At 74.7% G+C, this 57,671-nt stretch carries 48 protein-coding genes and 1 pseudogene (2 of these 49 running past the window's edge); 33 read left to right on the forward strand and 16 right to left on the reverse strand.

What is annotated here, in order from left to right; translation table 11 throughout:
- A protein-coding gene (locus OF117_RS05525) for a methionine synthase (protein WP_263551803.1) crosses the window boundary here: on the forward strand, positions 1 to 865 show its 3' portion. It extends 155 nt beyond the left edge of the window; the window shows 865 of its 1,020 coding nt (coding positions 156–1,020); its start codon lies beyond the left edge, outside the window; it ends in the stop codon at positions 863 to 865.
- 9 nt (positions 866 to 874) lie between these two features.
- Here the strand turns inward: OF117_RS05525 and OF117_RS05530 are convergent, their stop codons facing one another.
- A complete protein-coding gene (locus tag OF117_RS05530; RefSeq protein ID WP_263551804.1) occupies positions 875 to 2,932 on the reverse strand; it encodes a cation:proton antiporter in 2,058 nt (685 codons plus the stop codon).
- 206 nt (positions 2,933 to 3,138) lie between these two features.
- Between OF117_RS05530 and ligA the strand changes: the two genes are divergently transcribed.
- On the forward strand, positions 3,139 to 5,277 hold the full coding sequence (gene ligA / locus OF117_RS05535) for an NAD-dependent DNA ligase LigA (RefSeq protein WP_263551805.1): 2,139 nt from the start codon (positions 3,139 to 3,141) through the stop codon (positions 5,275 to 5,277).
- Positions 5,278 to 5,404: 127 nt separating this feature from the next.
- Positions 5,405 to 5,764, forward strand: a complete 360-nt coding sequence (locus tag OF117_RS05540) for a nuclear transport factor 2 family protein (protein WP_263551806.1) — start codon at positions 5,405 to 5,407, stop codon at positions 5,762 to 5,764.
- A gap of 171 nt (positions 5,765 to 5,935) precedes the next feature.
- On the opposite strand, the gene OF117_RS05545 is transcribed toward OF117_RS05540, so the two are convergent.
- The gene (locus tag OF117_RS05545) at positions 5,936 to 6,625 is read right to left on the reverse strand and encodes an ACT domain-containing protein (RefSeq protein ID WP_263551807.1); all 690 of its coding nucleotides are present in this window, start codon (positions 6,623 to 6,625) and stop codon (positions 5,936 to 5,938) included.
- Between the two features lie 322 nt (positions 6,626 to 6,947).
- On the opposite strand from OF117_RS05545, the gene gatC reads away from it, so the two are divergent.
- From gatC to gatB, 4 genes are read left to right on the forward strand one after another with little or no spacing between them, the layout of a single operon-like run.
- Entirely contained in the window at positions 6,948 to 7,247 is a 300-nt protein-coding gene (gatC, locus tag OF117_RS05550; protein ID WP_263551808.1) for an Asp-tRNA(Asn)/Glu-tRNA(Gln) amidotransferase subunit GatC, read from the forward strand.
- Positions 7,244 to 8,839 carry an Asp-tRNA(Asn)/Glu-tRNA(Gln) amidotransferase subunit GatA gene (gatA, locus tag OF117_RS05555; RefSeq protein WP_263551809.1) on the forward strand — a complete coding sequence of 532 codons (1,596 nt, stop codon included), beginning with the start codon at positions 7,244 to 7,246 and terminating at the stop codon, positions 8,837 to 8,839. Before gatC ends, gatA begins: the two co-directional genes overlap by 4 nt.
- Positions 8,836 to 9,033: a hypothetical protein gene (locus OF117_RS05560; RefSeq protein WP_263551810.1), complete on the forward strand. Its 198-nt coding sequence runs from the start codon at positions 8,836 to 8,838 to the stop codon at positions 9,031 to 9,033. The genes gatA and OF117_RS05560 overlap by 4 nt, the downstream gene beginning before the upstream one ends.
- A complete protein-coding gene (gene gatB, locus OF117_RS05565) occupies positions 9,030 to 10,535 on the forward strand; it encodes an Asp-tRNA(Asn)/Glu-tRNA(Gln) amidotransferase subunit GatB (RefSeq protein ID WP_263551811.1) in 1,506 nt (501 codons plus the stop codon). Before OF117_RS05560 ends, gatB begins: the two co-directional genes overlap by 4 nt.
- 42 nt (positions 10,536 to 10,577) lie before the next feature.
- On the opposite strand, the gene OF117_RS05570 is transcribed toward gatB, so the two are convergent.
- Positions 10,578 to 11,744 carry a PQQ-dependent sugar dehydrogenase gene (locus OF117_RS05570; protein WP_263551812.1) on the reverse strand — a complete coding sequence of 389 codons (1,167 nt, stop codon included), beginning with the start codon at positions 11,742 to 11,744 and terminating at the stop codon, positions 10,578 to 10,580.
- 81 nt (positions 11,745 to 11,825) lie between these two features.
- Between OF117_RS05570 and OF117_RS05575 the strand changes: the two genes are divergently transcribed.
- Positions 11,826 to 12,782: a 2-hydroxyacid dehydrogenase gene (locus OF117_RS05575; RefSeq protein ID WP_263551813.1), complete on the forward strand. Its 957-nt coding sequence runs from the start codon at positions 11,826 to 11,828 to the stop codon at positions 12,780 to 12,782.
- On the opposite strand, the gene OF117_RS05580 is transcribed toward OF117_RS05575, so the two are convergent.
- Positions 12,776 to 13,168: a PH domain-containing protein gene (locus tag OF117_RS05580; protein ID WP_263551814.1), complete on the reverse strand. Its 393-nt coding sequence runs from the start codon at positions 13,166 to 13,168 to the stop codon at positions 12,776 to 12,778. The genes OF117_RS05575 and OF117_RS05580 overlap by 7 nt on opposite strands.
- Before the next feature lie 66 nt (positions 13,169 to 13,234).
- Here OF117_RS05580 and ilvD point away from each other — a divergent pair, with 66 nt between their 5' ends.
- From ilvD to ilvC, 4 genes are all read left to right on the forward strand, one after another.
- A complete protein-coding gene (ilvD, locus tag OF117_RS05585; RefSeq protein WP_263551815.1) occupies positions 13,235 to 14,944 on the forward strand; it encodes a dihydroxy-acid dehydratase in 1,710 nt (569 codons plus the stop codon).
- A 522-nt stretch (positions 14,945 to 15,466) separates the two neighbouring features.
- Complete coding sequence (locus tag OF117_RS05590; RefSeq protein WP_263551816.1) at positions 15,467 to 17,353, forward strand: acetolactate synthase large subunit; 1,887 nt, start codon at positions 15,467 to 15,469, stop codon at positions 17,351 to 17,353.
- Positions 17,354 to 17,477: 124 nt separating this feature from the next.
- Positions 17,478 to 18,002, forward strand: coding sequence for an acetolactate synthase small subunit (gene ilvN, locus OF117_RS05595; RefSeq protein ID WP_263551817.1), 525 nt, complete (start codon positions 17,478 to 17,480; stop codon positions 18,000 to 18,002).
- 98 nt (positions 18,003 to 18,100) lie between these two features.
- Positions 18,101 to 19,129 carry a ketol-acid reductoisomerase gene (gene ilvC / locus OF117_RS05600; protein WP_263551818.1) on the forward strand — a complete coding sequence of 343 codons (1,029 nt, stop codon included), beginning with the start codon at positions 18,101 to 18,103 and terminating at the stop codon, positions 19,127 to 19,129.
- A gap of 19 nt (positions 19,130 to 19,148) precedes the next feature.
- Here ilvC and OF117_RS05605 read toward each other — a convergent pair whose 3' ends face one another.
- The gene (locus OF117_RS05605) at positions 19,149 to 20,174 is read right to left on the reverse strand and encodes a hypothetical protein (protein ID WP_263551819.1); all 1,026 of its coding nucleotides are present in this window, start codon (positions 20,172 to 20,174) and stop codon (positions 19,149 to 19,151) included.
- Positions 20,175 to 20,351: 177 nt separating this feature from the next.
- Between OF117_RS05605 and serA the strand changes: the two genes are divergently transcribed.
- From serA to OF117_RS05620, 3 genes are read left to right on the forward strand one after another with little or no spacing between them, the layout of a single operon-like run.
- Positions 20,352 to 21,953: a phosphoglycerate dehydrogenase gene (serA, locus tag OF117_RS05610; RefSeq protein WP_263551820.1), complete on the forward strand. Its 1,602-nt coding sequence runs from the start codon at positions 20,352 to 20,354 to the stop codon at positions 21,951 to 21,953.
- Between the two features lie 16 nt (positions 21,954 to 21,969).
- Positions 21,970 to 22,992: a 3-isopropylmalate dehydrogenase gene (locus OF117_RS05615; protein WP_263551821.1), complete on the forward strand. Its 1,023-nt coding sequence runs from the start codon at positions 21,970 to 21,972 to the stop codon at positions 22,990 to 22,992.
- A gap of 4 nt (positions 22,993 to 22,996) precedes the next feature.
- Positions 22,997 to 24,667, forward strand: coding sequence for an AMP-binding protein (locus OF117_RS05620; protein ID WP_263551822.1), 1,671 nt, complete (start codon positions 22,997 to 22,999; stop codon positions 24,665 to 24,667).
- A gap of 41 nt (positions 24,668 to 24,708) precedes the next feature.
- Here OF117_RS05620 and OF117_RS05625 read toward each other — a convergent pair whose 3' ends face one another.
- The 4 genes from OF117_RS05625 to OF117_RS05640 all read right to left on the reverse strand — a co-directional run bounded on the left by OF117_RS05625 (position 24,709) and on the right by OF117_RS05640 (position 29,192).
- Positions 24,709 to 25,383, reverse strand: coding sequence for a GntR family transcriptional regulator (locus tag OF117_RS05625; protein ID WP_263551823.1), 675 nt, complete (start codon positions 25,381 to 25,383; stop codon positions 24,709 to 24,711).
- Between the two features lie 7 nt (positions 25,384 to 25,390).
- On the reverse strand, positions 25,391 to 26,104 hold the full coding sequence (locus tag OF117_RS05630; protein WP_263551824.1) for an enoyl-CoA hydratase/isomerase family protein: 714 nt from the start codon (positions 26,102 to 26,104) through the stop codon (positions 25,391 to 25,393).
- On the reverse strand, positions 26,104 to 27,642 hold the full coding sequence (locus tag OF117_RS05635) for an aldehyde dehydrogenase (RefSeq protein ID WP_263551825.1): 1,539 nt from the start codon (positions 27,640 to 27,642) through the stop codon (positions 26,104 to 26,106). The genes OF117_RS05630 and OF117_RS05635 overlap by 1 nt, the downstream gene beginning before the upstream one ends.
- 194 nt (positions 27,643 to 27,836) lie before the next feature.
- Complete coding sequence (locus tag OF117_RS05640; RefSeq protein ID WP_263551826.1) at positions 27,837 to 29,192, reverse strand: dihydroorotase; 1,356 nt, start codon at positions 29,190 to 29,192, stop codon at positions 27,837 to 27,839.
- A gap of 89 nt (positions 29,193 to 29,281) precedes the next feature.
- Between OF117_RS05640 and OF117_RS05645 the strand changes: the two genes are divergently transcribed.
- A complete protein-coding gene (locus tag OF117_RS05645; protein ID WP_263551827.1) occupies positions 29,282 to 30,334 on the forward strand; it encodes an asparaginase in 1,053 nt (350 codons plus the stop codon).
- A gap of 35 nt (positions 30,335 to 30,369) precedes the next feature.
- Here the strand turns inward: OF117_RS05645 and OF117_RS05650 are convergent, their stop codons facing one another.
- Positions 30,370 to 31,518 (reverse strand): flavin reductase, encoded by a 1,149-nt coding sequence (locus OF117_RS05650; protein WP_263551828.1) that lies wholly within the window; start codon positions 31,516 to 31,518, stop codon positions 30,370 to 30,372.
- A 210-nt stretch (positions 31,519 to 31,728) separates the two neighbouring features.
- Between OF117_RS05650 and OF117_RS05655 the strand changes: the two genes are divergently transcribed.
- From OF117_RS05655 to OF117_RS05670, 4 genes are read left to right on the forward strand one after another with little or no spacing between them, the layout of a single operon-like run.
- Positions 31,729 to 32,850, forward strand: a complete 1,122-nt coding sequence (locus OF117_RS05655; protein WP_263551829.1) for an LLM class flavin-dependent oxidoreductase — start codon at positions 31,729 to 31,731, stop codon at positions 32,848 to 32,850.
- Positions 32,847 to 33,482 (forward strand): carboxymuconolactone decarboxylase family protein, encoded by a 636-nt coding sequence (locus OF117_RS05660; protein WP_263551830.1) that lies wholly within the window; start codon positions 32,847 to 32,849, stop codon positions 33,480 to 33,482. The genes OF117_RS05655 and OF117_RS05660 overlap by 4 nt, the downstream gene beginning before the upstream one ends.
- A complete protein-coding gene (locus OF117_RS05665; RefSeq protein WP_263551831.1) occupies positions 33,479 to 34,264 on the forward strand; it encodes an alpha/beta fold hydrolase in 786 nt (261 codons plus the stop codon). The genes OF117_RS05660 and OF117_RS05665 overlap by 4 nt, the downstream gene beginning before the upstream one ends.
- Positions 34,261 to 35,163 carry an NAD(P)-dependent oxidoreductase gene (locus OF117_RS05670; protein ID WP_263551832.1) on the forward strand — a complete coding sequence of 301 codons (903 nt, stop codon included), beginning with the start codon at positions 34,261 to 34,263 and terminating at the stop codon, positions 35,161 to 35,163. Before OF117_RS05665 ends, OF117_RS05670 begins: the two co-directional genes overlap by 4 nt.
- A 56-nt stretch (positions 35,164 to 35,219) precedes the next feature.
- On the opposite strand, the gene OF117_RS05675 is transcribed toward OF117_RS05670, so the two are convergent.
- The gene (locus tag OF117_RS05675) at positions 35,220 to 36,452 is read right to left on the reverse strand and encodes a PucR family transcriptional regulator (RefSeq protein ID WP_263551833.1); all 1,233 of its coding nucleotides are present in this window, start codon (positions 36,450 to 36,452) and stop codon (positions 35,220 to 35,222) included.
- Positions 36,453 to 36,631: 179 nt separating this feature from the next.
- Here OF117_RS05675 and OF117_RS05680 point away from each other — a divergent pair, with 179 nt between their 5' ends.
- The 3 genes from OF117_RS05680 (at position 36,632) to OF117_RS05690 (ending at position 39,757) form a co-directional block, all read left to right on the forward strand.
- The gene (locus tag OF117_RS05680; RefSeq protein ID WP_263551834.1) at positions 36,632 to 37,885 is read left to right on the forward strand and encodes an FAD-dependent monooxygenase; all 1,254 of its coding nucleotides are present in this window, start codon (positions 36,632 to 36,634) and stop codon (positions 37,883 to 37,885) included.
- 67 nt (positions 37,886 to 37,952) lie between these two features.
- Complete coding sequence (locus tag OF117_RS05685) at positions 37,953 to 38,936, forward strand: cyclase family protein (RefSeq protein ID WP_263551835.1); 984 nt, start codon at positions 37,953 to 37,955, stop codon at positions 38,934 to 38,936.
- Positions 38,933 to 39,757, forward strand: coding sequence for an SDR family NAD(P)-dependent oxidoreductase (locus tag OF117_RS05690; RefSeq protein ID WP_263551836.1), 825 nt, complete (start codon positions 38,933 to 38,935; stop codon positions 39,755 to 39,757). The genes OF117_RS05685 and OF117_RS05690 overlap by 4 nt, the downstream gene beginning before the upstream one ends.
- A 45-nt stretch (positions 39,758 to 39,802) precedes the next feature.
- On the opposite strand, the gene OF117_RS05695 is transcribed toward OF117_RS05690, so the two are convergent.
- Both OF117_RS05695 and OF117_RS05700 read right to left on the reverse strand, forming a co-directional pair.
- Entirely contained in the window at positions 39,803 to 40,669 is an 867-nt protein-coding gene (locus tag OF117_RS05695; RefSeq protein WP_263551986.1) for an NAD-binding protein, read from the reverse strand.
- A pseudogene (locus tag OF117_RS05700) lies at positions 40,652 to 41,764 on the reverse strand (NADH:flavin oxidoreductase); the annotation flags it as partial. The gene OF117_RS05695 and the pseudogene OF117_RS05700, both read right to left, overlap by 18 nt.
- Before the next feature lie 330 nt (positions 41,765 to 42,094).
- On the opposite strand from OF117_RS05700, the gene OF117_RS05705 reads away from it, so the two are divergent.
- The 8 genes from OF117_RS05705 (at position 42,095) to OF117_RS05740 (ending at position 52,845) form a co-directional block, all read left to right on the forward strand.
- Positions 42,095 to 43,162 (forward strand): ABC transporter substrate-binding protein, encoded by a 1,068-nt coding sequence (locus tag OF117_RS05705; protein ID WP_263551837.1) that lies wholly within the window; start codon positions 42,095 to 42,097, stop codon positions 43,160 to 43,162.
- A gap of 28 nt (positions 43,163 to 43,190) precedes the next feature.
- Entirely contained in the window at positions 43,191 to 43,955 is a 765-nt protein-coding gene (locus tag OF117_RS05710; protein ID WP_263551838.1) for an ABC transporter permease, read from the forward strand.
- Between the two features lie 59 nt (positions 43,956 to 44,014).
- Positions 44,015 to 44,872 (forward strand): ABC transporter permease, encoded by an 858-nt coding sequence (locus OF117_RS05715; protein ID WP_263551839.1) that lies wholly within the window; start codon positions 44,015 to 44,017, stop codon positions 44,870 to 44,872.
- Positions 44,873 to 44,992: 120 nt separating this feature from the next.
- The gene (locus OF117_RS05720) at positions 44,993 to 46,756 is read left to right on the forward strand and encodes a CocE/NonD family hydrolase (RefSeq protein WP_263551840.1); all 1,764 of its coding nucleotides are present in this window, start codon (positions 44,993 to 44,995) and stop codon (positions 46,754 to 46,756) included.
- Positions 46,757 to 46,785: 29 nt separating this feature from the next.
- Complete coding sequence (locus tag OF117_RS05725; RefSeq protein WP_263551841.1) at positions 46,786 to 47,631, forward strand: ABC transporter ATP-binding protein; 846 nt, start codon at positions 46,786 to 46,788, stop codon at positions 47,629 to 47,631.
- Between the two features lie 100 nt (positions 47,632 to 47,731).
- Positions 47,732 to 49,486, forward strand: a complete 1,755-nt coding sequence (locus OF117_RS05730) for a CocE/NonD family hydrolase (RefSeq protein ID WP_263551842.1) — start codon at positions 47,732 to 47,734, stop codon at positions 49,484 to 49,486.
- Between the two features lie 4 nt (positions 49,487 to 49,490).
- Entirely contained in the window at positions 49,491 to 50,495 is a 1,005-nt protein-coding gene (locus OF117_RS05735) for a Gfo/Idh/MocA family protein (protein ID WP_263551843.1), read from the forward strand.
- A 22-nt stretch (positions 50,496 to 50,517) separates the two neighbouring features.
- Positions 50,518 to 52,845 carry an amidase family protein gene (locus tag OF117_RS05740; protein ID WP_263551844.1) on the forward strand — a complete coding sequence of 776 codons (2,328 nt, stop codon included), beginning with the start codon at positions 50,518 to 50,520 and terminating at the stop codon, positions 52,843 to 52,845.
- Between the two features lie 15 nt (positions 52,846 to 52,860).
- On the opposite strand, the gene OF117_RS05745 is transcribed toward OF117_RS05740, so the two are convergent.
- The 3 genes from OF117_RS05745 to OF117_RS05755 are packed head-to-tail and all read right to left on the reverse strand — an operon-like array spanning position 52,861 to position 56,476.
- On the reverse strand, positions 52,861 to 53,706 hold the full coding sequence (locus OF117_RS05745; RefSeq protein ID WP_263551845.1) for an EamA family transporter: 846 nt from the start codon (positions 53,704 to 53,706) through the stop codon (positions 52,861 to 52,863).
- Entirely contained in the window at positions 53,703 to 55,925 is a 2,223-nt protein-coding gene (locus tag OF117_RS05750; RefSeq protein WP_263551846.1) for a xanthine dehydrogenase family protein molybdopterin-binding subunit, read from the reverse strand. The genes OF117_RS05745 and OF117_RS05750 overlap by 4 nt, the downstream gene beginning before the upstream one ends.
- Positions 55,922 to 56,476 (reverse strand): (2Fe-2S)-binding protein, encoded by a 555-nt coding sequence (locus tag OF117_RS05755; RefSeq protein ID WP_263551847.1) that lies wholly within the window; start codon positions 56,474 to 56,476, stop codon positions 55,922 to 55,924. The genes OF117_RS05750 and OF117_RS05755 overlap by 4 nt, the downstream gene beginning before the upstream one ends.
- Before the next feature lie 261 nt (positions 56,477 to 56,737).
- Here OF117_RS05755 and OF117_RS05760 point away from each other — a divergent pair, with 261 nt between their 5' ends.
- Both OF117_RS05760 and OF117_RS05765 read left to right on the forward strand, forming a co-directional pair.
- Positions 56,738 to 57,559 (forward strand): alpha/beta hydrolase, encoded by an 822-nt coding sequence (locus tag OF117_RS05760; RefSeq protein WP_263551848.1) that lies wholly within the window; start codon positions 56,738 to 56,740, stop codon positions 57,557 to 57,559.
- Positions 57,556 to 57,671, forward strand: partial view of an SDR family NAD(P)-dependent oxidoreductase gene (locus OF117_RS05765; protein ID WP_263551849.1) — the beginning only. It continues 676 nt past the right edge of the window; 116 of the gene's 792 nt are visible here — the first part of the coding sequence; its start codon is at positions 57,556 to 57,558; its stop codon lies beyond the right edge, outside the window. The genes OF117_RS05760 and OF117_RS05765 overlap by 4 nt, the downstream gene beginning before the upstream one ends.

Here is a 57,671-nt window from a genome sequence, read left to right on the forward strand (position 1 = left end):
GCCCGGCCGCGGCGCCGGTGCGGACCTGATCGGTCGGAGCGCCGCGCTGCTGGTCGACCTGGCCGTCGACCTCACGCCCGCCGGTTGGCGGTTGGTGCCCCGTCCGGGGGTCGACCAGCGCCGGGCCTCGGAGTTCCTCGCCCGCGACCTCGACGCCCTGCACGACGGGGCGGAGGGCTGGACCGGCCCGTTCAAGGTGCAGGCGGCCGGACCGTGGACCCTGGCCGCCGGGCTCGAGCGCAGCCGCGGCGAGCGCGCCGTCGTCGACCCCGGCGCGCGGCGCGACCTCGGCCAGTCCCTGGTCGAGGGGGTCGCCGCGCACGTCGCCGCGGTGCGCGCCCGGGTGCCGGGCGCGCGGGTCGTCGTCCAGTTCGACGAACCCTCCGTGCCCGCCGTGCTGCAGGGCGGGCTGCCCACCGCCAGCGGCTGGGGGAAGCTGCCCGCCGTCGACGCGCCGGACGTCGAGGCCGAGCTCGCCGTCCTCGTCGCCGCGCTCCCGGTGCCGGTGGTGGTGCACTGCTGCGCACCGCGCATGCCGCTGGACCTGTTCCGCGCGGCCGGAGCGGCGGCGCTGTCGTTCGACCTCGGGCTCGTGCAGGACCTCGACGCCGTCGGCAGCGCCGTCGATGCGGGCACCCACCTGTTCGCCGGCGTCGTCCCGGGCACCGACGCCTCCCTGCCGGCGCCGAAGGCGACCGCGTCCCGCGTGCGCGCCTGGTGGAACGAGCTCGGCTTCCCCGCCGCGGGGCTGGCGGACGCCGTGACGCTCACCCCGGCGTGCGGCCTGGCCGGCGCCACCCCCGGTTACGCCCGCGCCGCGATGGCGCACGTCCGCGAGGCGGCCCGCTACCTGCAGCCGGAGTGAGCCCGGCGCTCAGCGCGGTTCCAGCGAGCCCGCCCGCGGGACCTGGTCCGGCTCGGCGACCGTGACGTCGTCGACGAAGCAGTAGCCCCACGTCTCGCCCGGCTCCCCCGAGGAGACCAGCGGGTGGTCCGCCTCGCCGGCGTGCGCCCGGGCGTGCCGGCGGGGGGAGGAGTCGCAGCAGCCGACGTGGCCGCACGTGAGGCAGATGCGCAGGTGCACCCAGTGGTCCCCGTCGCGCAGGCACTCCACGCAGCCCCACGCCCTGGGCAGCACCGGGCGCGAGAGCGGCCCGTGGTCGCAGCCGCTGCCGGCCGGCCACGGGTAGCGGACGACGGCGGTCGTGTCGACGACCGTCTCGTTCTCGCCCGGGGTCTTCTTGCGATGCCCGAGCCGGCCGAGCACCGACAGCACCAGCGCGTGGTCGGAGGCGCGGTCGCGGTCGACCACGGCGTCCGCGCCGGCCTCGGCCAGGACGGCGACGTCGGCGTCGCCCCGCGGGCGGACGACGATCGGCGCCCGCGTCAGCGCCCGGGCCACCGACACCACCCGCTCGGCCTGCTCGGGCTCGTCCTCGGCGACCACGACCAGGCGGGCGCGGGGCACGCCGGCCTCCTGCAGCACCCGGATCTTGGTCGGGTCACCACGCAGCACGGGATGCCCGGCGGCGGCCGCCTCCGCGCCGCCGTCGGGGTTGAGCGTGGTCATGACCAGCGGGATCCCGCGGGAGCGCAGCACGTCCGCCAGGTGCAGCGCCGTCGGACCCCAGCCAAGGAACGCGACGTGGTCGGACAGCGACTCGGGGCCGGGCGCGGAGCGGTCACGGGGCTCGCGGTCCGCGGGCATCGGCGTCACCGCACCCGCCCCCCGGTCGACGCGGGCGCCGAGCGCGGCCAGCCAGGGGGTGGCCACCATGAGCAGCACCGTCGTCGCCACGAAGGTCTGCGCGCCGTCGTCCCCCAGACCCAGCGGCGAGAGCCCGGCGGCCGTGCCGACGGTCAGCAGCACGAAGGAGAACTCGCCGACCTGGGCCAGCAGCAACCCGGACCCCAGGGCGGTGCCCCAGCGGATGCGCAGCGCCAGGACGGCGGCCGACGTGGTCAGCGTCTTGACGACGAGGACGCCGAGGGCGGCGCCGAGCACCAACACCCAGTTGTCCAGCACGAAGCCGACGTCGAGCAGCATGCCGACCGACACGAAGAACACCGCGCTGAAGACGATTTGCAGCGGCAGCACCTCGGCGAAGGCCTGCGAACTGGCCCGGCTCTCGCTGACCATCAGGCCGGCCAGGAAGGCGCCGAGCGAGACGCTCACCCCGGCCAGCGCGGTGAGGAAGGCGGTGCCGAAGCAGATCGCGACGACGGCCAGCAGGAACACCTCGGGCGAGCAGGTGCGGGCCACGACCTCCAGCACCGGCGGCAGCACGCGCCGGGCGACGACGAGGACGCCGGCGACGACCAGCACCGCGGTCCCGGCGGCCCGCAGCAGCGACGTCCCACCGCCCTCACCGTCGCCGCTGTCGCTGCCCAGCAGGGGCACGAGCAGCACCATGGCGACGACCGCGAGGTCCTGGGCGATGAGCAGGGAGAGGGCCAGCTGCCCGCGTCGTCCGGACTGCTCGTGCCGGTCGCCGAGCAGCTTCAGCACGATCGCGGTCGACGACAGCGCGAGCAGGAAGCCGGTGAACACCCCCTCCTGCCAGCTGCCGCCCAGGGCGAGGGTGATCCCGAGGCCGGCGGTCGTCGCGAGGCCGACCTGCACCGCGCCGCCGAGGGCGATCCAGGTCCACACCCGGGCCAGCCGCTCGAGGGAGAACTCGATGCCGATGGTGAACAGCAGCAGGATGACGCCGATGTCGGCCGCCGCCTGCACGATCTCGTCGTTCTGGACGACGCCGAGCTGGGCCGGGCCGATGAGCACCCCGGCGGCCAGGAAGCCGACGATCGGCACCACCCTGGCCCGCGCCATGAGGTAGCCGATGACGGCGGCGGTGACCACCAGGCCGGCCGCCGGCCCGAGGTAGGCGGGTGGGCCCTCGGCCGCCGCGGCGACGACGGGCAGCGGTTCCATGGCGCCTCCTGCTGGGCGAGGGCGGGGCCGGGGCGGCGATCCCGCGGGCGATGGTCCCCCTCGACCAGCCGGGCGCGCCAGGACCGGCCCTTCCGGGACCGGGCTCCGGCCTCGCCGATCCGGCGTTGTGGAGCTGCGTCAGGATGCGGCCGCCCGGGCGGGTGAACGGGCGCGTCCCGGTCGTACCCGCCGGATACCGTGCTGCCGTGACCACCGAAGCCGAGTTGGACGAGCCGGCGGTCGTAGCCGCGACCGACCGGGAGGACGTGACGGAGGTGCCGGACGGCGTCCGCTCGCGCCACCGCGACCTGTCCGAGGAGCTCGACCGCTACGCCTTCGCCTACTACGTGCTCGACCAGCCGTTGATCAGCGACGGCCAGTACGACGAGTTGATGGGCGAGCTGACGGCGATCGAGGCCGGCCACCCGGCGCTGGTCACGCCTGATTCGCCGAGCCAGAAGGTCAACGGCGGCTTCACCGCCACCTTCGCCCCGGTCACGCACCTCGAGCGCATGCAGAGCCTCGACAACGCGTTCTCCGGTGACGAGCTGTCGGCGTGGGCCGGCCGGATCGAGCGCGAGGTCGGCACGGCCGCGGTCTACCTGTGCGAGCTCAAGGTCGACGGCGTGGCCGTCGCCCTCGTCTACGAGCGCGGCCGGCTGGTCCGGGCGGCCACCCGCGGCGACGGCACGACGGGGGAGGACGTCACGGCCAACGTCCGCACCATGGACGACGTCCCGGTGCAGCTGACCGGGGAGGACGTGCCCGAGCTGCTCGAGGTCCGCGGGGAGATCTACTTCCCGATCGCCGCCTTCGCCGACGTCAACGCCGCGATGGTCGAGCAGGGCAAGGCGCCGTTCGCGAACCCGCGCAACGCCGCCGCGGGGTCGCTGCGGCAGAAGGACCCGCGGATCACGGCCAGCCGGCCGCTGCGGCTGGTGGTCCACGGGCTCGGCGCGCGGAAGGGTGTCGAGCCCGAGCGGCAGTCGGCCGCCTACGAGCGGCTGCGGGCGCTGGGCCTGCCGGTCAGCGACCGGTTCGAGGTGGTCGACGACCTCGAGGGCGTGTGGGCCTACGTCGAGCGCTACCGCGAGCAGCGGCACTCCGTCGAGCACGAGATCGACGGAGTCGTCGTGAAGGTCGACCAGGTGGCCCTGCAGCGCCGGCTCGGCTCGACCTCGCGGGCCCCGCGGTGGGCGATCGCCTTCAAGTACCCGCCCGAGGAGGCCACGACCAGGCTGCTCGACATCCGGGTCAACGTGGGCCGCACCGGCCGGGTCACCCCGTTCGCCTTCATGGAACCGGTGAAGGTCGCCGGCTCCACCGTGCAGCTGGCCACGCTGCACAACGCGAGCGAGGTGAAGCGCAAGGGCGTGCTGATCGGCGACACCGTGGTGATCCGCAAGGCCGGCGACGTGATCCCCGAGGTGCTCGGCCCGGTCGTGGCCGCCCGCACCGGCGGCGAGCGCGAGTTCGAGATGCCCACCCACTGCCCGGAGTGCGGCACGGAACTCCGGCCGGAGAAGGAGGGCGACGCCGACATCCGCTGCCCGAACGCCCGGTCCTGCCCCGCGCAGCTGCGCGAACGCGTGTTCCACGTCGCGGGCCGCGGCGCCTTCGACATCGAGAACCTCGGGTACGAGGCGGCGGTCGCGCTGCTGCAGAGCGGGTTGCTGCAGGACGAGGGCGACCTGTTCTTCCTCGATGCCGAGGAGCTCGGGCGGTCGGCGTTCTTCACCAAGAAGGACGGCACCCTGTCGGCCAACGGCCAGAAGCTCCTGTCCAACCTGCAGACCCGCAAGGACGTGCCGCTCTGGCGGGTGCTGGTCGCGCTGTCCATCCGGCACGTCGGTCCCACCGCCGCTCAGGCGCTGGCCCGCGACTTCCGCTCGCTCGACCGCATCATGGCCGCGAGCGAGGAGGAACTGGCCGCGGCCGACGGCGTCGGCCCGACCATCGCCGCCTCGGTGCGCGACTGGTTCGCCGTCGACTGGCACCGCGAGGTGGTCGAGAAGTGGCGTCGTGCCGGCGTCCGGATGGCCGACGCGGGGGAGGACGCCCCGCCCGGGCCCCTCACCGGTGTCACGGTCGTGGTCACCGGCTCGCTGCGCGACCACAGCCGCGACCAGGCGATCGCCGCGATCCAGGAGCGCGGGGGCAAGGTGACCGGCTCGGTGTCGAAGAAGACCGGCTTCGTCGTCGTGGGTGCCGATCCGGGCAGCAAGTACGACAAGGCGCTGCAGGTCGGGGCGACGGTCCTGGACGACGACGGGTTCCGGGTGCTCCTGGACGAGGGGCCCGAGGCGGCCCGGGCGGTGGCGACCGTCGGCGACGGCTCGGCATAGCCCCGGGATCGGCAGGCGACGGGGCGACGGATCGGCGGGGCGACGGGGCGGCGGGGCGACGGGGCGACGGGGCGACGGATCGGCGGGGTGACGGGGCGACGGGGCGGCGGGGCGACGGGAGCTGGGCATGGGTGCGGACGGACCGCTCGAGCTGGAACGGCGCGGCTGGCAGGCGCTGGCGACCGGACCGGAGGCGGCCACGGCGTTCTACGAGCAGGTGCTCGACGCCGAGGTGCTCATGCTCTTCCCCGGCGGCACGGTGATCGACGACCGCGCCGCGGTGATCGCCTCGATGGGCGGGCCGCCGTGGAGCTCCTACCGGCTCGACGACGTCCGCGAGATGCGGCTCACGGCCGACACCGCCGTGGTGGCCTACGCCGCGGTCGCCGAGCGCGAGGGGTCGCCGTACTCGGCGCTCGTCAGCAGCCTGTACGTCCGCCGCTCCGAGGGCTGGAGGCTCGCGGTCCACCAGCAGACGCCGCGCTGAGCCCGCCCGGCCCGGTCCAGGTCCCGAGCGCTCGGCCGGACATCCCGCCCCCGCGGGCGGGGTGGGAGCACCGACCCGGCGGGGGATACCTTCCTCATCGCTGCCCGGGAACCGGCACGGTCCCGCGGTTCGACGGCGGTCCGGCGGCGACCTGACCGCCGGGCGGCGGAGTCACGCCGGCGGCAGGTGCGCGACCGTCGCGGCCAACCCGACCAGGTGCACCAGGCGCAGCAGTTCCGAGCGGCGGAACGCCGGTCCGCCCGAGCGGCCGAGCACCACCGCCGTCCGCCGCTCGCCCCCGAAGGGTGCGGCCATCATCTCGATGGCCATCTCGCGCCAGCGCTCGGGCAGCCAGTCGTCGTCGCTGGGCAGCAACCGCGGTGCGGTCAGGGGCAGCCACGGCAGCGCCGTCCCGTTGAAGGTGGGCGCGGCCTCCGAGGCGGCGAGCAGCTCGGCGGAGGCGGCGTCGCCGCCGAGCACCGCGGCCCACCCGCTGTGCAGCACCCGGGGCAGCTCGGCGGCCAGCAGCTTGACCGCCGTGCCCTCCTCGGCCCGGGCGAGCAGCTCCAGCAGCTCGAGCTCGCGGTGGGTGTCCAGCGAGCCGGAGAACGGGCGAAGCGACTCCACGACGACCCCCGGCACGCCCTGCGCGGCGGTGATCAGCCTGTCGGGCAGCCGGCCGGGCGGCAGGTCGACCACGACGTCGTCGACGGCCAGGCCGCCGCCGCGCTCCAGGACGTCGAGGGAGACGATGTCGGCGCCGGCGGTGCCGAGCGCGGTGGCGACGGCGCCGAGGGTGCCGGGGCGGTCGGGGACCACCAGGCGCAGCAGGTAGGACACGGTTCCCTCCGGGTCGTCCACGCAACTGGTCGTCGATCCCCGTCGATCGCCGGTCCCCCCAGCCTTCCGTACCGGTGCCGCTCCGGTCGAGCGACCCCCTCGGCGCGGCGCGAGGGCCGCGCCGGGCACGTGCGGGGCCGCCCCGGGCGCGGTGCGGGGCCGCCCCGGGCGCGGTGCGGGGCCGCGCCGGGCGCCTTCCCGGCCGAGGGGGCCGGGTGGTCGTCCTGCGTACAGTGACGGGGTTGGCCGCCGGTACCGCGCGGCTCCGCCGACCGCCCGGGGTGCCGGTGGCACAGGAACCGACGGCCCCCGTGACCGCGACGAAGGGGTGTCCCACACCAGGATGAGCACGCTCTCCCGAGACGAACTCGCGCACCTGGCGCGCCTGGCCAGGTTGGCGGTGACCGACGAGGAGCTCGACCTGTTCGCCGGGCAGCTCTCCGTGGTGCTCGACGCCGTGGCGCGGGTGGGCGAGGCGCCGGTCGACGACGTCGCACCCACGACGCACGCCGTGCCGATGACGAACGTCACCCGGCCCGACGTCGTCCGGCCCAGCCTGCCCCGCGACGTCGTCCTCGCCGGCGCCCCCGCCGCCGAGGACGACCGCTTCCGGGTGCCGCGCATCCTGGGGGAGGAAGCGTGAGTGCACCCACCACCGAGCTGACCGGCCGCACCGCCGACGAGCTCGCCCGCCTGCTGTCGGCCGGCGAGGTGGCCGCCGCCGACGTCACCCGGGCCTACCTCGACCGGATCGCGGCCGAGGACGGCGACCTCGGCGCCTACCTGCACGTCGACCCCGAGGCGGCGCAGGCGCAGGCCGCGGAGGTCGACTCCGCCCGCGCGGCCGGCACCGGGCTCGGCCCGCTGGCCGGCGTCCCGGTGGCGCTCAAGGACGTCGTGGTCACCGAGGGCGTGCCCACGACGAGCGGCTCGCGCATCCTCGAGGGTTGGCGCCCGCCCTACGACGCCACGGTCGCCGCCCGCCTCAAGGCGGCCCGCACCGTGCTGCTCGGCAAGACCAACATGGACGAGTTCGCGATGGGATCGTCCACCGAGAACTCCGCCTACCGCCCCACCCGCAACCCCTGGGACCCGGCCCGCATCCCCGGCGGCTCGTCGGGCGGCTCCTCGGCCGCGGTCGCCGGCGGCCTGGCGCCGTGGGCGATCGGCACCGACACCGGCGGGTCGATCCGCCAGCCCGCCGCGCTCACCGGCCTGGTCGGGCACAAGCCGACGTACGGCTCGGTGTCGCGCTACGGGTTGATCGCCTTCTCCTCCAGCCTCGACCAGGCCGGCCCGATGGCGCGCACCGTGCTCGACGCGGCCGTCCTGCACGAGGCCATCGGCGGCTACGACCCGTGCGACTCGACGAGCATCGACGCGCCGCTGCCGGTGCTGGCCGAGTCCGCCCGCCGCGGCGCGACCGGGGACCTGTCCGGCGTCCGGATCGGGGTGGTCCGCGAACTCGGCGGCGAGGGCCACGCCGAGGGGTACGAGCCGGGCGTGCTCGCCCGCGTCGCCGAGGCGGTCGCGCTGCTGGAGGGCCTGGGCGCGGAGGTGCGCGAGGTGTCCTGCCCCGCCTTCGACCTCGCGCTGGCGGCCTACTACCTCATCGCCCCCAGCGAGGCCTCGTCCAACCTGGCCCGCTTCGACGGCGTCCGCTACGGCCTGCGGGTCGGTGACGACGGCGAGCGCGACCTCGACGAGGTCATGGCGCTCACCCGCGAGCGCGGCTTCGGCCCGGAGGTCAAGCGGCGCATCGTCCTCGGCACCTACGCGCTGTCCAGCGGCTACTACGAGGCCTACTACGGGCAGGCGCAGAAGGTGCGCACGCTCATCAGCCACGACTTCGCCGAGGCGTTCGGGAGCTCCGCCGCCGGCGGGCCGGCCGGCGGCGGGCGCGACGCGGACGGCGGCACCGGGGGCGTCGACGTCCTGGTCAGCCCGACCACGCCGACCGTCGCCTTCCCCCTCGGCGCCCGCGTCGACGACCCGATCGCCATGTACGCCGCCGACCTGTGCACGCTGCCGGCCAGCCTCGCCGGCGTGCCGGCCATCTCGGTGCCCTGCGGGCTCTCCGACGGCCTGCCCGTGGGCCTCCAGATCATGGCGCCGGCCCTGGCGGACGACCGCTGCTACCGCGTGGCCGCCGCGCTGGAGGCCGCCCAGGACGACGCCCGCGGCGCCCGCTTCCTCGACCAGCTCGCCGCGCGCACCGGCGCGGAGGCCCGGTGAACGGCGCGCTGAAGGCCGCCTGGGGCCTGACCGTCTTCGTCGTCCTGGCCGGCGTCGTGCTGTGGGCGGTGACCGGTCGCGCCGTCTTCGCCGTCTTCCTCGTCCTCGGCCTGCTGACCGCCGCCGGCGCCTGGTGGACCGGCCGCACGGCCGGGACGGCGGGCGGCTCCCGCTCGAAGGAGGACACCCCGTGACGACGACCGCGGGCGACCGGCTGGTCGCCTACGACGAGCTGCTCACCCGGTACGAGCCGGTGATCGGCCTGGAGACCCACGTCGAACTCGGCACCGCGTCGAAGATGTTCTGCGGCTGCGCCACCACCTTCGGCGCCGAGCCCAACACGCAGACCTGTCCGGTCTGCCTGGGTCTGCCCGGCTCCCTGCCGGTGGCCAACGCGGCGGCGATCGAGGCGACCGTGCGCATCGGCCTGGCGCTGGGCTGCCGGATCGCCTCCTGGTGCCGCTTCGCGCGGAAGAACTACTTCTACCCGGACATCCCCAAGGGCTTCCAGACCAGCCAGTACGACGAGCCGCTGTGCACCGCCGGGCACCTGGACGTCGAGGTCGACGGCGAGACCTACCGGGTCGAGATCGAGCGGGTGCACCTCGAGGAGGACACCGGCAAGAACCTGCACGTCGGCGGCGCCACGGGGCGCATCCACGGCGCGGACCACTCGCTGGTCGACTACAACCGGGCCGGCATCCCGCTGGTGGAGATCGTGACGCGGCCGATCCCCGGCACCGGCGCGAAGGCGCCCGAGGTCGCCCGCGCGTACGTCACCGAACTGCGCGACATCCTGCTCGCCCTCGGGGTCTCCGAGGTGCGGATGGAGCAGGGCAACCTGCGCAGCGACGTCAACACCTCGCTCGCGCCCATCGGCGACCTCGAGTGGGGCACCCGCACCGAGACCAAGAACGTCAACTCGCTGCGCAGCGTCGAGCGCGCCGTCCGGTTCGAGATGCGCCGGCAGGCCGCCGTCCTGGACGCCGGGCGGCGGGTGCTGCAGGAGACCCGGCACTTCCACGAGGACACCGGGACCACCTCCGCCGGTCGGAGCAAGGAGGAGGCGACCGACTACCGGTACTTCCCCGAGCCCGACCTGGTGCCGATCTCCCCGGACCCGGAATGGGTGGAGAAGCTGGCCGCCGCGCTGCCCGAGCTGCCGGCCGCCCGCCGGGCGCGGCTGCGCCAGGAGTGGGGCCTGTCGCCGACGGAGATGTCGTGGATCGCCAACGCCGGCGCCCTCGGCCTGGTCGACGAGACCGTCGCCGCCGGCGCCACGCCCGGTGACGCCCGCAAGTGGTGGCTGGGCGAGCTGGCCCGTCGGGCCAACGACGCCGGGGTCGAGCTCGCCGGGCTGGCCATCAGCCCGCGCCAGGTGGCCGAGCTGACCCGGCTGGTCGCCGAGGGCACCGTCAACGACCAGCTCGCCCGGCAGGCGCTCGACGGGGTGCTGGCCGGGGAGGGCGACCCGGCCCAGGTCGTGCAGGCCCGCGGCCTGGCCGTGATGGGGGAGTCCGACGAGCTGGTCGCCGCGGTCGAGGCCGCGATCGCCGGCGCGCCGGACGTCGTCGAGAAGGTCCGCGGCGGCAAGGTGCAGGCGCTCGGCGCGCTCGTCGGCGCGGTCATGAAGGCCACGCGCGGCAAGGCCGACGCGGCCACGGTCAGGCGGATGCTCGAGCAGCGCGTGCTGTGACATGGCGATCCTCGGATCGCACCGCGGCCACCTGCCGTCCCCTCACAACGGGGAGTTGCCCTCGGCGGTCGGGGGGACGATGCGCAGCACCCGGTCGTCGTCGTCCTCGGGCGTGCCCACGCCGTCCCGGTTGGACGTGGTGATCCACAACCCGCCGCTGGGGTCGAGGACGACGGTGCGCAGCCGGCCGTACCTGCCGGCGAGGATCTCCTGCGGCTCGTCGACCAGCCCGCCCGCGCCGTCCAGGTCGACGATCTGCACCCGCTCGCCGGTGAGCGAGCCGAGGAAGACGGTGAGCCCGGCGACGGTGCAGCCGCCGAGGCCGGCCTCGGGCGCGGGGAAGTCGACCACCGGCCGGACGGTGTCCGGTCCCGCGGTCGGCCAGCCGTGGTCGCTGCCCTCCACCACGGCGTTGAGCTCGTCGGACCCGGCGGCGAGCAGCGCCTCCTCCTCGCCACCCGCGCACAGGGCGGTCACGTCCTCGTGCCCGGTGCTGAAGACGGGGCCGTCGCCGACCGGGCGGCCGAACACGTCGATGTGCAGGACCTTGCCGGCCAGCGATGCCGGGTCCTGGGCCAGGGCCGGGTTGCCGGCGTCGCCGGTGCCGACGAAGAGGTCGCCGTCGGCGCCGAACATCAGCCCACCCCCGTTGTGCACCTCGCCGCGCGGGATGCCGGTGAGCACGGGGTTGGGCGTGCCGCCGAGCGGGAAGCGGACGACGCGGTTGTCGGTCGCCGTCGACACGTAGGCGTAGAGCAGGCCGTCCTCGACGAAGGTGGGGGAGAGGGCCAGCCCGAGCAGCCCCCCGTCGCCGGCGGTGTCGATGCCCGGGACGGTCATCAGCTCCCGGGCCGGTGAGCGGTCGGGGAAGACCTGCAGCAGCCGGCCGGTCTCCCGCTCGCCGACGATGGCGCTGCCGTCGGGCAGCACCACCAGTCCGGTGGGGACGACGAGGTCGGTGGCGACCACGTTGGGATCGCCGGCCTCCTCCCCGGAGCCCGGCGACGCCGGCGCCTGGGGCGGTGGGGCCGGCGGCTCCGACGGCGGGGCGAGCCGCGGCGGCGGTCCCTCCGGCAACGGGCGGAAGGGGCCTTGCGGTTCGTACCCGCCGTCGTCGGCGCAGCCGGCCAGCAGGCCGCCGGAGACGACGAGGACGAGGGCGGCGAGGAGGAGCCGCCGGGGGCCCCGCACCGACGTCCGCCGCTCCACGGCGTCCACGGTACGGGCGCGGGGACCGGCCGCGCCGGGAGCGGGACGGCCGACGGCGTCGCGGGTCCTAGGGTCGGCGACGTGCCCGCCGCAGACGCCCCGTTCCTCGGCCCCGACGAGACCCTGCACGTCCTGGTCCCGGCGACTGAGATCGGCGACGCCGTCGAGGCGGTGTCCCCGCGGGTGCGCGCGCACCGGGTCGACCCCGACGACGGCCCGCCGTCCGGCGAGGCGGCGCGGGCGCAGGTCTGGGTGCCGCGCGCCGGCGGCGCCCGGTTGCCCACCAACGGCTTCCTCGAGGGCCTGCCGCGGCTGCGCCTGGTGCAGCTCCTCAGCGCGGGCGCGGAGCGCTTCGTCGGCCGGCTGCCCGAGGGGGTGCTGCTGTGCAATGCGCGGGGTGCCCACACCCCCTCGACCGCGGAGTGGGTCCTGGCCGCGACCCTCGCGGCGCAGCGGGGGATCCCCTTCTTCACGCGCGAGCAGGACGCCGGCCGGTGGTCGTTCCGCACCGAGCACACCCTGTTCGGCGCGCGGGTGCTGGTCGTCGGCGCCGGCGACATCGGCCGCACGGTCGGGCGGATGCTCGACCCGTTCGGTGCGCGGGTCACCTACGTGGCGCGCACCGCCCGCGAAGGCGTGCGGGGAACCGACGAGCTGCCGCGGCTGCTGCCGGACGCCGACGTCGTGGTCCTCGTCGTCCCGGTCACCCCGGAGACGACCGGCCTCGTCGACGCGGCGTTCCTCGCGGCGATGCACGACGACGCGCTGCTGGTCAACGCGGCCCGCGGAGTGGTCGTCCGCACCGACGCGCTGCTCGCCGAGCTGGTCGCCGGCCGGCTGCGGGCCGCCCTCGACGTCACCGACCCCGAGCCGCTGCCGCCCGGCCACCCGCTCTGGTCGGCGCCCGGCCTGCTGCTCACCCCGCACGTGGGCGGCGAGATCCCCGGCACCGTGGAACGCGGGGCGGCCGCGGTCGCCGACCAGGTGCGCCGGATCCTGGACGGGGAGCCCTTGGTCAACCTGGTCGGGGACTACTGATCGGCACGGCGGCCGGGCGGTGCCGGGACGCTGAGGTGGCCACCGGACGCCGCGGACAGCAGGGGCAGGTCCCGCGCGCGCAGCACCGGCAGCCGCACCTCGGTGCCGCGCGTGGTGACCAGCCACAGGTCGGTGCGCGGGCCGACCCGGATGCCGGACACCTCGGTCCACGCCAGGTGCCGCTTCCCGACCAGGGACCGGACGGTGACCCCGCCGTCGTCGACGTCGGCCCCGATGCGCAGCAGCCCGGCCGCCAGCACGACCGGCACGACCAGGACCGGCGCCGCCCACGGCGAGGCCAGCGCCACCGGCAGCAGCGCCAGGGCGAACACGACCACGGGCGCGAGCACGGTGCGGCTCATCCGCAGCCGGACGGGGGTGGCCATGGCTCCCGATGGTCCCAGGGCGCCCGGGCCCCGGCGCCCGCGGGCGCGCGCCTACCATCGCCGCTCGTGACCACCGTCGAGGACCGACCCACCAGCAGCGGCACCCGCTCGATCAAGCCGCGCAGCCACGAGGTGACCGACGGGATCACCCGGGCGCCGGCCCGCGCGATGCTGCGCGCGGTGGGCATGGGCGACGACGACTGGGAGAAGCCGCAGATCGGCGTGGCCTCCTCCTGGAACGAGATCACGCCCTGCAACCTCTCCCTCGACCGGCTGGCCAAGCGGGCCAAGGAAGGGGTGCACGCCGCCGGCGGCTACCCGCTGGAGTTCGGCACCATCTCCGTCTCCGACGGGATCTCGATGGGGCACGAGGGCATGCGCGCCTCGCTCGTCAGCCGCGAGGTGATCGCCGACTCGGTGGAGACGGTCGTGTTCGCCGAGCGGCTCGACGGCACCGTGCTGCTCGCCGGCTGCGACAAGTCGCTGCCCGGCATGCTCATGGCCGCCGCGCGGCTCGACCTGGCCAGCGTGTTCGTCTACTCCGGCTCCACGCTGCCGGGGAAGCTGGGCGACAAGGACCTCACCCTCATCGACGTCTTCGAGGGCGTCGGCGCCTGCGCCGCCGGGAAGATCACCGAGGCCGAGCTCGGCGAGATCGAGCGCAACGCCTGCCCGGGCATGGGCTCCTGCGGCGGCATGTACACCGCCAACACGATGGCCAGCGTGGCCGAGGCGCTCGGCATGGCGCTGCCCGGCAGCGCCGCGCCGCCGGCCGTCGACAGCCGCCGCGACGCCGTGGCGGTCGCCTCCGGCGAGGCCGTGGTCAACCTGCTGCGCCAGGGCATCACCGCCCGGCAGATCATGACCCGCGAGGCGTTCGAGAACGCGATCACCGTGTGCATGGCCCTCGGCGGCTCCACCAACGCCGTCCTGCACCTGATGGCCATCGCGCACGAGGCGGGGGTGGACCTGACGCTCGAGGACTTCAACCGGATCGGCGACCGCACGCCGCACCTGGCCGACGTCAAGCCGTTCGGCCGGTACGTGATGACCGACGTCGACCGGATCGGCGGCGTCCCGGTGGTCCTGCGCGCCCTGCTCGACGCCGGCCTGCTGCACGGCGAGGCGCTGACCGTCACCGGCAGGACGATGGCCGAGAACCTCGCCGAGATCGCCCCGCCGGACCCCGACGGCGCGATCATCCACGCGATGAACCAGCCCATCCACCGCACCGGCGGGCTGACGATCCTGCGCGGCTCGCTCGCGCCGGACGGCGCCGTCGTCAAGTCCGCCGGCTTCGACACCGACGTCTTCGAGGGCACCGCCCGTGTCTTCGACGGCGAGCAGGGGGCGATGGACGCCGTCACCGAGGGCACGCTGCGCACCGGGGACGTCGTGGTGATCCGGTACGAGGGACCCAAGGGCGGACCCGGCATGCGCGAGATGCTCGCGGTGACGGGCGCGATCAAGGGCGCCGGGCTGGGCAAGGACGTGCTGCTGATCACCGACGGCCGCTTCTCCGGCGGCACCACCGGTCTGTGCATCGGCCACGTCGCCCCGGAGGCCACCGAGGGCGGGCCGATCGCGCTGGTCCGCGACGGCGACCCGATCCGGCTCGACCTCGGGGCGCGCACGCTGGACCTGCTCGTCGACGACGTCGAGCTCGCCCGCCGGCGGGCCGGGTGGGTGCCGCCGGCGCCTCGCTACACGACCGGCGTCCTGGGCAAGTACGCCAAGCTGGTGAGCTCCGCCGCCCGGGGCGCCGTCTGCGGCTGACCGCGACCGGGGCGGTGGTCGGCCGCGTCGCCCGGCCGGGCTCCACCCGGACGGCGGCGTCGGCTGCGGCTCCGCCCAGGGGTTCCTGCTCTGCCGCTCGGTACCGCTGGCGACGCTCCGGGTGGTGCTCACCGCCGACGCCGGCCGGCTGTGGCCGGGCCTGGTGGGGTCCCGCTGGACCGGGACCGGGCACCGGGGGGCTCGCCCCGGCGGCGGACGGCCCGCCGCTCCGGGCCCGGAACGCGCTCGCGGCCCGGACGCGCTGCCGCCCTGCTCCGCGAGCTCCCGTCCCACTGCGGACGACGACGCGTCCCAGTCCATGGGACGGCTTGGTTGACGCCGCCCGTCGCCAGGGCGCACAGTGTCCCCGTGCCGTGGGCTCGCCTCCTCGTAATCGTCTAGCGCGCCGGTCGCCCGACCGACGCGCCCACCCCTCCGTGCCTGCGGCACGAGGGGTTTTTTGTTGGCCGGAAGGCCGCAAACCACGGAACGCCCGCCCCCCGCGCCCAGGGAGAGACCCAGATGACCACCACCCCGAGCCCGTCCGCCACCCGCGACGCCGCCGCCGCGCTGGCCGGCGTCGAGACGGTGGCCGGCTCCGTCGGCGCCGCGGAGCAGCCGCCGCGGAGCGTCACCGAGCCGGCGACGGGCATCACCGGGGCGCAGAGCCTCGTCCGCTCGCTGGAGGCCGTCGGGGTCGACGTGGTCTTCGGCATCCCGGGCGGGGCCATCCTGCCGGCCTACGACCCGCTGTTCGACTCGCGCGTGCGGCACGTGCTGGTCCGCCACGAGCAGGGCGCCGGGCACGCGGCCACCGGCTACGCGCAGGCCACCGGGCGGGTCGGGGTGTGCATGGCCACATCGGGGCCGGGTGCCACCAACCTGGTGACGCCGCTGGCGGACGCCTACATGGACTCGGTGCCGATCGTGGCGATCACCGGGCAGGTGCCCAGCCACGCGATCGGCACCGACGCCTTCCAGGAGGCCGACATCCGCGGCATCACCATGCCGATCACCAAGCACAACTTCCTGGTCACGGACGCCGCGGACATCCCGCAGCGGATCGCCGAGGCCTTCCACCTCGCGGCCAGCGGCCGGCCCGGGCCGGTGCTGGTGGACATCCCCAAGGACGTCCTGCAGGCGACCACCGACTTCGCCTGGCCGCCGCGGATGGACCTGCCCGGCTACAAGCCGACGACGCGCCCCCACGGCAAGCAGGTGCGCGAGGCCGCGGCGCTGCTCGCCGGAGCGAGCCGGCCGGTGCTGTACGTGGGCGGCGGGGTGATCAAGGCCGGGGCGACCGAGGAGCTGGCCGAGCTCGCCGAGCTGACCGGTGCGCCGCTGGTGACCACGCTGATGGCACGCGGCGCGTTCCCCGACAGCAACCCCCAGCACCTGGGCATGCCCGGGATGCACGGCACGGTGGCGGCGGTGACGGCCCTGCAGAAGGCCGACCTGCTCGTGGCCCTGGGCGCCCGCTTCGACGACCGGGTCACCGGCCGGCTGTCGACCTTCGCGCCCGGCGCCCAGGTCGTGCACGCCGACATCGACCCGGCCGAGATCGGCAAGAACCGGAAGGCCGACGTGCCGATCGTCGGCGACGTCAAGGAGACGATCACGCAGCTCGTGGCGGCCCTGCGCGCCGAGCACGAGGCCGGTCACCGGGCGGACCTGTCGGCGTGGTGGGCGCAGTGCGACAGCTGGCGGCAGCGCTACCCGCTGGGCTACGACTGGCCGGAGGACGGCTCGCTGTCGCCGCAGTACGTCATCGAGCGGCTCGGCGCGATCGCCGGACCCGACGCGATCTACGCCGCGGGCGTGGGGCAGCACCAGATGTGGGCAGCCCAGTTCATCTCCTACGAGAAGCCGGCCACCTGGCTCAACAGCGGCGGCCTGGGCACGATGGGCTACGCCGTGCCGGCCGCGATGGGCGCCAAATACGGCCGCCCGGAGGCCACGGTGTGGGCCATCGACGGCGACGGCTGTTTCCAGATGACCAACCAGGAGCTGGCCACCTGCGCCATCGAGGGCATCCCCATCAAGGTGGCGGTGATCAACAACGGCAACCTCGGGATGGTCCGGCAGTGGCAGACCCTCTTCTACGAGGGGCGCTACTCCAACACGAAGCTGCACCCGCAGGACGCCGAGGGCAGGCCCAAGCCGGTGCGCATCCCCGATTTCGTGGCGCTGGCCGAGGCGCTCGGCTGCGTGGGGCTGCGCTGCGAGAACAAGGACGACGTCGACGCGGTCATCGAGAAGGCGATGGCCATCGACGACGCCCCGGTGGTCATCGACTTCGTCGTCGGCCACGACGCCCAGGTGTGGCCGATGGTCGCCGCGGGCGCCAGCAACGACGACATCCTGGCCGCCCGCGACGTCCGCCCGGTCTTCGGCGACGGGCAGGTCTAGCAGAAGGACCCCTCCGCCCACCTCCTGTCAGCGGACCCCGTCCTCCCCACCCCTCGCTCCGCTCGGGGCGGGCCCCCGGAACGGGGCCACCGCGGCCCATCCGAGCGCGAAAGGAACATCATCCATGAGTCGCCACACGCTGTCGGTGCTGGTCGAGAACAAGTCCGGGGTGCTCGCGCGGGTGTCGGCACTGTTCAGCCGGCGCGGCTTCAACATCGAGTCGCTGGCCGTCGGACCCACCGAGAACCCGGACCTGTCGCGGATGACGATCGTGGTCGACGCGGAGAGCCAGCCGCTGGAGCAGATCACCAAGCAGCTGAACAAGCTCATCGAGGTCATCAAGATCGTCGAGCTCGACGTCGCATCCGTGCAGCGCGAGCTGCTCCTGGTCAAGGTGCGCGCGCCGCTGACCGACCGCACGCAGGTGCTGCAGACGGCGGAGCTCTTCCGCGCCCGGGTCGTCGACGTCAACACCGACACGGTGACCCTCGAGGCGACCGGGACGCCGGACAAGCTGCAGGCGCTGCTCGCCGTCCTGGCCCCGTTCGGCATCAAGGAGATGGCCCAGTCGGGCACCGTCGCGCTGGCCCGGGGGCCGCGCGCGATGTCCGGCGCCGGTACCTTGCGCCCGGTCGAGCGCACGGCCTGAAGAAGGACCACCCTTCCCCCACGCCTCGCAGGCTCGGCGCGGGCCCCCGAAGGGTGGCCGTTCCAGTACCTCACCGTCCGAAGGGAAACGAACTGAGCATGGCCGCCGAGATCTTCTACGACGACGACGCCGACCTCTCGATCGTCCAGGGGCGCACGGTCGCCGTCCTGGGCTACGGCAGCCAGGGGCACGCCCACGCCCTGTCGCTGCGCGACTCGGGGGTCGACGTCCGCGTCGGCCTCCCGGAGGGCTCGAAGAGCCGCGCCAAGGCCGAGGCCGAAGGCCTCCGCGTCGTGACCCCGGCCGAGGCGGCCGCCGAGGCCGACCTGATCATGATCCTGGCGCCCGACCACGTGCAGCGGACCCTGTACGCCGAGTCGGTGGAGCCCAACCTGCAGGACGGCGACGCGCTGTTCTTCGGCCACGGCTTCAACATCCGGTTCGGCTACATCAAGCCGCCGGCCGGGGTCGACGTGGCCATGGTCGCGCCCAAGGGTCCGGGCCACCTCGTGCGCCGGGAGTTCAGCGACGGCAAGGGCGTGCCCTGCCTGGTCGCCGTGGAGCAGGACGCCAGCGGCTCCGCGCTCGCCCTGGCCCTCTCCTACGCGAAGGGCATCGGCGGCACCCGTGCCGGGGTCATCAGGACCACCTTCGCCGAGGAGACCGAGACCGACCTCTTCGGTGAGCAGGCGGTGCTCTGCGGCGGGATGTCGGCGCTGGTCACCGCGGGTTTCGAGACCCTCACCGAGGCCGGTTACCAGCCGGAGATCGCCTACTTCGAGTGCCTGCACGAGCTCAAGCTCATCGTCGACCTGATGTACGAGGGCGGCATCGCCAAGCAGCGCTGGTCGGTGTCGGACACCGCCGAGTACGGCGACTACACCACCGGGCCGAAGATCATCGACGCGCGGGTCAAGGAGACGATGAAGGACGTCCTCGCCCGCATCAAGGACGGCTCCTGGGCCGCGGGGTTCATCGCCGACCAGGACGCCGGGGCGCCGGACTTCAAGCGCCGCCGCGCCGAGGCCGAGGCGCACCCGATCGAGGAGACCGGCCGGCAGCTGCGCGGCCTGATGAGCTGGGTGTCGGCGTCCGACGACTACACCGGCACCGCGGCCCGAGGCTGAGCGAGCCGACCGGGCCCCGTCACCGGGAGGGTGACGGGAACCCGGTCGTCGCCGTCAGCGCGCGGCGGGCCCGGTGCGCGCCGAAGAAGCGCGCCGACGTCCGCAGCGAGAGCAGGACGACGATCGCCACCGCGGCGAGGAAGAACACCAGGCTGAAGAACGCGGCACCGCCGCCGGTCGTCGGGTCGGTCGCGACACCCAGGAGCCCGAGCAGGGTGACCGGTACCGCGATGGACCCGCCGACGAGCAGCAGCACGCGGCTGCGGCCGGTCAGCGCCCACACCGAACCCCACAGCGTGAGCACGGTCCAGCCGACGACGAGCAGGCCGACGACGAGCAGGCCGACGCCGAAGGCGTTCGACGCGTCGGCGCCGAGGCCGGCGAAGGGATCGACGCCGGTGCCGAAGGGGTCCTCGCCCAGGCTCCCGTCCTGCAGGGCGCCGGCCAGCCCGAACAGGGCGGCGCCGCCGAGCACGACGGCGAGGGACACCAGCACGCCCAGGGCGCCGAACACCATGCCGAGGACGGCGGCGACGACGACCGGCGCGGGCTTGGCCGGCACGACGGACTGGCCGTAGGGGCCGTAGCCGGCCGGGTAGCCGTACTGGCCCTGCCCGTACTGGCCCTGCCCGTACTGGCCGTACTGACCCGGGTCGTACTGCCCGTACCCGTACTGCCCGGGCTGGCCCTGCCCGGGCTGCTCGTACTGGCCCTGCGGGTACTGCGCGTACGGGCCCTGGCGGTACTGGTCGTACTGGGCCGGCGGGTACTGCGCGTACTGGCCCTGGCCGGGCTGGCCGGGCTGGCCGGGCTGGCCCTGCCCGGGCCGGCCCTGGCCGGGCCGGCCCTGGCCGGGCTGGTTCTGCCCGTACGGGTCGGCCTGCTGCTGGCCGGACGGTGGCCACTCGTAGGGCCGCGTGTGGCCGGGGCCGGGCGTGCTGCTCTCCGTGCCGGCCGGACCGGGCGTGCTGTTCTCCGGGCTGCCGCTCGCCGGCGGCTGCGGGGCGGTGTCCCGACGGTGCTGGTCGTCCCGCTCGTCGCTCATGGTCCCCTCCGTCGGGCCGCGGGCGCCGTTCGATCGGACGCGCGGCGTCGAGGGCCAGGATTCCCGCGCGGCGACGGGCGGGGCAAGCCGGGCGCTCCCCGTCCGGGTGGCGAGGTCACCCGGGCCGGTCGGGGCGGCTGCCCGCCCGCTCACCAGGCCTCCCTAGGCTGTCCGTCCGTGACCACGAGCCTGCCCGTCGTCCTGATCACCGAAGAACTCGCGCCGAGCGTCCTGGACGTGCTCGGCGACGAGGTGGAGATCCGGCACGTCGACGGCACCGACCGCGCGGCCTTGCTGCCCGCACTCGCCGACGCGGCCGCGGTGCTCATCCGCAGCGCCACACGCATCGACGCCGAGGCGCTGACCGCCGCGCCGAACCTGCGGGTCGTGGCCCGCGCCGGCATCGGCCTGGACAACGTCGACGTGGCGGCCGCGACCGAGCGCGGCGTCATGGTGGTCAACGCGCCCACGTCGAACATCGTCAGCGCCGCCGAGCACGCCGTCGCGCTGCTGCTGGCCGCCGCCCGGCACATCCCGGCAGCCGACGCGTCGCTGCGCGAGGGGCAGTGGAAGCGGTCGAAGTTCACCGGCGTCGAGGTCGTCGACAAGACGGTCGGCGTGATCGGGCTGGGACGGATCGGCATCCTGGTCGCCCAGCGGCTCGCCGGCTTCGGCGTCGACCTGATCGCCTACGACCCCTACATCCAGCCCGGCCGGGCGGCGCAGCTCGGCGTCCGGCTGGTACCGCTGGACGAGCTGCTGCGCGAATCGGACTTCATCACCGTCCACCTGCCCAAGACACCCGAGACGCTCGGCATGATCGGCGCCGCCGAGCTGGCCACGACCAAGCGCGGCGTCATCCTGGTCAACGCCGCGCGCGGCGGGCTGGTCGACGAGCAGGCGCTGGCCGACGCGCTGAAGTCCGGCCAGGTCGGTGCCGCCGGCCTCGACGTCTACGAGTCCGAGCCGTGCACCGACAGCCCGCTGTTCGAGCTGCCCAACACCGTCGTGACCCCGCACCTGGGCGCCTCCACGACGGAGGCGCAGGACAAGGCCGGCACCGCGGTCGCCACCTCGGTGCGGCTGGCGCTGCAGGGCGAGTTCGTCCCCGACGCGGTCAACGTGCAGGCCGGTGGCGTCGTCGCCGAGGACGTCCGGCCGGGCCTGCCGCTGGCGGAGAAGCTGGGCCGGGTCTTCACCGCGGTCGCCGGCGGGCTCGCCCAGTCGGTCACCGTCGACGTGCGCGGCAAGCTGGCCGAGTTCGACGTCTCGGTGCTCTCGCTGGCGGTGCTGCGCGGCGTGTTCACCGACGTCGTCGAGGAGCAGGTCACCTACGTCAACGCACCGCTGCTCGCCGAGCAGCGCGGCCTCGAGGTGGCGCTGACCAGCGATCTGGAGAGCCCCACCTACCGCAACCTGGTCACCGTCCGCGGTGCCATGGCCGACGGCAGCCAGGTCACCGTCTCCGGCACCCTCTACGGCAAGAACCAGGTCCCCCGGCTCACCGAGGTCGCGGGCTTCGAGATCGACCTGGAGGCGTCCGGCTACCTGCTGTTCTTCACCTACACCGACCGGCCGGGCGTCGTCGGCACCGTGGGCGCCGCGCTGGGCGAGGCGTCGGTCAACATCGCCGGCGCCCAGGTCAGCCGGACCACGCGCGGCGGTGAGGCGCTCATGGCCGTCATCGTCGACAGCCCCGTGCCGCCGGAGCTGCTGGGCGACATCGCCGCCCGGATCGGCGCCCGGGAGGCCCGCGCGGCCGACCTCAACCCCTTCTGACCTAGGGTTGCGCCCCATGCGCCTGGCTGTGATTCCTGGTGACGGCATCGGTCCGGAGGTCGTGGGGGAGGCGCTGAAGGTCCTCCGCGCCATCGCGCCCGACGTGGAGGACACGACCTACGACCTCGGCGCCGCCCGCTGGCAGCGGACCGGGGAGCTGCTGCCCGACGCGGTCCTCGACGAGCTGCGCCAGCACGACGCCATCCTGCTGGGAGCGATCGGTGATCCCGGGGTGCCGAGCGGGATCCTCGAGCGGGGCCTGCTGCTGCGGTTGCGCTTCGAGCTCGACCACCACGTCAACCTGCGGCCGGCCCGGCTGTTCGAGGGTGCGACCAGCCCGCTCGCCGAGCCGGGCGAGGTGGACATGCTCTGCATCCGCGAGGGCACCGAGGGGCTCTACGCGGGGACGGGCGGGGTGATGCGCCGCGACACCCCGCACGAGGTCGCCACCGAGGTCAGCATCAACACCGCCTTCGGCGTCGAGCGCGTCGTCCGGTACGCCTTCGAGCGGGCCGTCGCCCGGCCGCGCCGGCACCTGACGCTCATCCACAAGACCAACGTGCTCACGTACGCCGGGTCGCTGTGGTCCCGGACGGTGGAGGAGCTGTCGGCCGAGTTCCCCGAGGTCACGGTGGGCTACCAGCACGTCGACGCGGCCTCGATGTTCTTCATCACCGACCCCGGCCGGTACGACGTCATCGTGACCGACAACCTGTTCGGTGACATCGTCACCGACATCGCCGCCGCGGTGACCGGCGGCATCGGCCTGGCGGCCAGCGGCAACCTCGACGTGTCGGGCACCAACCCGAGCATGTTCGAGCCGGTCCACGGATCGGCGCCCGACATCGCCGGCCAGGGCGTCGCCGACCCGACCGCGGCCGTGCTGTCGGTCGGCCTGCTGCTCGAGCACATGGGCCGGCGCGACGAGGCCCGCAAGGTCGAGGCGGCCGTCGCCTTCGAGCTGTCCACCCGCGACGGGCAGGCACCCCTTCGCACCGCCGAGGTCGGCGACCGGCTCGCCGCACTGGCCGGACGGTGACCCGGTGGCGACCGCGTCCCCCTACGACAGCCGGCCGTGGCTGGCCAGCTACGGCGAGGGCACGCCGAGCGGCCTGACCCCGGAGTTCCGCGACGCGCTGGCGATGTTCCGGGCGTCGGTGGCCCGCGACCCCGACGGCGACGCCATCCGCTACTTCGACGGGCGCATCACGCTGCGCGACCTCGACGAGCTCAGCGACGCCTTCGCCGCCGGGCTGCTCGAGGAGGGCTTCGAGCGGGGCGACCGGGTGGCGCTCTACCTGCAGAACGTGCCCCAGTTCGTCATCGCGCTGGTGGGCACGTGGAAGGCCGGCGGCATCGCGGTCTCGATCAACCCGATGAACCGCGCGCGTGAGCTCCAGCTGCTGCTCGGCGACTCGGGTGCCCGGGTGCTGGTGTGCCTGCAGGGCCTGTGGCGCGACGTGGCCTCCGACGTCGTCCCGGCCACGGACGTGCGGCTGGTGCTGACCACCTCGGAGCGGGAGCACCAGAGCCGGGACGACCCGCGGGCGTTCGCCGGCGTCGAGCCGCCGGAGCTGCCGCCCGGCACCGTCGACCTCGCCGGGATGCTGCGGCGCCACCGGGGGCGGACGCCGCCGCCGGTGGAGTTCGGCCCGGACGAGCCGGCCTTCCTCACCTACACCTCGGGCACGACCGGACCGCCCAAGGGTGCGATGAACACCCACGGCAACGTGGTCTTCAACAGCCAGACGTACCGGGAGTGGTGCGGCCTCGGAGCGGACGACGTCATCCTCGGCGTCGCCCCGCTGTTCCACATCACCGGCCTCATCGGGCACGTCACCCTGGCCCTGCTGCTGGGGGCGCCGCTGGTGCTCTTCCACCGCTTCGAGCCGTCGCTGGCCGTCGACACCATCCGCGCCGAGCGCCCCACGTTCACGGTCGGCGCGATCACGGTGTTCATCGCGCTGATGAACGCGCCCGGCGCCGACCGCGAGGCGCTGTCGTCGCTGACCCGCATCTGGTCCGGTGGCGCGCCGATCCCGCCGAGCACCGTCCGCGCCTTCGCGTCCGCCTTCGGGCACTACATCCACAACATCTACGGGCTGACGGAGACGACCTCCCCGTCGCACGCCGTCCCCTTCGGCGCCGACGCCCCGGTCGACGAGGCCTCCGGCGCGCTGTCGGTCGGGGTGCCGCTGTTCGACACGGTGGTGCGCATCGTCGACGACGAGGGCCGCGACCTGCCGCCCGGCGAGGTCGGCGAGATCGTCACGGCGGGCCCCCAGGTCGTGCCGGGGTACTGGCGCAAGCCCGAGGAGACCGCGACGGCGCTGCCCGGCGGCGCGCTGCGCACCGGCGACGTCGGCTACATGGACGAGCGCGGCTGGTTCTACGTCGTCGACCGGAAGAAGGACCAGATCAACGCCGGCGGCTACAAGGTCTGGCCGCGCGAGGTCGAGGACGTGCTGTACGAGCACGAGGCGGTGCGCGAGGCCGCCGTGGTCGGCGTGCCCGACGAGTACCGCGGCGAGACGGTCAAGGCCTACGTCAGCCTCCGCCCGGGCCGCACCGCCACCGCCGACGAGCTCGTCTCCTTCTGCCGGGAGCGCATGGCGGCCTACAAGTACCCCCGTCTGGTGGAGGTCCTCGACGAGCTCCCCAAGACGGTCACGGGCAAGCTGCTGCGCCGGGAGCTGCGCGCCCGCGACCGCTAGGGCCCGGCCGCGCGCCTGCGGTCGCGTCGCTGCCGAGCGGCTCAGCCCGCGGCGCTCTCGGCCTCCCCGTCGTCGGCCGGGGCGGTCCGCAGCAGGTACCGCAGGATGAAGTCGTGCGAGGTCTCCAGGTGCAGGCGGGTGAGGTCGGCGACCTCGCGGGGGTCGCCCCGCCGGACGGCGGCGAGGATGCGCCGGTGCTCCTCGTGCAGGTGCTCGACGTCGCCGATGACCTCGAGGTGCAGGTAGACGTAGCGGTCGGTCTGCCGGCGCAGCTGCTCGGTCAGGGCCACCATCCGCGGCCGGTCGGCGCGCGTGTAGACCAGCGCGTGGAACTGCGCGTTGGCCTCCAGCCACTCGGCGGGTGAGATGTCCGCACTCTCCATCCGGTCGAGCAGCGCGGCCATCTGGGTGGTCTCCGCGCGACCGACGTTCGGCACGGCGATGCCGGTGACCACCGGCTCGATCGCCTCGCGCATCTCGTAGAGCTCCTGCAGCTCCCGGATCGACAGCCCGGCGACGACCGCTCCGGCGGGGCCGAGCTCGACCAGCCCCTCGGCGGACAGCAGGTACAGCGCGTCGCGCACCGGGATGCGGCTGACCCCGTACTCCGCCGCGATCTCCGACTGCGACAGCAGCGTGCCCGGGGGCAGCGCGCCCGTCCGCAGCCGGTCGCGCAGGCCCTCGGCCACCCGGCTGCCGGCGGCTCCACCGCTCACCCGGCGCTCACCCCTCCCCGCGGCGCAGCGAGCCGACCACGAGCCGGTCGAGGCTCATGTCCAGCGCCTGGTCGTCGCCGACGGCGCCGAACGCCCGCAGCATGTCGCGGATGTCGGCGTGCACCCGCGGGCTGCGGGCGCGCAGCTGGGCGACCCGGTCGTCGACGTCCTTGCGCAGCTCCTCGGCCGAGGCGACGACCCCGTTGAGCAGGCCGAGCTCCTGGGCCCGCGCGGCGCTGATCTTCTCGCCGGTGGCGGTGAGCCAGAAGGCCTGCCGGCGGCCGACGACCCGGGGCAGCCAGGCCAGCACGAGCGCCGGGGCCAGGCCGATGCCGACCTCCGGGAAGGAGAACCGCGCGTCGGCCACGGCCACCGACACGTCGCACGCCGCGACGACGCCGACGCCGAAGCCGGCGGCGTCGCCCTGCACCTCGGCCACGGTGACCAGCCGGGTGTCGCGCAGCGCGCGGGTGACCGTCGTCAGCGTCTCCGCCTCGCCGCGGACGGCACCGGGGGCGGTGCTGGTCCCCCCGCGCTCGCGGCCGAGGCAGAACGCCTCGCCGCGTGAGCGGATGCGCAGCACGTGCGCGTCGGCCGGCGGGTCGACCAGGAAGGCGATCAGCTCGCGCAGGTCGGCCAGCGTCCACAGGTTCTCGGGTCCGCGGTCGAGCTCGGCGACGGCGACGCCGTCGGTGACGGGGGAGATGCCGAAGCCGGCCATCAGTTCAGCCGTCCCGTCGCGCGGCCGCCGTACCAGTCGACGTCGTCGGCGGCGGTGCGGACGGTGACCGCCCGGACGTGCGTGAAGTCGTGGAACGACTCCCACCCGCCCTCGCGGCCGGTGCCGCTCTCCTTGAGCCCGCCCCACGGCGACGACGGGTCGAGGCGGTGGTGGTCGTTCACCCACACCATGCCCATCTCCAGCTGCTGCGCGACGCGGTGCGCCCGCGCCACGTCGCGGGTCCAGATGGCCGAGCCCAGCGCGAACGGCGAGTCGTTGGCCAGCCGGACCGCCTCGTCCTCGTCGTCGAACGGGATGACCACGACCACCGGGCCGAAGATTTCCTGCTGCGCGATCTGCATGTCGTTGCGGACGTCGGCCAGCACGGTCGGCTCGATGAAGAAGCCATCCGGGAAGCCGGGGACGTCGGCGGCCCGGCCGCCGGTGACCAGCCGGGCGCCCTCGGCCAGGCCGCTCTCGACGTGGCCGAGGATCCGCGTGCGGGCCCGCTCGGAGATGACCGGGCCGAGCTGCGTCTCGGGCAGCGACGGGTCGCCGATGCGGATCTGCTGCGCCTGGGCGGCGAGCCCGTCGACCACCTGGTCGTAGATGCCGCGCTGGACCAGCAGGCGGCTCCCGGCGATGCAGGTCTGCCCGGCGCCGATGAAACCGGCGAACGCCGCGCCGCGGGCGGCGGTGTCGACCGGGGTGTCGTCGAAGACGAGCACCGGCGACTTGCCGCCGAGCTCCAGGGTGGCCTTGGCGAACCGGTGCGCGGCGGCGATCGAGATGGCCCGGCCGACCTCCGTGCCGCCGGTGAACACCACCTTCTTGACCAGCGGGTGCTCGGTCAGAGCGGCGCCGGCGGTGGCGCCGTAGCCGTTGACGACGTTGAGCACGCCCGGCGGGATGCCCGCGTCGGCGGCGATGTCGGCGAGCAGCATCGCGGTGAGCGGCGTCTGCTCGGAGGGCTTGAGGACGACGCTGTTGCCGGTGGCCAGCGCCGGCGCCAGGCTCTTCGACGCGATCATCATCGGGTGGTTGAACGGCGCCAGGATGCCCACCACACCCAGCGGGAAGCGGCTGGTGTAGGCGTGGTAGTCCCCGCGCAGCGGGACCACGGCGTCGCGGTCGGCCAGCAGCAGCGAGGCGTTGTACCGGTACCACTCCGACAGCCGGGTGATCTGCGCCTTGGTCTCGGTGATCGGCCGGCCGTTGTTCATCGTCTCCAGCTTGTAGAGGTCCTCCATGCGGGCCTCGATGCCGTCGGCGAAGCGGTGCATCAACCGGGCGCGGTCGTGGATGGCCATGCGGCTCCACACGCCGGAGCGGAACGTGTCGTGCGCCGAGCGCACCGCCGCATCGACGTCCTCGGCGTCGGCGGCGGCGACCGAGGCGATGACCACGCCGGTCGCCGGGTTGACCACGTCGATGGGCTCGGCGCGCCCGGGCAGCAGCTCGCCGCCGATCCGCAGGCCGGTGGGCAGCGAGGCGACCGGCAGCTCCACCACCGACGGTGGAGGGGTCGAGAGCGTCATGGGTGCTCCTGAGGGCGAGGGGAGTCATGGCGGGACCGTATGCAGGAACGACCTTCTGCATACGACCCTAGGTGGTGCCGCCCCGCGGGGCAAGCCCACCACCGTGCCGTCCCCCGCACGCGGCGGCGGACGGCGCGGGGCGGCGACCTGCCCGGCCGGGGCGCTCCGGCACCACGCGCTCCGGCGCCACGCGGTCAGCGGGGGGCGGCACCGCGCCCGGGCACGAAGCGGCCGGTCCGCTCGCCGAGCGGGCGGCCCTCCTCGGCCACGAGCCTTCCGCGCAGGTACGTCCGGACGACCCGTCCGCGCACCGTCCGGCCGGCGTACGGGGTCCAGCCGGCCTTCGAGAGCACGTCCTCGGAGCGGAGGGTGCGCTGCGCACCGGGGTCGACGAGGACGAGGTCCGCGTCGGCGCCGACGCCGATCCGGCCCTTGCGCGGCCACAGGCCGTAGATCTGCGCCGGCCGCTCGCAGTAGACCCGGACGACGTCCTCGTGGGAGAGGTGCCCGCGGGCGACGGCGTCGAGCAGCAGCGCCATCGTGCTGTCGAGCCCGGGCAGCCCGAAGTGCACGTTCCAGATGTCACCCGCCCGCTTCTGCTCCAGGGTCGAGGGCGCGTGGTCGCTGGACATGTGGGTGAGGACGCCGCTGCGCAGCAGCCGCCACATCTCCGCCTCGTCGTCGTCGGTGCGGGCGCGGGCCGGCGGCGTGAACTTGCGCAGCGCACCCTCCTCGAGCACCTCCTCCTCGCGCAGCAGGAAGTACTGTGGGCAGCCCTCGGCCTGCAGCCCGGCGCCCCGCGCGCGCTCCTGCGCGAGGTAGCCGGCCACCTCGGGGTGGCTGACGTGCGCGACCGTCGCCCGCGCGCCGGTGCGGCGCACGAGCAGGCCGGCGACGGCGGCGGCCACCAGCTCCGCGTCGCGGTTGCGCCAGTCGGGGAGGATGCCGCCGTCGACGCGGCCGGACGCCCGCAGCAGCGCCTCGGCGGCCTCGGTGAGCGACTCGTCCTCGCAGTGCAGCAGGCTCACCGCCCCGACCCGCGCGGAGGCGGTGAGGTGCTCGTGCAGCCGCGCCGCGTCGTGGCCGGGCACCCCGTGCGTGGTGCAGGTGAAGACCTTGAAGAAGGTGATGCCGGCGGCCCACAGCGCCTCGACCTCGGCGGCGGCTCCGGGCCAGGCGTGGGCGGCCAGGCCGAAGTCCACCTCGGCCCGGTCGTGCAGGTAGGCGGTCTTGTCCCGCAGGTCGCCGACCGTCCGGACCGGGCTGCCGTGGGTGTGCTCGACGATCGTGGTCACGCCCGCGGCGGCGGCCGCCGACGTCCCGGTCGGGAAGTCCTCCCGCTCGGGGCTGCCCGGGTCCATGAGGTGCACGTGGGTGTCCACCCCGCCGGGGAGCACCAGCAGCCCGGCGGCGTCGACGGTGGTCCGGGCCGCCGGCGTCCCGGGGCCGACGTGGACGACGACGCCGTCGCGCACCCCCACGGACAGCCGCCGCCGCCCGGTCGGGTCGACGACGGTGCCCCCGGCGATCAGCAGGTCCAGGTCGGCCATGGGGAGGTGCTCCTCGGGGTGTCCGGGCGGTGGGCCGTACGGTGGGGCGCCGCCGGACCGGCCGGCGGCGGGACGGGAGGTCGGGCACGGTGGCCGCAGGCGGGGGCACGGTGGCAGGTGGCGCGGGCGCGGCGCGGGTGGCGGTCGCGTCGCTGGGCGGCACGATCACGATGACGGCGGCCTCGGCGGGGGCCGGCGTCACGCCGTCGCTGCAGGCGGCCGACCTGGTCCGTTCGGTGCCCGGGCTCGCCGAGGTCGCCGAGCTGACGGCCACCACGCTGCGCACCGAGCCCGGCGCCTGGCTCACCCCCCCGGACGTCGCGGCGGTGGCGGCGTGGGCGCGGGAGCAGCCCGTGGACGGCGTCGTCGTGGTCCAGGGCACCGACACCATCGAGGAGACCGCCTACCTCCTGGACCTGCTGTGGGACCGGCCGGAGCCGCTCGTGGTGACCGGCGCGATGCGCCCGCCGACCGCGGCCGGCCCCGACGGGCCGGCGAACGTGCTGGCCGCCGCGGTGGTGGCGGCCGACGCCGCGGCGCGGGACCGCGGCGTCCTCGTGGTCCTCGACGACGACGTGCACGCGGCCGCGCGGGTCCGCAAGACCGACACCGTCGCCGCGCACGCCTTCACCTCGGTCCCCTTCGGCCCGGTGGGCAGGGTGCACGAACGCCGCGTCACCTTCGCCGCCCCGGCGGCGCGCTGGCCGGCGCTGCCGGCGCCGCGGCCGGACGCCGATCCGCGGGTCGCGCTGCTGGAGACGCACCTGGGCGACCGCGGCGACCTGCTCCGTTCCGTGGCCGACGCCGGGTACGACGGGATCGTGCTCGCCGGCTTCGGCGCCGGGCACCTGTCGGCGGCGGCCGCCGAGGTCGTGGGCGAGGTCGCGCCGCGCTGCCCGGTGGTCCTGGCCAGCCGCACCGGCGCCGGGCCGGTGCTCACCGGCACCTACGGGTTCGTCGGCTCGGAGCGGGACCTGCTGGCCCGCGGCGCCGTGCCCGCCGGCTGGCTGGACGGCCGCAAGGCCCGGCTGCTGCTGTGGGCGCTGCTGGCCGCCGGGGCCGGCCCGGCGGAGGTCCGGGCGGCGATCACCGCCCGCGGCGCCGCGCCCGGGGGTCCGCACGGGGAGACGGTCGCGGTCTGACCCCGGTCGGCCCGGAGGGTGGCTCGGACGGCGGCTCAGAGCCGGCCGCCGGTCTGCTCCAGGATCTGCCGCACCCGCTGCGTGGCCAGCTCGGTGTAGCGGTAGACGGCCGCTCGCGCCGCGTCGGCGTCCCCGCGCTCGACGCCCTCGGTGATGCCGCGCTGGGCCTCGATGAAGCTCTGCGAGGTCACCGGGGTGACGCCGAAGCTGCGCGTCATCACGCTCTTGATGTGCAGCTGGGCGAACGCCGTCGTCAGCGGGGCGCTGTGGGCCAGCGAGACCAGCGTCTCGTGGAAGGCGTAGTTGGCGTCCAGGTAGCCGTCGAAGTCGACGAAACGTTCGCCGACCAGCAGCGCCGCCATGGCCTCGAACCGGTGCCGCAGCTCGGCCACCTCCGCCTCGGGCACCCGGCCGACGACCATGTCGATGACGCCGAGCTCGATCGCGCAGCGGGCCGCGAACGTCTCGTCGGAGGTCCGCAGGTCGAAGGGCACGACCACGTAGCCGCGCTCGGGGTCGCGGCGGACCAGCCCGTCGGCGGTCAGCCGGGTCAGGGCGTAGAACGCCGCCGGCTTGTCCACCCCGAGCGAGTAGGCGAGGTCGTCGAGGTGCAGCACGGCGTCCGGGGCGTACATCCGCTCCAGCACCTGCAACCGCGCCCGCTGGTAGACCTCGTCGTCGCGGGCGAACTCGAAGCGGCCGAATCCGCCGCGGAAGTAGGTCAGCGGGCTGCCCTCGTCGGCCTCGGCCGAGACCACCCGGCCGAGGAAGATCGTGTGCGTCGCGGCACCGACCTCCTCCACCACCTCGCACTCGATGCGCGCCAGGGCGTCGGACAGCACCGGCACCCCCAGCACCCCGCGGGCCACGCGGAGGCCGGCGAACTTGTCCGGGGCCGGCGAGGCGAACTGCTGGGCGAGGTGCCCCTGCCCCTGGCCCAGGACGTTGACCGCGTAGGCACCGGCCGAGGAGACCGCGGCGCAGGTCGTCGACGACTTGTTGAGGCAGGCCAGCATCATCGGCGGGTCCAGCGACAGCGACGTCACCGAGCTCGCGGTCATGCCGAAGCGGCCCCGGTCGGTGCTCGTGGTCACCAGCGTCACGCCGCTGGCGAGGTGGCCGACCACGTGGCGGAACGTGGCCGCGTCGACCGGCGGGTCACCGGCCGTGCCGGGAGCAGTCACGAGGAGGCCGTCCTTCCGCGAGGTGGCCCCGGCGCTGGGCCGGGTGCCGTCGGCGTCCAGTGAAGCGGCGTCCCGCCGCCGCGCGCGATGGCGGAGGCCGTCATCGCGGCCAGGTCAACTTCACGGCCGGCGACACTGCCTCGCGCGCCCGCGGGCCCTTGACTGGCCTCCGACCGATCGACGACGACGGTGGCCGACGAGGAGATCGCCGTGAGACTGGGCTACTTCGCCATGCCGATGCACCCGCAGGGCCGGACGTGGGCGGACACGCTGCGCGAGGACCGGGAGGCGGTGATCCTGGCCGACCGGCTGGCCTTCCACGACGCCTTCATCGGGGAGCACCTCACCGACCGCCACGAGAACATCACCAACAGCCTGCTGTTCCTGGCCACGCTGATCCCCGAGACCACGCAGATCAGGCTGGCCACCGGGACGACGAACCTGTCGCACATGCACCCGGCCCTGGTCGCGGTGAACAGCGCGATGTTCGACCACCTCTCCGGCGGCCGGTTCATCCTCGGCATCAGCCCGGGCGCGCTGCCCTCGGACGCCGAGCTGATCGGCATCCTCGGCCAGGACCGCAACGAGATCTTCGCCGAGGCCATCGACGTCATCACCCGGCTGTGGGAGCTCGACCCGCCCTACGACATCACCTCGCCCGGCGGGCGCTTCACGGTCACCACCGCGAGCACGTACGACGGCGACGTCGGCGTGGGCATCGTCGGCAAGCCGCTGCAGCAGCCGCGGCCGGAGATCGTGGGCACCGTGGTCGCCCCCTTCTCCAAGGGCGTCACCGCCATGGGGGCGCGCGACTTCCACCCGCTCTCGGCGAACTTCCTGCTGCCGCAGTGGGTGGCCACCCACTGGCCCAACTACGTGGAGGGCCGGGAATCGGTGGGCGGCACGGCGTCGCCGGCCGACTGGCGCGTGGCGCGCACGGTCTTCGTCGCCGACGACGCATCGGTCGCCGAGGCCTACGGGCGGGCCGACGAGAACAGCCCGTACCGGTACTACTACACGAAGATGCTCGGCAAGATGCGGGCGCTCGGCCGGCTGGGGCTGTTCAAGACCTCGCGGGAACAGCCCGACGAGGAGGTCACGCTCGACGGCGTCCTCGACGACCTGGTCATCACCGGCACGCCGGACTCGGTGGCCGAGCAGATCCTGGCGCTGCGCGAGCAGACCGGTGACTTCGGCGAGTTGGTCTACGCGGGGCTGGACTGGGTCGACCCCGAGCTGGCCCGGCGCTCGATGGAGCTGATGGCCACCAAGGTCATGCCCCAGGTCAACGACGCGCTCAAGTCTGGCGGCTCCGGGGCGGAGGACGCGTGAGCGAGCTCGCGGGCGCGCGCACGGGCACCGCACCGCCGGCGAACGCGGCCGGGGGTCCGGACCGGCTGCCGCTGCCCCCCGACGACCAGCTCACCCCCGCGCAGCGGGACGCCGTCGCCGAGATCAGCTCCGGCCCGCGCGGCGGGGTGATCGGACCGTTCGCCCCGCTGCTGCGCAGCCCCGAGCTGATGACCCGGGTGCAGAAGGTGGGCGAGCACCTGCGCTTCGCCGGCGGCCTGGAGCGGCGGCTGTTCGAGATGGCCATCCTGTGGATCTCCCGCCGCTGGGACCAGCACTTCGAGTGGTCCTTCCACCACCCGCTGGCCCTGGAGGCCGGGCTCGAACCGGCCGTCGCCGACGCGATCGCGGCCGACCGGCGGCCGGAGGGGATGGACCCGGCCGCCGCGGCCGTCTGGGACCTGCTGGACGAGCTGCACCGGACCCGTGGCGTCTCCGACGCGACGTTCGACCGGGCGATGGCCGAGCTCGGCGACGCCGGGATCGTCGAGCTCGTCGTGACCGCCGGCTACTACACGACCCTGGCGATGGTCATGAACGTCGCCCGGACGCCGGTGCCCGGCGGGTCGACGCTGCCCGACCTCCGCGCCGCGGCCCCCGGGGGACGGGCATGAGCGGCCCGGCGCTGCCCGCCCCGGTCCTGCACCGGTCCGGTGACGGGCCGCCGGTGCTGATGCTGCACCCGCTGGGCGTCGACCACCGCTTCTGGGACGGCGTCGTCCCGGCGCTGCCCGGCTTCGAGGTGCTCACCTACGACTTCCCCGGCCACGGGGCGACGCCGGTGCCCGGGCAGCCCTACACGGTCGAGGACCTCGCCGACCAGGCCGCGGCGCTGCTGCGCGAGGCCGGTGCGGTGCCCGCCGACGTGGTCGGCGTCTCGCTCGGCGGCCTCGTCGCCCAGCGGCTGGCGGCCGGGGCACCGGACCTGGTGCGGCGGCTGGTCGTCGTCGACGCCGTGTCGGTCTACCCCGACCAGATGCGGCAGATGTGGCGCGAGCGCGCCGAGCGCGCTCCCCGCGAGGGCCTCGAGCCGTTCGTCGACCCGACGCTCGCCCTCTGGTTCACCGCCGGGCTGCTCGCCGAGGGCGGCCCGGTGGTCGAGCAGGCCCGCCGGGCCTTCCTCGCCGGGGACCCGGCCGGCTACGGCCTGGCCTGCCGCGCGCTGGAGGCCGCCGACCTCACCGGCGACGTCGGCCAGATCACCGCTCCCACGCTCGTGGTGTGCGGCGAGGACGACGCGCCGCCGTTCACCGCCGCCGCGCGCGAGCTCGCCGGGCAGCTCCCCGGTGCGCAGCTGGTCTGGCTGTCGCCGGCCCGGCACGCCGGCGTGCTGGAGCAGCCGGAGCAGTTCGCCACCGCGCTGCGCGGATTCCTGCGGTCGGGAGGTGCGGCGTGACCCCGGACCCGGTCGTCACCCCGGAGCCGGTCGGCTTCGTCGGCCTCGGCGTGATGGGTTCGGCGATGAGCGGGCACCTGCTCGCCGCCGGCTTCCCGGTGCTGGGCTTCGACGTCGACGCCGGCCGCCGGGCGCAGCACGAGGCCCGCGGGGGCAGCGTGTGCGCCAGCCCCGCGGAGGTCGCGGCGGCGACCGACGTGGTGGTCACCTCGCTGCCCAGCGCGGCGGCCCTGCTCGCCGTGGTCGACGGCGAACAGGGCCTGGCGGCCGGTGCCCGCCCGGGCCTGGTCGTCGTGGAGACGAGCACCCTCTCGCCGGAGACCAAGGAGGAGGGCCGGCGGCGGGCGGCCGCCTTCGGGGCCACCCTGCTCGACTGCCCGATGAGCGGCACCGGCCAGCAGGCCCGCGACGGAGACCTCATCGCCTACCTGAGCGGGGATCCGGAGGCCAAGGAGCGAGCCCTGCCGGTGCTGGTGGCCTTCACCCGGGCGCAGCACGACCTGGGCGCCTTCGGCCAGGGCACCACGATGAAGCTGGTGGCCAACCTGCTGGTCGCGGTGCACAACGTCGCCGCGGCGGAGGCCCTGCTGCTGGCCCAGCGCGCCGGGCTCGACCTGGACACGGTCCTCGCCGCCGTCGGCGACGGGGCGGGTGGCTCCCGGATGCTCCAGGTCCGCGGCCCGCTCATGGCGGCCGGCCGCTTCGACGAGCCCACCGCCACCGTCGCCACGATGTTGAAGGACAACGCGCTGATCGCCGGGTTCGCCGCGAGCGTGGCCAGCCCGACACCGCTGTTCGCGGCCAGCGCGGTGCTGTACCACGCCGCCGTGGCCCAGGGCCGGCTCGGCGAGGACACCGCCTGCGTCTACGGCGTCCTGCAGCGCCTGGCCGGGCAGTGACCGCGGACGGCGGTCCGGACGGCGGTCCGGACGGCGGGGCCGGCCGGCCGGCGCCGTCAGGCGGCGCCGGCGAGCAACCGGTGCAGGCGCAGCGCGACCTGGACCTCGGTGCGCCGGTCGGCGAGCGGGTGGCCGAGGTACTCCTCGGCGCGGTGCAGCCGGTTGCGCACGGTGTGCTCGTGCAGCCCCAGGTGCTCGGCCACCGCGACGTGGCTGCCGAGGCGGGCGGAGGCCTCCAGCGTCTCGCGCAGCCGCTCGGCCTCCGGGGTCGCCTCGGCCAGGCCGCGCAGCTCGGCCTGCACGAAACGCCGGGCCCGCCCGGGGTCGCGCAGCAGCAGGATCTCCAGCGCGACGTCGGAGTGGGCCAGCACCCGCGGCGCGGACGCGGGGCCCCACGCCACCCGCACCCGCTCGACGTCCTCGGCCTGCCGGAAGGCCTCGCGGAAGCCGGCGATCCCCGCGTGCGGGTCGCTCACCGATGCTGCGACGCCGCTGGCGACCAGCCCCTCGCGCAGGCGGTCGAGGAGGTCCCCGGACCAGCCGGTGGGCGAGGTCAGCCAGACGGCGGTGCGGGTCAGGTCGAGCGGGTGGACCAGGCTCTGCCGCACGGTCGTCCGCGCCCGCAGCCCGAGCAGCAGCTGGCCGGCGGCGCCCTCGGCGATCCGGGGCAGCAGGACGGCGACGTGGTGGGCGGCCAGGTCGTGGTCGAGCGTGATCAGGTCCGACGGGGCGAGCGACGCCGGGTCGCCGCGCAGGATCTCGCGGACCAGGCCCTGCCGGACGTGGGCGCGCGAGCGGCTGAGCGCGTCGTCGACCCGCGCGTAGTTCTCCGCGACCTGGGAGGCGACGTGGTCCTGGTAGCCGAGGATCGCGCCGGTCAGGTCGGCCAGGGCGCGGAGCGCCTCGTCGCGGGGAACGTCCCGCTCGGCGGCCACCGCGCACAGCCGGGCCGCCCAGGCCTCCCACATCGTGCCGAAGCCCACCCGGTAGGAGCGCTGCAGGGCGGTCTGCGGAACGCGCAGCTCGGCCTGCACGCGGGCGAACTCCAGCGGCTGCTCGAGCCGGACCGCGGCCAGCGGCAACCGGCCGGTGAGCACCTGCTGCAGGAGCGCCAGGTTCTCCCGGACGCTGGAGCGCAGCGCCTCGGCGAAACCGCCGTCGGTGGCCAGGTCGGGGAAGGCGACGGAGATGTCGCGGGCCACCACCCGCTCGCAGAGCTCGTCGAGGTCGACGCCGGACGCCGTCTCCCGCACCCAGCCGGGCAGCGGAGCGGGGCGGTCGGGGTCCATCGCCGTCGCCTCCCACCCCCCGGCGGCCGCCTCGCGGGACGCCCGGCACCGTCCCGCCGGCGCCCGGCGGGCGGCGGGAACCCTACACGCGGCCCCGGCGGCGGCCGCGCACCCGCCGCACCTGCGGGGGGACCCGGCGGCCCGGCCGCACCCGGCCAGAGCACCCCGGCGGGTGCCGGGTGACCGCCGCGGTCGCCGGCGGCACCGCCCGGGAGACGCTGCCCGCGGACCGGCGTCCGCGGGTGGCGGTGCTCGGCGGGTCGCTGATCGGGCTGACCACCGCGCTCGTCCTCCGCGACATCGGCTGCGACGTCGACGTCTTCGAGCGCTCGCGCAGCCCGCTCGAGGGCCGCGGCGTCGGCATCGTGCTGCACCCGGCGACGGTCCGCTACCTGCTCGACAACCGGTTGCTCGACCTGTCGGCGGTGAGCACCACGGCGGCCTGGCACCGGTACCTGGACGTCGACGGGTCGGTGCTGGCGCAGGCCGCCCGGCGGCACCACTTCACCGGGTACAACACGCTCTACGGCACGCTGCTGCAGACCTTCGGCCGCGACCGTTACCACCTCGGCGCGGAGGCGACCGGGGTGCGGGACGACGGCGACCGGGTCGAGGTCGCCTTCGCCGACGGCCGCACGGCGACCGCCGACCTGCTCGTCGGCGCCGACGGCGTCTCCTCCTTCGTCCGGCGCACGATGCTCCCCGGGGTGCGGCCCGGCTACGGGGGTTACGTGGCCTGGCGCGGGGTCGTCGACGAGCGGGAGCTGGCACCGGAGACCTTCGCCGCGCTCGACGACGCGCTGACCTACCACGTGCAGCCGCACACGCACGTGCTCACCTACCCGATCCCGCACTACGACGGCGGGGTGGCGCCGGGGCGGCGGTTGATGAACGTCGTCTGGTACCGCAACGTGGCCGAGGGCCGCCCGCTCGACGAGCTGCTCACCGACCGGGAGGGCCGGCGGCGGGACGTCTCGCTGCCACCCGGCGCGGCGCGGGACGAGGTGGTCGCGGAGGTGCGGTCGACGGCGGCCGCGACGCTCCCGCCGCCCATCGCCGAGGTCGTGGTGAAGAACGAGGCCCCGTTCCTGCAGGTGATGGTCGACGTCGACGTGCCGCGCATGGCGTTCGGCCGGACCTGCCTGGTGGGGGACGCGGCGTTCGCCGTCCGACCGCACGCCGCCGCGGCGACCGCCAAGGGCGCCGAGGACGTCTGGGCGCTGGCCGACGCGCTGCTGCGCGCGGGCGGCGACGTGCCCGCCGCGCTGGCCGCGTGGGAACCGGCCCGGCTCGAGGTGGGTCGGGCCCTGCTGGCCCGAACCCGCGAGCTCGGCGAGGGCGCCCAGTTCCGCAACGACTGGGTGCCCGGCGACCCGGCGCTCACCTTCGGGCTGCACCGGCCGGGCGACTCCGCCGACATGAGGGTGTCGTGAGCCGCGGCCCGCGGGTCCCGGCCGCGCCCGACCGACGTCCGCACCACCCACCCGACGAGGAGGAACGATGACCAGCCTTCCGGCCGACGACGTCCCGTTCGAGGGCGACTCCGTCGTCCGCGACTACATCGAACGGTTCTCCAACTGGGGGCGGTGGGGCGAGGACGACGAGCTCGGCGCCCTCAACCACGTCGGCCCCGAGCAGGTGGTCGCCGCCGCCGGCCTGGTGCGCCAGGGCAAGGTCATCTCGCTGGGGCTGCCGCTGGACCTCAACGGCCCGCAGACCGGGTCCTTCCGGGCCAACCCGCTGAACATGATGACGGCGACCGGCACCGACTACCTGGCCGGCAAGCAGGACCCGCTGCCCGGCGGCTTCGGCCCGTCCAAGGGCTTCGGCTTCTCCGACGACGTGCTGGTCACGCCGAACCAGTCGGGCAGCCAGTGGGACGGCCTGGCGCACATCTTCTGGAAGGGCCGGATGTACAACGGCTTCGACGCCGGGGAGGTCACCGCCAAGGGAGCCGCGCGCTGCGGCATCGAGGTGATGCAGAGCAGCGCGGTGATGCGCGGTGTCCTGCTCGACGTGGCGCGCTTCCGCGGCGTCGAGACGCTCGACCCCGGCTACGCGATCACCGCCGACGAGCTCGACGCGACGGCCGAGGCGCAGGGCGTCGAGATCCGGACCGGCGACTGCCTCGTCGTCCGCACCGGCATGACCGAGACCCGCCGCGGCCGGTGGGGCGACTACAACGGCGGGCCGGCTCCGGGCCTGTCGCTGCACACCGCGCCGTGGCTGCACGAGCACGACATCGCCGCGATCGCCACGGACACGTGGGGCTGCGAGGTGCGGCCCAACGAGGTCGACCTGTTCCAGCCGCTGCACATCGTCGCCCTGGTGCACATGGGCATCCCGTTCGGCGAGATCTGGGACCTGCAGGCGCTCGGCGAGGACTGCGCCGCCGACGGTGTGTACGAGTTCCTCCTCGCCGCGACGCCGCTGCCCATCACCGGGGCGGCCGGCTCGCCCATGAACCCGGTGGCGGTCAAGTGACCGCGGCGGGCGGGACGACGGTCGGGGCGGCGGGAGGCGGCGGGCTGCTCGCGGGCGCCGTCGCGGCGGTGACCGGAGCCGGCACCGGGATCGGCCGGGAGATCGCTCTGCGGCTGGCCGCCGAGGGCGCCGACGTGGTGCTCACCGGTCGCTCGACCGGGCCGATGGAGGAGGTGGCCGGGCAGGTCCGGGCGGGGGGACGGCGCGCCCTCGTCGTCCCGATGGACCTGCGCGACCCCGCGTCGATCCGGGCCGCGGCCGAGGCGGCGGAGGCGGAGTTCGGGCGGGTCGACGTCCTGGTGAACAACAGCGGCGTCGGCGGGCCGAGCAAGCCGATGTGGGAGATCGACCCCGAGGAGTGGGAGGACACCTTCCGCGTCAACGTCACCGGCACGTTCCTCGCCTGCCGGGCGTTCCTGCCGGGCATGGTCGCCCGCCGGTCGGGGTCGGTGGTGGTCATCGGCTCGGTCACCGGCAAGCGACCGCTGGTCAACCGGACGCCCTACGCCGCGTCGAAGACCGCGCTCATCGGCATGGTGCGCACGCTGGCCTGGGAGCTCGGCCCGCACGGTGTCCGGGTCAACCTCGTCTCGCCCGGCGGCGTCGAGGGCGAGCGCATCGAGTGGGTGCTGCAGCAGCAGGCGCAGGCGCGCGGGATCACCGTCGAGGAGGCGCGCGCCGACTTCGCCGAGGGGTCGCCGCTGAAGCGGCTGGTGCCGGCCGGCGACGTCGCCCACGCGGTCGCCTGGCTGGCCTCCCCGCGCTCGGCCTCGGTCACCGGCGACGACCTGAACGTCTCCGCCGGGCTGGTCATGTACTGACACCCGTGTACCGACACCAGGGGCCCGGCGGCCGGGCCGGGAGGGCTACAGCGTCCTCGCCAGCCGGGTCGCGTTCCGCACCAGCAGCCGCTGCGCGAAGGCGTCCCAGTCGTCACCGACCGGGATGCCGGGCCCCTCGGCCGGCCGCCAGCCCATGGCGTCGACCACGAGGTCGAACGGCTCCGCGTGCCCGTCGACGGGAGCGAGCGGCGTGGCCCCGGTGACCGTCCGCGCCCCGAGGCGGGCGAGCCGGTGCGCCGTGGTGCCGGCGACCAGCGGGTGCGCGTCGGCCATCGCCCGCTCGCCGGTGGCCACCAGGGTGACGCGCCGCCCGGTGGCCGCGAGGAACAGCGCGGTCTCGCCGGCGAGCAGGCCGGGGCCGACGACCGCGACCCGGTCCACGGAGCCGTCGAGCCGTGCGCCACCGGACAGGACGTCCTCGGCGCCCACCACGGCGCTGCTCCCCGCCACCGCCGGGAGGGGGTGTCGAGCGCCGGGGACGGCGGAGACCGTCACGTCGTGCTCCCCGGCGGGGGCGTCGCGCACGACGCGGACGCCCCGGTCGGACAGCGTCCGGCGGAACCAGCGCACGCCGTCGCCGACCTCGGCCGCCCCGGGCACCCGGGCACGCAGCGCCAGCAACCCACCGAAGGGCAGCTCACCGGTGACGACGGTGACGTCGTGGCCGCGCACCGCGGCGACCCGGGCGAGCTCGAGCCCGGCCACGCCGCTGCCGAGGACGAGGACCCGGCGGGCCCGGACGGCGGGCTCCGGCGCGGGTTCCAGCTCGTGGCCCGTCGCGGGGTTCAGCACGCAGGAGACGCCGAGGGCCGTGGTGATCCCGCCGTGGCACGCCTGGCAACCGATGCACGGGACGACCTCGGACTCCCGGCCGGTGAGCGACTTGACCACGAACTCCGGATCGGCGACGAGCGCCCGGCCGAGCGCGACGACGTCGGTCTTGCCGGAGGCCACGGCCGCCTCCGCGGCCGCCATCGTGTAGTAGCGGCCCACGGACATGACCGGCACGGACACGACCGACTTCACCGCCGCGGCGAAGTCGCTGAACACCGCCGATCCGCCACCCATGGTCAGCGGGGAGTCGCTCACCGCGCGCGGGCCGACGCCGGCCGACACGTCCAGGTAGGCCAGCCCCGCCTGCTCCAGGCGGACCGCCACGCGCCGGCAGTAGTCCAGGTCCACCCCGCCGTCGTGGTAGTCCGAGCCGACGATGCGCGCGCCGATCGGGAAGTCACCCCCGACCGTCTCCCGGATCCGGTCGATGATCCGCAGCGGGAACCGCATCCGGCCCTCGAAGTCGCGGCCGTACTCGTCCGTGCGGACGTTCTGGGCCGGGGACAGGAAGCTCAGCAGCAGGTAGGCGGTCCCCATGTGCAGCTCGACGCCGTCGAAGCCGGCCTACCGGGCCCGCCGGGCGCCGCCGGCGAAGGCCTCGACCATCGTGTCGACGTCCTCGTGCGTCATCTCCGTCGGTACGGGACGCCCCGGTGCGGGGAGGGGGGAGGGGGCCAGCGCCGGCACCCCGCTGAGCGCCGGGACCGCGACGCGGCCCCCGTGGTGCAGCTGGAGGATCGCCGGGGGCCCGTGGCGCTTGATCGCCCGGGCCAGGGCGGCCAGGCCGGGGACGAACCGGTCGTGGTGGACGGCGAGGTGGTGGGGCCAGCAGGTGCCGGAGACGTGGACGAGCGCCGACTCGACGCGGACCATCCCGAGCCCGCTCGCGGCGCGCCGCTCGTAGAAGGCGCGGTGCCGGGCGTTCGACGCGCCGTCGGGGTCCGCCAGGCCGTAGGTGGTGAGGGGCGACATCACCAGGCGGTTGGCCAGCCGGAGGCCGCCCACCGTGATCGGCCGGCGCAGGGCCGGGTAGGCCGCCGTCGGGCCTCCGGCGGGTCCGGCGGGTCGGGCGCCGGGCGGCGCAGCCCCCGGCGCTCCGCCGTCCGGTCGCGGGACCCGGCCGGCCCGGGGGTCGCCGTCGAACTCGCCCATCCGCCGACCTCCTGGCCGTCGCCCGCAGGGGACAGGTGCCCGTGCGCGACGCGGTCCGCCGGACCCGGCCGCGCACGGCGCTGGCTGGCCTGCCGGGGTCCGGAGGCCGTCGTCGATCGTGCGGGGGACGGCGGGCGGGCGTCCTTGTGCGTGTCCCCAAAAGCCGCCCGCGGGTTCTGTGCACGGGGCAGCAGTGCCGCGCGTCACACGCTGGCTAGCTTGTCCGCACCAACCCGGCGCCCGCCGGCACGTACACGGGGCCGTGAGCGGTCCGCCCGTCCCACCTTCTCCTGCCCCAGCACGTCCGTGATCCTCCGGAGGTAACCCGCGATGGCTCTCCGTCCGATCGGCCGGCGCACCGGCGTCGCCGCCGCGTCCCTCGCCGTCCTGCTGCTCGCCACCGCCTGCGGAGGGGACGACCCCGCGTCGGGGTCCGGCTCCGGGGGCGGGGGCGGGACCGAGGACACCATCTCCATGACGTTCGGCACCGCCGGGACGCCGGTCGTCTACGGCAGCCTGATGATGCACGTGGCCGACGAGGAGGGCTTCCTCGAGAAGTACGGCCTCGACGTCGAGTTCCAGAACTTCGCCAACGGGGCGGACTCGGTCCGCGCCGTCATCGGCGGCCAGCTCGACGCCGCGCTCACGTCGACGTCGAGCCTGGTGAACGTCGTGGCCCAGGGCGCGCCGGTCACGGGCATGGTCGGGATGGACAAGCCCGACTACTACATCGCCACGACGGACCCGTCGATCACCAGCTGCGAGGACCTCCGTGGCCAGACCATCGGCGTCGACCAGACGGGCGGGGCCCGCTACAACTCGACGGTCACCATGCTGGGCTCCTGCGGGCTCACCGTCGACGACGTCGAGTTCGTCAACTTCGCCGGCCCGCCGATCATCCAGGCGCTGGTGCAGGGGCAGATCACCGTCGGGAACCTGCACTACGACGAGGAGGCCTTCATCGAGTCCACCACGGACGTGCAGGTCGAGGAGGTCCTGAGCCTGGTCAAGGACGTCAACCCGGACACGCACTACGTCCTGCAGGTGGCCACCACCGACTACATCGAGCAGAACCGGGAGGCCGTCGTCCGGCTGACCGCCGCCTACATCGACGCCAACGAGTTCGTGCGGAACCCGGAGAACACCGAGCGCTTCGCCGAGATCGCCTCGAAGTACAACAAGCAGCCGGTGGAGGTCGCCCAGCAGGCCGTCGAGCTGTTCCTCGACTTCGAGTTCTGGCCCGAGGGGTCCGGGCTCGACGAGACGAAGATCATGGGCGTCGTCCAGGAGCAGATCGACGCCGGCGCGATCACCGAGGCCCAGGCCCCGTCCTACGAGGACCTCGTCGACCCGAGCATCTACGAGGAGGCCATGGAACTGGTCGAGTCCACCAGCTGATCCGAGAGCCCGCGACGAGGGGGTTCGGGTGTTCGCGACCGAGAGGCCGGCCCGGTGGTCGGTGTACGCGCTCAGCCTGGTCGTGCTGGCGGTGGTGTGGCAGCTGGCGGCGATCGAGGCCGGGACGCTGCTGGCGAGCTTCACCGAGACGATGGCGCGACTGGCGGAGCTGGTCAGCAGCGGGGAGCTCGGCTCGGCGCTGTGGGCGTCGGGCCGGATCTTCCTGACCGGCCTGGCCTTGTCCATCGTCCTCGGCCTGCCCCTGGGGCTGGTGTTCGCCCGGTTCCCGCTGGTCACCGCCGCCGTCGAGACGTACGTGTACGCCCTGTACGCGATCCCGGTGATCACGCTGGTGCCGTTCATCCTCGCCGGGCTCGGCTTCGACTTCCGCGCGAAGGTTCTGGTCGTCGTGCTGTCGGCGATCTTCCCGATCCTCATCAGCGCGATGGAGGGAGCGCGCAGCGTGCCGGGACGGCTGCTCGACGTCGCCCACTCCTACGGCTCGCGCGAGCGGCAGCTGTGGGCGGACGTCGTGATCCCGTACACGGTCCCGTACGCCATCACCGGCATCAAGCAGGGGATCGCCGGGGCGCTGGTCGGCACGATCATCGCCGAGCTGTTCCTCAACGCGACGGGTGTGGGCGACCTGCTCATCCGCGCGTCCACCAACTACGACTCCGCGGGGGCACTCGCGGTCACGCTGGTCATCTCCGTCATCGCCGTGAGCCTGATGGGTGCCAGCGGAGCGGTCGAACGGCGCTACGCGCGCTGGCGGGAGGGGCTCTCCGGATGACGAAGCGAACCGGGACCGGGACCGGGACCGGGACCCGCGAGCCCGCTGCCGGGAGACCGGTGAGCGTCCCGGCGGGCAGCGGCTCCTCGGCGACGGAGGCGGTGCCGCTGCCGGCCGAGCCCTCCGGCACGCCGCAGGCCGTGCCGCCCGGACCGACCAGGCGGGAGCGCGGCAAGCCACCGGCCTGGCTGCTCCGCACCGGAACGGGATTGCTGCTGCTGGCGCTGTGGGAGGCGGCCGCCCGGCTGCTCGGGTCGGAGTTCGTGGCCCGCCCGACGGCGGTCGCGGCGGCCATCCCCGAGGTCCTGGTGACGGAGACCTTCTGGCAGGACGCCTGGGCGACGGTCGGCGCCGTCGTCTACGGCGTGCTCATCGGCGCCGTCGCCGGCATGGTCCTCGGCCTGGCGATGGGTCGGATCAAGGTCGTCCGTTGGTTCTTCACCTCGTACGTCAGCGGGCTCTACACCCTGCCCATGGTCGCGGTCGTGCCCCTGATGACGATCTGGCTCGGCTACACCAGCGAGACCCGCCTGGTCGCCGTGGCGCTGTCGGCCTTCCTGCCGATCGTCGTGACGACGGCCGACGGGTCGCGGGCCATCCCCAAGGAGTACCTCGACGTCGCGCACACCTTCCGGGCGCGCCTGCACCACATCTGGTTCGGCATCGCCCTGCGCAACGCGATCCCGTACCTGATCGCCGGCATGCAGCTGGCCATCGCCCGCGCGCTGGTCACCGCGGTCGCCGTGGAGTTCCTCGCCGGGGTCCCGGGACTGGGCTACTCGATCCTGCAGCAGACCCGCAGCTTCCAGCAGAACGAGGCCTTCGTCGGCGTCATCCTGCTGACCCTCTTCGTCGTCGGCGCCCGGGCCCTGCTCACGCTGGCCCGGCGGCGCTTCCTGCCCTGGTACGGCCGATGACCGCACCCCGGTAGCGCGGGCGGACGACGCCGTCCGACCCCGGATCCCCACCTCCCCGACCCCCCACCCCGGCTCGCCCGGGCCCGCCGCGGCGGGCACCCGACCGAGAGAGGACCTGCTGTGGCCCCGTTCGAGACCCCCGGCGCGCACCACCGCGAGACCACGCCCGAGGACATCGTCGTCGAGTGGGACGTGCCGATCGAGATGGACGACGGGCTCGTCCTGCGCGCCGACGTCTACCGCCCCACCGGCGAGGGCCGGCACCCCGTGCTCATCACCTACGGCCCCTACGGCAAGGGCCTGCCGTTCCAGCAGGGCTACGAGACGTCCTGGGAGATCATGGCCAGGAACCACCCGGACGTGACCGCCGGCTCCACCAACCGCTTCCAGAACTGGGAGGTCGTCGACCCCGAGAAGTGGGTGCCCCGCGGCTACGTCTGCGTCCGGGTCGACTCCCGGGGCGCGGGCCGGTCACCGGGGAAGATGGACCTCTGGTCGGCCCGCGAGACCCGGGACTTCCACGACTGCATCGAGTGGGCCGGCACCCAGCCGTGGTCCAACGGCAAGGTCGGCCTGAACGGCATCTCCTACTACGCGATGAACCAGTGGCAGGTCGCCGCCCTGCAGCCGGAGCACCTGGCCGCCATCTGCGTCTGGGAGGGCGCCTCGGACTGGTACCGGGACATGAGCCACCACGGCGGGATCCTGTGCACGTTCGTGTCCAACTGGATCCCGATGCAGGTGACGACGGTGCAGCACGGGCGCGGCGAGGACGGTCCCCGCGACCCCAACTCGGGCCTGCTGGTCTGCGGCGACGAGAAGCTGTCCGAGGAGGAGCGGGCGGCCAACCTGACCGACCTCGACGTGCAGTTCCGCCGCCATCCCCTGGACGACGAGCTCTACGCCGAGCGCACCCCCGACTTCGAGAAGATCACCGTCCCGCTGCTGTCGGCCGGCAACTGGGGAGGCCAGGGCCTGCACCTGCGCGGCAACGTCGAGGGGTACGTCCGGTCGGCCTCGCCGCAGAAGTGGCTGGAGATGCACGGACTCGAGCACTGGAGCCACTTCTACACCGACTACGGCCGCGAGCTGCAGCTGCGCTTCTTCGACCACTTCCTGAAGGGCGAGGACAACGGCTGGCCGGACCAGCCCCCGGTGCAGCTGAACGTCCGGCACGTCGACAGCACCTTCGTGGTGCGGCCCGAGCAGTCCTGGCCCCTCGAGCGCACCGAGTGGACCCGCTTCTACCTCGACGCCGGTGCCGGCTCGCTGAGCACCGACCGGCCGTCGTCGGAGGCGTCGGTCGCCTACGACACGACGGGCGACGGGGCCTCGTTCACCCTGGGCCCGCTGCCGGAGCAGGTGGAGGTCACCGGCCCGCTGGCGGCCAAGCTCTTCGTCGAGTCCAGCACCGCGGATGCGGACCTGTTCCTGGTGGTCCGGGTGTTCTCGCCCGAGGGCGAGGAGGTCGTCTTCCACGGCGCGCTGGATCCGCACACGCCCGTCGCGCAGGGTTGGCTGCGGGCCTCGCACCGCAAGCTCGACGACAAGCTGAGCCTTCCGTACCGGCCGTACCACACGCACGACGAGGTCCAGCCGCTCCAGCCGGGCGAGGTGTACGAGGTCGACGTCGAGATCTGGCCGACCTGCCTCGTCGTCCCCGCCGGCTACACGATCACTCTGGACGTCCGCGGCAAGGACTACGTCTACCCCGGCCCGGCCGAGCACCTGTCCAACATGAAGAACCCCATGACCGGCTGCGGCCCGTTCGTGCACGACGACCCCCAGGACCGTCCCGCCGAGCTCTTCGACGGCACGGTCACCGTCCACACCGGTGGGGACCGGCAGTCCTACCTCCTCCTCCCGCTCGTCCCGTCCGCCTGACCGCGGACGACCCGACAAGGAGTTCCGCGATGACGCGATCCCCAGCCGGCACCGGCGCCGTCCCGACCGCCCGTCCCGCCGACCCGGGCCCCGGCGGTGCGGGCGGACCCCGGGTGGTGGTGTCCCGCGCCGGCGTGCGCTACGGCGACCTCACCGTCTTCGACGGCATCGACCTGACCATCCAGGACCGCGAGATCGTCTCGATCGTCGGCCCCTCGGGCTGCGGCAAGACCACGCTGCTCCGCAGCATCGACGGGCTGACCCGCCTGGACTCGGGGTCGGTGAGCATCGACGGCACGGTCGTCGACGGGCCGACGCCGGGCGTGAGCATGGTCTTCCAGCACTTCGGGCTCTTCCCGTGGAAGAACGTCTACAACAACGTCGCCTACGGTTTGAAGCTGCAGAAGGCGCCCAAGGAACGCATCGCCCAGGTGGTGCCGGAGTACATCGACCTGGTCGGGCTGTCGGGTTTCGAGAAGGCCTTCCCGCACCAGCTCTCCGGTGGCATGCAGCAGCGGGCCGGCCTCGCCCGCGCGCTGGCCGTGGAGCCGCAGGTGCTGCTCATGGACGAGCCGTTCAGCGCCATCGACGCCCAGACCCGGGAGATCCTGCAGTTCGAGCTGCTGCGGATCTGGGAGAGCCGGCCCATCGCGATGCTGTTCGTGACCCACTCCATCGAGGAGGCGGTGCTCATGGGTGACCGCGTCGTGGTGCTCAAGGGGCGGCCCAGCCACATCCACGAGGTCATCGACGTCGGCATCCCGCACCCGCGGACCCGGGACACGCTCAAGAGCGCGCGCTTCCAGGACGTCACCGCGCACGTCTGGGACCTGCTCATGCAGGACGTCATCGAGGCCGAGCGAGAAGTCGGCTGAGCCCCGAGCCGCTGCCGCCCGCCGGCGGCACGTGCTCCTGCCCAGGAGGAACGGCGACCGCCGGGACCACCCCGCACCCCGACCACGACGAAGGAGTTCCATGCGCCACAGGGAGAAGACCGAGCTGCGCGACGGCATGCTGATCGACTGGGACGTGCCGATCGTGATGGACGACGGCGTCGTGCTGCGGGCCGACGTCTACCGCCCGCCGGCCGAGGGTCGCTACCCGGTGATCATGACGCTCGGCCCCTACGGCAAGCAGCTGCACTTCGAGGACGGCTACGCGTTCCAGTGGCACCTCATGTGCACCGAGCACCCCGACGTGCCGACCGGCTCGACCAACAAGTACCAGGTGTGGGAGGTCGTCGACCCGGAGAAGTGGGTGCCGGACGGCTACGTGGTGATCCGGGTGGACAGCCGCGGGGCCGGTACGTCCGAGGGCGTCATCGACATCTGGTCGCTGCGCGAGGCGCAGGACCTGGCCATCTGCGTCGACTGGGCCGGCGTCCAGCCGTGGTCCAACGGCAAGGTGGGCCTCAACGGCATCTCCTACTTCGCCGAGAACCAGTGGCAGACCGCCGCCCTGCAGCCGGAGCACCTCGCGGCCATCTGCACGTGGGAGGGGGCGGCCGACTTCTACCGGGACATGGCCCACCACGGCGGGATCTTCTGCAACGGGTTCACCAAGGCCTGGTCGGAGGCCCAGGTGTGGAGCGTCCAGAACGGCAAGGGCGCCAACGGCTACCGGAGCCGGCTCACCGGCGACTGGGTGTCCGGCCCGGAGACGCTGACCGAGGAGCAGTTGGGCGCCAACCGGCGCGACTTCTACGAGGACTGCTTGGCGCACAAGCTCGACACCGACGAGTACTGGCAGTCGCGCATGCCGGACTGGAACAGGGTCCGCGTGCCGCTGCTGTCGTCGGCGAACTGGGGCGGGCAGGGACTGCACCCCCGCGGCAACTTCGAGGGCTTCGTCCGCTCGGCCAGCGAGCAGAAGTGGCTCGAGGTGCACGGTCTCGAGCACTGGACGGAGTTCTACACCGACTACGGCGTGGCCCTGCAGAAGAAGTTCTTCGGGCACTTCCTGAAGGGCGAGGACACCGGCTGGGACACCCAGCCCGCCGTGCAGCTGCAGGTGCGCCACCCCGGCGAGCGCTTCGTCGAGCGGCACGAGGACGAATGGCCGCTGGCACGGACGCGGTGGACCGAGTACTACCTCGACGCTGCCGGGCTCACCCTCTCCGACCGCCCCGCGGACGGCGACGCCTCGGTGACCTACGCCGGCTTCGGGGACGGTGCCACGTTCCTCACCCCGCCGATGGAGGCCGAGACGGAGCTCACCGGTCCCGTCGCGGCCAAGCTCTTCGTGTCGTCGGCGACCGAGGACGCCGACCTCTTCCTCGTCGTCCGCGTCTTCGGTCCCGACCTCAAGGAGGTCGTCTTCCACGGCGCGCTCGATCCCCACACGCCGGTCGCCCAGGGCTGGCTGCGGGCCTCGCACCGCAAGCTCGACAAGGAGCTCACCCTCCCGTACCGGCCGTACCACACGCACGACGAGATCGAGCCGCTCACGCCGGGGGAGATCTACGAGCTGGACGTCGAGATCTGGCCGACCTGCATCGTGGTCCCCGCCGGGTACCGCATCGGGCTCACCGTGCGCGGCCGGGACTACGTCTACCCCGGCGACGTCAGCGACACGGGGGAGAAGCTCGCGGGCGTGTGGAACGGGGTCGGGCCCTTCAAGCACGACGACCCCCGTGACCGTCCCGCCGAGGTCTTCGGCGGGGACGTGACCGTGCACACCGGTCCCGACCGCCAGTCCTACCTGCTGCTGCCGGTCATCCCGGAGCGGTGACCCGATGACGGACGACGACCGCATCGGCTGGGGCCTCGTCGGCCTCGGTCGGATCGCCGACACCGAGATCGCACCGGCGATCGCCGCGTCGGCCAACGGCGCGCTCGCCGGCGTGGTCAGCCGGGACGCGGCGAAGGCCGAGGACTTCGCCGGCCGGCACGGGGCGGCCGCCGCGTACGACGACTACCGCGCGCTGCTCGAGGACCCCGCCGTGGACGCCGTCTACGTCGCCACCCCGAACGGCCTGCACGCCGACCAGGTGGTGGCGGCGGCGGAGGCCGGCAAGCACGTGCTCTGCGACAAGCCCCTCGCGACGACGGTGGCGGACGCCGAGCGCGCCGTGGCCGCCTGCGCGGCGGCCGGGGTGCGCCTCGGGGTGACCTTCCAGACCCGCAACCACGAAGGCATGCGGGAGATCCGGGACCTGCTGGCCGCCGGCGGGATCGGGTCGGTGCGGCTGGCGCAGGTCGAGCTCGGGCCCGGCCGGATGCTGCCGCAGAACTGGCGCACCGATCCGGAGATGGCCGGGGCCGGCGTGATGAACAACCTCGGGGTCCACGCCTACGACCTGCTCCGCTACCTGCTGGGCTCGGAGGTCGTGGAGGCCACGGCCGTGGTCGACGTGGAGCCCGGGTTCCGGGTCGACACGCTGGCCCTGGCGCTCCTCCGCTTCGAGAACGGCGCCCTCGCCTACGTCAACGCGAACCAGTCGCTGCCGAACCCGCAGCAGAACCTGTCGATCTGCGGGACGGAGGGGACCGTGCTCGGCCGCAACGTCACCCGGCCCAACCTGGCCGGGAGCATCTCCGTCATCGGCCGCGACGGCACCACCGAGCGGGCCGTCTCGTCGACCGGCGCCTTCCTGGCGACGGTGGAGAACTTCGCCGACGCGGTCCTGCACGGCCGGGAGCCGAGCCCCTCCGGCGTCGACGGCCTGCGCAGCGTCGAGCTGACCGAGGCGCTGGCCCGTTCGGCGCGCGACCGGCGGCCGGTCGCCGTCGGCGGCTGAGACCGCCGCGGACGGCCCGACCATGACCGACGGGACCGGGTTCCGGCTCGAGGAGGCGACGATCGCCGACCTCCACCGGGCCATCCGCTCCGGGGAGACGACCTGCGTCGCGGTCGTGCAGCACTACCTCGACCGGGCGCGCGCGTACAACGGCGTCTGCAGCATGCTCGTGACCGAGGACGGCGCTCCGGTCCCGCCGGCGACCGGCGCCGTCCGGGCGGGGCGTCCGCTCCGTTTCCCGACCGGGACGGTCCCGGCCGCCGCGCTGCTGCCCGACCTGGACCGGTACGAGGGGCCGCCGCTGGAGTTCGGCCGGATGGAGGCGACCGCCTCCGATCCCGAGGTCCAGCAGCAGTTCGGGATGATCGTCGGCATCCCGGACGCCGGGCAGGTCAACGCCCTGGCGACGCTCAACGTCCGCGGGGAGCGATCGGTCACCTGCCGGGGCGACTTCGACCGCCACCCCTCCGAGGGCCCGCTGCCACCCGGTGCACCGCCGGTGTGCGAGCTCTTCCGCCGGCTGCCCGACGCCCTGGAGCAGGCCGCGCACCTGGACGCCACCCACGGCCGCGAGCCCGACCTCGAGGCGATGCCCATGTACGGGGTGGTGTTCTCGTTCAAGGACCCGTTCGACACCAAGGACATGCGGTCCACCGGCGGAGCCGACGCCCGGTACGACATCGACTTCCCGGCGCGCGACCACGTGCTCGTGGAGCAGCTGCGCGCCAAGGGGGCGATCATCTACGCCAAGGCCGTCAACACCGAGTACAACGGCCGCGTGGGCGACCCGGGCGGCCGGCACGTGCCGGACCGGGTGCTGCCCTCCACGCTCGGCTACCAGCGCAGCACCTGGGGCGGCAACCCGGGCAACCCGTACGACACCACCCGCTCGGCCTCGCTCGGGTCCAGTTCCGGGTCCGCGGTGTCGGTCAGCACGAACCTCGTCATGTGCAGCCTCGGCGAGGAGACCCGGGCCTCCTGCCGCGGGCCCTCCAACCACAACGCGGTGGCGCTCATCCTGCCGCACAAGGCGATGCTGGGCTTCGACGGCGGCGCGATCGGTGCCGACATCTACGTCGACCGCAGCGGCATCCACGCCCGCACCCTCGAGGACGCGGCCAAGGTCCTCGATGCGCTGAAGGATCCCGTCGAGGGCTACTACGACCCGCGCGATCCGTACACCACCGTCCCGCGGTCCACGGTGCTCGGCACCCCCTACGCCGTGCACGCGCGGCGCTCCGGTGCCGCGGGGTCGCTGCGGGGGGTCCGCATCGGCGTCATCCGCGAGTCCATGGTCGTCCGTCCCGGCGCCCACGCGTCCTCGGTGATCCCCCCGCTGGCGGTTGCGGAGATCGCATCGGTCCTGGGCCGGCACCTCGGCGCGACGCTGGTCGAGTCCGGCGACCCGCTGTGGCCCCGGGACCCGGAGGTCGAGGCCATGGGCACCGACTTCCGCCGTGCCCTCGCCCGCCTGGTGCCGGTCCTCATGCCGGACCTGCTGTTCCGGCTGCGGCCGGACGGGGAGCCGGTGTTCCCCGACGTCGCCGCGGCCGTCGTGCCGACGGAGTTCGCACCCGGCGCGGTGTTCGGCACCGGGACGCTGCAACCGGTCGACTACTTCGTCCAGCTGGTGGAGGGCCGCATCCCGCCGCCGGGGAACCTGGACGTGGCGACCGTGCAGGAGCAGGAGCTGGCCATGGCCTTCCGCTTCCACATCGCCCAGTACCTGACGCGCCGCGCGGCCGACTGGGCCGAGCGCGGCTGCACCGAGACCCTGGCCGACTGGTCCGCCCTCAACGCCCGCTCCAAGTTCTGGGGAGAGGACCAACGGGCCTGGTGGCGGAACTGGGCCGAGGTCGCCGACATGCGCAACCCGCTGACCGGCCGCCAGGGCGTGGACGAGCGGGTGATGTTGCGGGAGCTGCTGCGCCGCGTGGACATGATGGTGCTCCTGGAGAACCACCTCGACGTGCTCGTCCGCCTGCACACCCCGCTTCCACCGGGCCGGATCGGGGGCGCGAGCGAGCCCGGGACGCCGCAGAACCTGCGCCTGGAGTCCTTCTCGGGCCCGAACGCCGGGCTGACCGAGGTCCTGGTGCCCGCGGGGTACGTGCGGACGGTCCACGACCCCGTCTTCGTCCTGGGCGACGACCGGACCGAGTACCTGCCGACCGAGTCCGCCGAGGCGACCACGCTGCCGGCGCCCGGCCTGCCCTTCTCCCTCGTCTTCCGGGGCGAGCCGGGCCGCGAGGACGTCCTGCTGGAGGTGGCGTCGGCCTACGAGGCGGCGTCCCGGCGGCGCGTCCCGCCGCCCGCCTTCGGGCCGCTGCCCGGCCGCGGGGACGGGTGAGCGCACCGGCGGCCGTCAGCCGACCGCCAGCAGCGCGACGCCGGAGAGGGCCGCCGCCAGCCCGACGCGCTGGCTGGCCACCAGCCGCTCGCGGAGCAGCACGACGGCCAGCGCCACCGTCACCAGCGGCGACAGCGTGGACAGCACGGACACCACGCTGACCAGGCCGACCTGCGTGGCCAGCGCGAAGGTGGTGACCCCGGAGAGGATCAGCAGCCCGTTGACCACCGCCAACGGGACCGCCCGGCCGGGTAGTCGCAGGCTGGTGCCCCGGAGCAAGGGCAGCACGACGGCCGTGCCGAGCAGCGCGGCGCGGCTGGTGAGGACCGCCCAGGCCTCCCCGCCCTCCGCCGCCTCGGCGAACAGGCTGAGGAACAACCCGTAGGAGACCGCCCACCCCGCGGCCAACCAGAGACCGACCGGCCGGGACGGTCGGACCGGCGCCGCGCGGCGGCCCTGACCGGCGGCGACCAGGACCACGCCGACGATGGCGAGGGGGATGCCGGCCAGCTGCCAGGCGCTGGGACGCTCGCCGAGGACCAGCGCCACGACCACCGGCACCGCACCCCCGGTGGCACCGATGGGCGCCATGACGCTGATCCGCAGGTACCGGGCGGCCTCGAACATGGCGGTCAGCGCGACGCCGTTGGCGACCCCGGCCAGGCCTCCGAGCAGGAGCCAGTGCGGCGCGGGAGCGGCACCCCCCACGGCGAGCACCGGCGCCGCGGCGGCGGCCACCGCGGCCACCTGGCCCACCGCCAGCACCGCGGACGGGCTGTGGCTGCGGCTGAGCACCGGCCCGAGATAGGCGGCCGAGCCGAAGAGGACCGCGGTGAGCAGGCCCAGCACGATGGCCGTCACGCCGAGATGACCGCCGCGATGCGCTCGGGTGTGAGCGGCAGCTCGCGGACCCGGACGCCGACGGCGTCGGCGACCGCGTTCGCCAGCGCGGCGGTCACCGGGCCACCGGCCACCTCGCCCGCGCCGAGCGGTGGCTCGCCGGGCCGGGGGAGCAGGGTCACGTGCACCCGCGGCGTCCGCCCGAACCGCAGGACCGGGTAGGTCTCCCAGTCCCGGCTGGTGACGGTGCGCCGGTCGGAGGTGACCTCCTCCAGGAGCGCCCAACTGGTGGCCTGGATCGCGCCCCCCTCCACCTGGTTGACCAGCCCGTCGGGGTTGATCACCTGGCCGGCGTCCACGGCGATCCAGAGGTCGCTCACGCGCACGTCGGACACGGCCTCCACGCGGGCGACCACCGCGCAGTACGCGCAGACGTCCTTGTAGCGCGAGTACCCCAGCCCCCATCCCACGGCGTCCGGGGTGGAGCGCGTCACCCAGCCGGCGCGCTCCGCGACCGTCTCCAGGACCGCACGCCCGCGCTCGTCGCGGAGGTGGCGCAGCCGGTACTCGAGGGGATCCACGTCCGCGCGGGCGGCGAGCTCGTCCACCATCGACTCGATGGCGAGGACGTTCACCGTGGCACCCAGCCCGCGCAGCGCCGAGGTCCGCAGCGGCATGTCCGTGACGCGGTGGGCCTGCACGTCGACGTGGTCGACCGCGTACGGGGGGACCGCGTTGCGGGCGGTCCCCCCGCCGACGGCCAGCGGGGGATCGCTCGCCACGACCGCCGGGACGTCGGCGGCGTGCCACCCGCCCAGCAGCCCGGGCTGGCCGGCGAACCCCGGACGGCTGTCGTGCCCGGTGCTCCAGCAGTGCTGCTCCCAGCTGAGCGGGTCGCCCGCCGCGTCGACGCCGACGGTGATCTCGGTGACCATCGCCGGCGCGTAGGGCTCCCACGCGAACTCGTCGTCCCGCGACCACTGGACCTGCACGGGACGTCCCGGGACGGCCCGCGCCAGCACCACCGCGTCGTACGCGACGTCGTCGGCGCTGTTGTGCCCGTAGCAGCCGGGGCCGTCGGCGTGGTGCACGACGATCCGGTCGGCGGGGAGGTCGAGGCTCGCGGACAGGGCCTCGCGCAGCGGGTAGACGCCCTGGCTGTGCGTCCACACCTCGACCCCGCCCTCGACCCCGCCGTCGTCCCCGCCCTCGACCCCGCCCTCGACCCCGCCGTCGTCCCACCGGGCGAGGGCGCAGCCGGGGCCGATCGAGGCGTGCGCGAGGTGCGGGCGGCCGTAGCGCTCCCGGACGACCGCCGCCACCCGCTCCGGCGCCACCGGCTCGCCGTGCCGCACGACCGGTATGCGCTCCGCCGGTCGGCCGGGGAGGTCGCGCAGCCACGTCGCAGCCTCGGGGAGGCCGTCCTCCTCCCGCCAGGTCGCCGAGGCGCGCAGCAGCTCGGCGGCCCGGACGGCCTCCTCCTCGCGGTCGGCGACCACGCCGAGGAAGCTGCCGCGCCGCACCACACCCACCACGGCGGGCAGCGCCCGGGCCGCCGAGTCGTCGACGGCGAGGAGGCACGCACCGGGGGACGGCGGCCGGACGACCCGGCCGAAGAGCTGGCCGGGCAGGGCCAGGTCGGACACGAACGCGGGTGCGCCGGTGAGCTTCGCCGGGAGGTCGGTGCGGGGCAGGCTGCGGCCGACGACGGTGTGGTCGGCCGGGTCCTTGGCCGGCGCCTCACCGGTCACGGGGACCTCCAGCCGTCCGGGCCCGAGCAGCGTCCAGTAGCTGCCGTGCTCGGTCCCCGCCCGGTCGCGGACGGCGCCGTCCCGGACCCCGAGCTCCGCGGCGGGGATCCCGGAGCGGTCGGAGGCCACGGAGAGCAGGAGGGCGCGCGCCTGCGCGCACACCGCCCGCAGCGCGCCGCCCGAGTCCATGACGGATCTGCTGCCCGCGGTGAAGGCCTCGTCGGGGCTGCTGTCGGTGCCGGCCGGCAGCACCTCGATGCTCGACCAGTCCACGTCGAGCTCCTCGGCGGCGATCTGGCCGAGGGCGGTGCGGATCCCCTGGCCCAGTTCCACCTTGCCGACGAGCACCCGCACCCGGCCCCCGGGCACGAAGCGCAGCCAGCGGGACAGCAGGGGGTTGCTGCGCAGGCTGCCGCCGAAGGAGGAGTACTGGGCGGGCAGCCCGCCCGGTAGTGCCGGCGCCGCGGCACCGGGCGGTTCGCCGCTCACCGCGCTCCCCGTGGACCATCGGCCCGTGGGGCGGTTACCGGCGGACCGTCCGCGCCGCACTCAGCCCGGCGTGCCGCCTGCAGGGCCTCGGCGGCGTCGGCCACGGCGGCCAGCACCCGGCCGTGGCTGCCGCACCGGCAGAGGTTGCGTTCCAGCGCCTCGGCCGTGCTGACCGGATCGGTCGCGGCGCCGGCCCGGAGGTGCGCGCAGGCGGACACCAGGATCCCGGACGTGCAGAAGCCGCACTGGGCGGCCTGCCGCCGGAGGAACGCCTGCTGCAGCGCGCTCATGACCGGGTCGGGCGCCAGCCCCTCGACCGTCTCGACCTCGTGGTCCTCGGCCGCCCAGGCGGGCAGGTCGCACGAGGGCACCGCGCGCCCGTCGAGCAGCACCATGCAGGCGCCGCACTGGGCCAGCCCGCAGCCGAACCGGGAGCCGCGCAGGCCCAGGTCGTTGCGCAGCAGGTAGAGGAGCGGGGTGTCCCCGCGGCAGACGACCGTGCGGCTCTCCCCGTTGACGCGGAGGCGGACCTCCCGGACGGGCTCGGGCACCGCGCGAGGGCGGCACCACTCAGGCGTACTCGTCATGGCAGCGACCCGCCGGCTCTCCTGTCAACCCTCCCCGGTCAGCGGGGGAGGGACGTAGACGCCTTGCATGCGTATGCACGATGACGTCCGCCACAACGTAGGGAAGGATGCCGGGGACGTCAATCAGCGCCGGGTGGTCGTCGACCGCCTGCGGCTCCGCGCGGCCGTCCCCGGACGTGCCGGACCGCGGCCGCGCCGTCCGGCGGAGTCGACCTGCGGAGAGCCGTGCCTGCCGAACTCGTCGCCATCCCCACGCCCGGGACGCCGCTGGACGGCCTCTTCTACGAGGCGCCGCCACCGGGGCCACGCGGCGCGGCACTGCTGATGCACGGCAACGGCATGAACTTCTACTACGGCGCGTCCGGCTTCCTGCCCCCGCACCTCACCGGGATCGGGCTCGCCACGCTGGCCTTCAACCGCCACGGCCACGACACGGTCAGCGCCCGCACCCGCGTGGCCGAGGGGAACGCCTACCAGACGACCGCCGAGGCCATCCAGGACAACGAGCTGGCCGCCGGCTGGCTGCGGGAGCGGGGCTTCGCCGCGCCGGTCGTGATCGGCCACAGCAACGGCGGGATGCTGGCGGCCGAGCACGTCGCCCGCCACCCGGAGACGCCCGCGCTGGTCCTCCTGTCGGCCCACATGGGAGGCACGGGCATGCTCCGGCGCGGCTCGGAACTCGGGTTGCTGGCGGCCGACCGGCTCGAGGAGCTCTCGCAGCAGGCCCACGCGCTCGTGGACGCCGGCCGCGCGGACGAGCTCATGCTCCTGCCCGGGTGGTTCTACGTCATCACGGCCGGGTCGTTCGTGGACCTGGAGAGGAACCTCCCGGTCCTGGTCGACAACGCCGCACGCATCTCCTGCCCGGTGCTCTACCTGCGCGGCGACCAGGAGGACCCGGAGATGTACCCGGCCGAGCGGTTCGCCGAGGCGGCGGGCGGGCCGGTCGACGTCCGCATCCTCCGGGACTGCGACCACTTCTACACCGGCCACGAGGCGGAGGTGGCCCGCATCGTCTCCGCCTGGCTCGACGAGACGCTCGGATGAGCGTGGCCCGCGGCCCGGGGCGGGCCGTGGTGGGCACGGACGGACCGCCCGGCCAGGTCGCCCTCGTCACCGGTGCGGGTGCCGGGATCGGCCGGGCCTGCGTCGAACGACT

This window comes from Geodermatophilus sp. YIM 151500 (assembly GCF_025716945.1).
Lineage (GTDB): Bacteria > Actinomycetota > Actinomycetes > Mycobacteriales > Geodermatophilaceae > YIM-151500.

What these genes read in the sequence shown, in the direction of transcription:
- OF117_RS05530 (WP_263551804.1), bottom strand. Translation starts at nt 2,932, where the DNA reads ATGGAACCGCTGCCCGTCGTCGCCGCGGCGGCCGAGGGCCCACCCGCC.
- OF117_RS05540 (WP_263551806.1), top strand. Translation starts at nt 5,405, where the DNA reads ATGGGTGCGGACGGACCGCTCGAGCTGGAACGGCGCGGCTGGCAGGCG.
- gatC (WP_263551808.1), top strand. Translation starts at nt 6,948, where the DNA reads ATGAGCACGCTCTCCCGAGACGAACTCGCGCACCTGGCGCGCCTGGCC.
- OF117_RS05580 (WP_263551814.1), bottom strand. Translation starts at nt 13,168, where the DNA reads ATGGCCACCCCCGTCCGGCTGCGGATGAGCCGCACCGTGCTCGCGCCC.
- OF117_RS05590 (WP_263551816.1), top strand. Translation starts at nt 15,467, where the DNA reads ATGACCACCACCCCGAGCCCGTCCGCCACCCGCGACGCCGCCGCCGCG.
- ilvN (WP_263551817.1), top strand. Translation starts at nt 17,478, where the DNA reads ATGAGTCGCCACACGCTGTCGGTGCTGGTCGAGAACAAGTCCGGGGTG.
- ilvC (WP_263551818.1), top strand. Translation starts at nt 18,101, where the DNA reads ATGGCCGCCGAGATCTTCTACGACGACGACGCCGACCTCTCGATCGTC.
- OF117_RS05605 (WP_263551819.1), bottom strand. Translation starts at nt 20,174, where the DNA reads ATGAGCGACGAGCGGGACGACCAGCACCGTCGGGACACCGCCCCGCAG.
- OF117_RS05615 (WP_263551821.1), top strand. Translation starts at nt 21,970, where the DNA reads ATGCGCCTGGCTGTGATTCCTGGTGACGGCATCGGTCCGGAGGTCGTG.
- OF117_RS05630 (WP_263551824.1), bottom strand. Translation starts at nt 26,104, where the DNA reads ATGGCCGGCTTCGGCATCTCCCCCGTCACCGACGGCGTCGCCGTCGCC.
- OF117_RS05635 (WP_263551825.1), bottom strand. Translation starts at nt 27,642, where the DNA reads ATGACGCTCTCGACCCCTCCACCGTCGGTGGTGGAGCTGCCGGTCGCC.
- OF117_RS05640 (WP_263551826.1), bottom strand. Translation starts at nt 29,192, where the DNA reads ATGGCCGACCTGGACCTGCTGATCGCCGGGGGCACCGTCGTCGACCCG.
- OF117_RS05665 (WP_263551831.1), top strand. Translation starts at nt 33,479, where the DNA reads ATGAGCGGCCCGGCGCTGCCCGCCCCGGTCCTGCACCGGTCCGGTGAC.
- OF117_RS05675 (WP_263551833.1), bottom strand. Translation starts at nt 36,452, where the DNA reads ATGGACCCCGACCGCCCCGCTCCGCTGCCCGGCTGGGTGCGGGAGACG.
- OF117_RS05685 (WP_263551835.1), top strand. Translation starts at nt 37,953, where the DNA reads ATGACCAGCCTTCCGGCCGACGACGTCCCGTTCGAGGGCGACTCCGTC.
- OF117_RS05705 (WP_263551837.1), top strand. Translation starts at nt 42,095, where the DNA reads ATGGCTCTCCGTCCGATCGGCCGGCGCACCGGCGTCGCCGCCGCGTCC.
- OF117_RS05725 (WP_263551841.1), top strand. Translation starts at nt 46,786, where the DNA reads ATGACGCGATCCCCAGCCGGCACCGGCGCCGTCCCGACCGCCCGTCCC.
- OF117_RS05730 (WP_263551842.1), top strand. Translation starts at nt 47,732, where the DNA reads ATGCGCCACAGGGAGAAGACCGAGCTGCGCGACGGCATGCTGATCGAC.
- OF117_RS05735 (WP_263551843.1), top strand. Translation starts at nt 49,491, where the DNA reads ATGACGGACGACGACCGCATCGGCTGGGGCCTCGTCGGCCTCGGTCGG.
- OF117_RS05740 (WP_263551844.1), top strand. Translation starts at nt 50,518, where the DNA reads ATGACCGACGGGACCGGGTTCCGGCTCGAGGAGGCGACGATCGCCGAC.